Consider the following 45,292-nt stretch of genomic DNA (forward strand, 5'->3'; position numbering starts at 1 on the left):
CGCGGGTTGCCGAGGCGGGCCTACACTGGCCGTCCGCGGCAGAGGCGCGCGAACTGCGGCCGGGGAGCTGGCCGCTGCCGGTCCTTCGGAGCACGCCGGCCGAATTGTGGTTTGATTTCCGCGACCTGTGCGAAGGGCCCACCGCCGCCTCCGACTATTTGGGCCTGCTGGCGCATGCCGCCCACTGGATCATCTGCGGTGTGCCGCCCCGGGAAGCGATCAGCATGAACGGCTGGCAGCGCTTCAGCAATATTGTGGACATCCTCTATGACGCCGACGTGCCGTTGACGGTCATCAGCGCGGAGCCGCTTGACCTGGCCTCGTCAGCCAGCCCGTCCGCCGTCGACATCTCCCGCATTGCCAGCCGGTTGGGCACCCTCGGCCGGGTGGGTGCCGCGCCCTGACTGCCGTTCCCGCCGGTCGCGCCGGCGGGACAGCGCAACGCCCAGCAGGCACACCCCGCCGCCGATGACGGCCAGCACGGTGGGCGTCTCGCTCAGGAACAGCCACCCCAACACGATGGTGACCGGAGGAACAAGGTAGGACGAAACGCTCAGTTGCCCGGCCGGCATCCGGGCCAGGGCATAGGCCCAGGTGCTGAAAGCCAGGGCCGTGGGCACCAACCCCAGATACACCACGCCCAAGGTCGCCGCGGCCGGGGCGGTGCGCAGTTCCGCCAAAAGGTCACCGGCAAACGGCAGCGATGAGAGTGCACCGATGCTGCAGGCCAACCAGGTGACCTGCCCGGCCGGCACGCTGCCCAGGGCCGGCTTCTGGAGCAGCACCCCGGCGGAGTACGTCAACGCCGCTGCCAGCGCCCAGAGCAGCCCGACGCCGCCGGCGGCGCCGCCACCGGTGCCGAAGCCGATCATGACGACTCCCGAGAAAGCGACTCCGGCGCCGATGGCCAGCCACCTGGGGATGCCTTCGCCCAGGAACAGCCCGGCGCCCAAGGCCGTGAGCACGGGTGCGAGATTGACGATCATGGCGGTGGTGCCGCCGTCGAGCGTTTGCTCCGCGGTGTTGAGGGCGAAGTTGTAGACGCCGAACCACGACAGGCCGCAGCCGGCGATCAGCAACCACGCCCGGCGGCCCGGCCTGACCCACGGCCGCCCGACCAACAGCAGTGCCAGTGCGGCCGAGCCGATGGCGAGCCGCATCAGGCTGAGCGGACCGGGCCCGAAATGCGGCAGCACGCCGCGGATCACGACGAAGGCACTGGCCCACGCCAGGACCGTCACGATGATGGCCGCAAGGACCGAAAGCGGGACGGCGGCGATCCGCGGGACGTGTGTCATGGTGGCAACGCTAACCCAAGCGGCAGTGCACCGGCCGGGGCCGGACCGGAATGTCTGCTTCCCGCGTCAGGTGTCGGGGCCTGCACCGGTCCTGATGGGGGACGGGTGCGCGCCGGAGGCAGGACGGAACCTCGCGTCGTACCGGTGAGAGCACTGCTACTCTTCATTCATAACGTCGGGGGGCCGGGACGACACCGGGCCGCGTTCAATGCAGGAGGAATGCAGTGCGGACCGTTGCAGGTGAGCCCGGGGCGGCAGCGCGCCCAACCGTCCTGGTCGGCGCCGTGGACCCTGCGACCCGCGGGTTCCTGCGCAGCGTCCTGAGCGATGCCGGCATATCGGTCGCTGCGTTGACTTCCGCGGCCGAGGTGTTGGCCGAGGTGCAGCGCAACCCGCCCGACATCCTTTTGGTGGACGCCGCCGATATGTCCCTGGCCGGGATGGAAGCCGTGCGACGGCTGTCGGACAGCCAGCCGGGCGCGCAGTGGCGGGTGATGCTCATGGCCACCGAGGACGAGCTGCACTTGGTGGAACGCGGCTACGAGCTGGGCGTCTCCGACTACCTGATCAAGCCGCTGACGGCCGCCAGTGTGGTGAACCGTGTCCGCGTGACCCTCGCGAGATCGGAACACCGGCGACGGGAACGCAACGGGGTGGCCGTCCTGCGGGAGCGGATCCGGAATGTGTCCGACGGTATTCGCAGTACGAATGACCCGGACGAAATGATCAACCTCGCGTTGCGTGGCATCGGCGAGGCCTTCGAAGCCGACCACGTCTGGGTGCGTACCCTGGCGGACGAACGAGTGCCGCATACCACCGCTCAATGGATCAGCGAATCCACCCAGGGCTCCATGCCCTACCGCAGCGACGAACAGGTGCTGGAGCTGTCCTCGGCGCTCTGGGCCAAGCACAGCGTGCTCACGTCGGCCGACGACGGCGGCATCGATATCGCCGCATATCCCCATGTGGCCGAATGGCTCGCCACCCCCCGGGGCAAATTGTCCCTGCTCGCGCCCTTGGGGCAGGGCCCGCAGGCTTTCGGCTTGCTGTGCCTGATCCGCACGGGGCAGCCGCGGCCATGGTCGCCGGCCGAGATTTCACTGCTTCAGCATGTAGCCGGCAACCTGGCCCACGGTCTGATTCAGGGGCACCTGATTACAGTTCAACAACAGGTCGTGGAAAAGCTTCGCGAGCTGGACCAAGCCAAGTCGAACTTCGTGGCCACGGTCAACCATGAGCTCCGGACTCCGTTGACCTCTATCGCCGGGTACCTGGAGCTGGTGCTGGATGGAGACGCCGGTGAGGTCCCGGAATCAGTGGCGCGGATGCTGAAGATCGTGGGTCGCAATGCCGCGCGGCTCCGCGAGTTGATCGAAGACATGCTCACCTTGTCCAGGATGGATTTCCAGAGCAGCGGGTTGAAGACGGAACCGGTGGACCTGCCACGCCTCCTGCGCACGGTTTCCACCGCGCTGGAACCGGTGGCGCAGGCCAAGAACGTACAGCTGGTCGGTGAGGGGCTGGACACCCGGCTCGCCGCCGACGGCGATACAAAGATGTTGGAGCAAGTCTTCACCAACATCCTGTCCAATGCCGTCAAGTTCACGCCGCAGGACGGGGAGGTGCGGGTCACGGTCGGCCTCGGCGGCAAGAACGACGACGGCGTTCCCTGCGCCGTGGTCAAGGTCGCCGACAGCGGGATCGGCATCCCGGAAGAAGACCTGCCCCAGCTCTTCTCGCGTTTCTACCGGGCATCCAACGCCCATGCCATCCAGGGCACTGGCCTGGGCCTGGCCATCGTCAAGGGGATGGTCGACCAGCACCGCGGCGATATTTCCGTGGAGTCGAGGGTCGGCATCGGCACGACCTTCACGATTACACTGCCGCTGGATTCCGGACCGAAACAGCAACCCGCCAACGCGTCGGACGCCGTCGCTGTCTCTTAAACCACAAAGGCCGTGGCACGCGTCCGAAGATGGATGCCACGGCCTCAGCCGGCGAGCGGGAATCCCGCTCTATTTACTTATTAGTGCGGCCAGTTGCCACTCTGAATGGAGAAGCCGCCATCGACAGACTTGACGGTCGTGATGGTGGTGTAGCTGCCGTCGGCGGCTGAGGCAGCCGTGGCGCCGGTAACAGCCAGAACTGCGGCAATAAGTACTGATGCCGAAAATTTCTTCATCGGGCTCCCTCTTGGTTATGCACAGTTTTGCAAATCTATGCAGCGGTGGTGACATCCACAAGTGTACATTCAGGAGTACCTAATCAGCTAGACGTTAAACGACACATCAGGGACCCTTCCCCGCCGCTGCGCGGGACACGGAATATGATCGGATGCGGGTGGGAGTACGGACTATCACCCCGGCCATTGGCGTTTGGAGGATTCGCATGGTGTCGGTCAATTCTGAGGGAAGCGGTGTTTTCGCTGAACTGCGGGCTCGTGAGGCTTTCGGTCGTAGAGAATATGCGCAGGCGCTGGACCTCGCGAAGCAAGTATCTTCTAGGGCATTGGCTGCCGGCGATGATTCAACGTGGTGGCAGATGACAATGTTCCAAGCCGATTGTCAGCGCGCGATGGGTCTCAACCGGGACTGCATTCATACAGCCTTGCTTCTGCTGGAACATCCACTAACGGTCGGGTCCTCCGAACTTCAGTGCCGCGCATTGAACCTCTTGTCTGACGTTAGCCAGGCGGCAGGTGAACTTGAACAAGCAGTCGCATATGGTGTTAGGGCCGTCGGCATCGCTCATGACGGTGAGGTCCCGCAGGATCTGCGTATTGGGTCCTTGCTTGCACTTATTGCAGCATTGGCAGAGAGCGACCAGTTGGAGCGCGCCTGGCAGGAAAGTCAGCAACTCATCCGACTGATTGACACCAATACTGACGCTCAAACGGCGGGAAAGTGCTACTGGGTCGCCGGAAACGTCGCTTTTCTAAGACAACAGGCCAGCGATGGGGTGAAGTATCACAAGTTGGCGGCTGAGCATTTGTCGCCTTCGAATGATCTCGCTCTATGGGCGTGGTTCAATCGAGCCTCGGCGGCTATGAGGTTAACGGCCGGTATCGCCGACACAGAAACAGCCGATTGCATGGAGCGTGCCGAACTCGCAGCGACCATTATTGGTACGGATGACGGAGATGTCTTTAAGAACATGCTCAATCGTGCGCACTGGCACTTTCTGAACGGTGAAGCAAGCAGCGCAATCGAGATGCTCACGTCGATTTGTGCAGAGTCCTCAGCGATGGCACACCACACTGCGGGTGAAGCGAATATGTTGCTTGCGAAAGCCCTGCGGGAACAAGGCGATTGTGCATCGGCCCTACGCCACTTGAAGAACAGCCAAGCGTATTTCAGCCAAGCCGGTGCCAAGGACAGGGCGGCCCAAGTGGCTGCAGAAATCGCCGAGTTTCCGCGGGCTTCGTAACATGCATTCTTCATCGTGTCATTGAGCGTGTCGTGAACACCGTTCGTTTACGCTGTGAACGATTGGCAGTTCTAAAGCAGTATGTTCTGGATTTGTTGGACGGGAGCGAAAGCTTCCATCGAATCGTTGGGGAGCGGATGCACGTGCTAGGTCATGGCTGGCCCGAGAGGGTTGCAGGAGCGGTATCCAATAACGACGCGGCCGCATGAGGCGCGTAGCTGGCGCGGCCGATGCCGTTGCAGCCGACGTGATCAGTGCCGGCGACGGCATCATCAGCGTCGATCTTCCGCGCGGAGCAGCCTTCACCGACGAAGTCGCGGCCCACACGTCAACACAGCTTCGCGTGCTTTCCGGCGGTCACCCTTGCCGTGTCTTGATGCGGATGACGGGCGTTACATCGATTTCCCGCCTGGCCCGGTCGATGCTGGGTCGGCAGACGAATGCGTCCGCCATCGCCCTCGTGGGCGAGTCTCCGGTGGACCGGGTGATAGCCAACTTCGTGCTGGGAGCCGAACCGTCCGAATGCCCTGTCCGCTACTTTGACTCCGAACCACAGGCCCTCGCGTGGCTGGAACGGGACAATGCCGCATAATGCCGATCCTCGGCTCCAGCAGTTGGTCGACGGGATGGTCCGCCTGGCCGGAGGCGATCTGTCCACCAGGATCGACCCCTCGCCGGCACGCGACGATATTGACGCCGTCATCACGGGCGTCAACCTCTTGGCCGAGGAGCTGCAGCTTAGCTACATGGAACTGGAACAGCGCGTCGAGCAACGGACGGCTGAACTGCGCCAGGCACATCGGGACATGAGCCGGATGGCCCTCACAGATGCCTTGACCGGGCTGGCGAACCGCACGGCTTTGGCCAAGGACATGGACGCCGCGCTCGACGATGCGCGGTCCGGCCAGCGGGCCCCGGCATTGCTCCTGCTGGACATGGATTCCTTCAAGCAGGTCAACGACAGTTTTGGCCACGACGCCGGCGACCGCGTACTCACGGTCGTGGCGAACAGGCTGAGGTCCGTCGTGCGCGACGGCGACACGGTGGCACGGCTGGGCGGCGACGAATTTGCGGTCCTGCTTCCGCGCGCGACGACGGACCTCGCGCTCCAGGTGGCCCAGCGGATTCTGGGCGTGCTCAATGACGAAATCCAACTGGACGAAGTAACCGTCTGGCCCCAGGCCAGCATTGGCGTCCGGGTGGCAGATGCGGGACAGACCGCGCAGAGCCTGCTGCTGGACGCCGACACGGCAATGTACGAGGCGAAAAAAGACCCCCAGAACCGCACCAAGGTCTTCCAGTCCCATATGCTTCAGGCGCGCCAACTGCACAACCAGATGGCGTCCGAACTCCGCGGTGCCATCGCGACCGGAGGCTTCGAGCTCGAGTACCAACCGGTGGTGGATCTGTGCACGGGCCTGCCGATCGGGGTGGAAGCGTTGATCCGGTGGAATCACCCGGTGCGGGGACGTGTCATGCCGGCCGACTTCATACCCATGGCGGAACAGACCGGCCTGATTGTTGACCTGGGGCGGTGGACCTTGTGGGCGGCCGCGCACCAGTTCGCCCAGTGGTCCGCCGAACTGAACCTGGATCCGGCGTTCCAGATCCGCGTTAATCTCTCGGTAGCCGAGCTCCAACGCATCGACCTGGTAGAGCACGTTCGGGGCGTCTTGAGGGATTCCGGAATGCCGGCCGAGTCGCTGGTGCTGGAGATCACGGAGACCGGTCTGGTTACCGGGGGAGAAGTGGAGACCTACTCCTTGCTGGCCCTGCGCAAGCTCGGGATCGGCATCGAAATCGATGACTTCGGAACCGGCTACTCATCGATCAGTTACCTGCGCCGGTTGCCTGTTGACATGGTCAAAGTGGACCGGTCCATCATTGCTACGCATTCTGCCGACGGTTCCCAGCAGGACTTCATCGGTGCCGTCCTTCAGCTCATTCGTGCTGCGGGGCTGGACGCGATCTTCGAGGGCATCGAGACGCGGGAACAGGCGGAACAATTGCGCGATCTTGGCTGTAGCGGTGGCCAAGGGTTCTATTTCAGCAAGCCGGTGTCGGCAGCAGTCATGGCCCGGCTGTTGCGCAGCGGTGCCAGCCTGCCGGCGGCCGTCGAGCCATCCTTTGAGGACGCACCCAGCCTGGCGACCGCGGTGGAGTGACCGGCACGGATGCCATGTGTCGGCGGCCCGTGCCGCCGAGTCGCATAGGGGTTGGCAAACGTGGCAAAATGGACACTTGTGCCACCGGGTCAGTGTTCTTGGCGGCACGGTCCGCCCTGGTGTAATGGCAGCACCCCGGCCTTTGGAGCCGTGGAGTATAGGTTCGAATCCTATGGGCGGAACGACCACCGGCCGGTAAACCGGAGGTGCTGCGGCAGGTAAGATGCCGTTAACCCAAATGCACCGGCCACACCGGAATCAGCGCAGCGAGGAGTGCCACTTAGTGAGCCCCCAGGACGTCCCTGAACAAAACGTCAAAAACGCTTCAACACCGGCAGCGGTCATCGTCCTGGCCGCGGGGGCGGGCACCCGGATGAAGTCCAAAAAGCCCAAGATCCTGCATGAGATCGGCGGCGTCTCCATGGTGGGCCACGCGCTCGCCGCGGCACGCGGCCTAGCACCCACGGTGCTTGCCGCCGTCGTACGCCATGAGCGTGACCGGGTGGCGGAGCATATCACTTCGCTGGATCCGGATGTACTGATCGTCGACCAGGACGAGATCCCCGGCACCGGGCGCGCAGTGGAGGTGGCGCTGGATGCCCTTCCCGCCCAGCCGGACGGCCCCGTGGTGGTCACCTACGGCGACGTTCCGCTGCTGACCACGGCGCTGCTGAAGGAACTCGTGGCCGAGCATGCCTCCAGCGGGAATGCCGTTACCGTACTGACCGCAGTCCTCGATGACGCCGGCGGATACGGGCGGATCATCCGCGCCGAGGACGGCAGTGTCCAGGGCATCGTCGAGCACAAGGACGCCACGGACGAACAGCGCGCGATCCGTGAGGTCAACTCCGGAATCTATGCCTTCGATGCCGGAGTCCTTCGCGCCGCCCTGTCCAGGATCACCACGGACAACGCCCAGGGCGAGAAGTACCTGACCGACGTGCTGTCGCTGGCCCGGGCCGACGGCGGCCGGGTGGCCGCCGTGGTCACCACCGACCGCTGGCAGGTGGAGGGGGCCAACGACCGGGTCCAGTTGGCTGCCCTGGGGGCGGAGCACAACCGGCGGGTCTTGGACGCTGCCATGCGCGCCGGCGTCAGCATCGTGGACCCGTCATCCACCTGGATCGACTCGACGGTGACGTTCGGCACCGACGTGACGCTGCTGCCCGGCACCCAGCTGCACGGCGCCACGCATGTCGCCTCCGATGCCGTTGTGGGGCCGGAGACGACCCTGACGAACGTGACCGTGGGCGAGGGCGCCTCGGTCATCAGGACGCACGGCACCGATTCCGAGATCGGGCCCGGCGCCACCGTCGGCCCGTTCACCTACCTTCGCCCCGGCACGGTGCTGGGCGAGAAGGGGAAGATCGGCGCGTTCTACGAAACCAAGAACGTGACCATCGGCAAGGGCGCCAAGCTGTCCCATCTGGGCTATGCCGGGGATGCGGAGATCGGTGAGTATGCCAACATTGGCTGTGGCAACATCACCGCCAATTACGACGGCGAAAAGAAGCACCGTACCGTCATCGGCTCGAATGTGCGCACCGGCTCGAACACCGTCTTTGTGGCTCCCGTGCACGTGGGCGACGGTGCCTACTCCGGCGCAGGCGCGGTGATCCGCAAGGATGTGCCGCCCGGAGCGCTCGCGGTCAGCGTCGCGCCGCAGCGGAACCTTGACGGCTGGGTGCAGAAGAACCGCCCCGGCAGCTCATCTGCAGAAGCTGCCACCCGAACTTCCTCCACGCAATCCCCAACTGCAGAAAGTGATCCTTCATGAGCGGAATCAAGGCACAGGGCGAAAAGAGGCTGGTGCTGGCCTCCGGACGCGCCCATCCGGAACTGGCGCGGGAGATCGCCAAAGAGTTGGAGATCGACCTCCTGCCGACGTCCGCCTACGACTTCGCAAACGGCGAGATCTACGTCCGGTTCGAGGAAAGCGTGCGCGGTACCGACGCCTTCGTGATCCAGGCGCACCCGGCTCCCATCAACGAATGGCTGATGGAGCACCTGATCATGGTGGACACGCTGAAGCGGGCCTCGGCCAAGCGCATCACCGTGGTCGCTCCGTTCTACCCGTATGCCCGGCAGGACAAGAAGCACCGCGGCCGGGAACCGATCTCGGCCCGCCTGGTGGCCGACATGTACAAGACGGCCGGCGCAGACCGGTTGATGTCCGTCGACCTGCACACGGCGCAGATCCAGGGTTTCTTCGACGGTCCGGTCGACCACCTCATGGCTATTCCGCTCCTGGCCGAGTACGTCCGCACACGGGTCGACCTGGACAACGTGACCGTGGTGTCCCCGGATACCGGCCGCGTCCGCGTTGCCGAACAGTGGGCCGAGCGGCTGGGCGGGGCTCCGCTGGCCTTCGTACACAAGTCCCGCGACGTGAACGCGCCGAACCAGGCCGTGTCGAAGCAGGTCGTCGGCTTGGTTGAGGGCCGCACCTGCGTGCTGATCGACGACATGATCGACACCGGCGGAACGATCTCCGGCGCCGTTCAGGTCCTGAAGAACGCCGGCGCCAAGGACGTCATCATCGCAGCAACGCACGCCGTGTTCTCGGATCCCGCCGCCCGCCGGCTTTCCGAGAGCGGTGCCCGGGAAGTGGTGGTCACCAACACGCTGCCGATCCCGCCGGAGAAAAACTTCAAGGAATTGACCGTCCTGTCGATTGCTCCGCTGGTCGCCCGCGCGGTCCGTGAAGTCTTCGAAGACGGCTCGGTCACGAGCCTCTTCGACGGCAAGGCCTGACAGCGGGGCCTGACACAGTTTCAACCAGTCTCTAGCGGTTCCTGAGCGGAGCCGGCGACGGGTGACGGCCTGACGATGTGGCCGCCCCCTCGCCGGCTCCGTTTCCGTCTCCGGAGGCTTCCCGTCTCGGACCGGGACTGTACCTTGGCCGGCGTGGATCATCTGCCGCAGCCGTTCCAGGCCCACCCGCCTGCTACTCGTGTACAAGGCCGGACTCGCTGGCTATGGTTAATCCCACGTCCGATGGGGGTCGGGCGTTGGGGGCAGGGGAAGAAAGACGGTCTCGCCATGAAGGCTGAGAGTTTATTCAGTCATGCGCTTGTGCCCGGCCCGGACACGGTTCTGATCGGCCGGGTGGAGGTCGCAGGAGCGGTTCTTAAAGCGCTGACGGACAGGGGATCCGCGGGCGCGGTCGTCATCGCGCCCTCTGGATACGGGAAGACGCTGCTGGCACGGCATGTGGTTAAACATCTTGGGGAACACGTCCTGGTCGTCCAACTGCGCGGCACCGCGTACGCGCGCAGCCGCTCCTACGGGGCGCTGACATACTTGCTGGCCGAGTTGGATGACTCGCAGCTGGCGCACCCGATGCTGGTTCTGGACGGATTGTCACAACAACTGAGCCAGGCAGCCGGCGGCAGAGACATCGTCCTGCTGATCGACAACGCGGAGCATATCGACGGCGACTCCGCGACACTGCTCGGCCAACTGGTCACGAGGGGAGATGTACGAAGCATTATTCTCGCCCGGGATTTTTCGGCGGTTCCGCCGGCGTTCCTGAGCCTGGGCCACGACCCGCGAATGCGGCGGATCGACCTGCCTCCCCTGAACCAGTCGGAAGTTGGCGAGCTGGCTGCGACCGGGCTGGACGGACGGCTTTCACGCGAAGCGGCGCGGGTGCTGCAGGCACATTCCGGCGGGAATCCAAGGTTGGTTCCGTTGCTGGTCAGGGACTACGTATCCTCAGGTACTCTCCGGGAACGGAACGGCGTATGGGTCCACACCGGAAAACCGGTCCGGCTGGGGCCGCCCACGGTGAGCACTGTGTGCGCGACCCTGAGCGGTTTGGACGACGACGTTCTGGAGCTCGCCCGCCAACTCGCGGAGTCCGGCGGTCTTCCCCTGTCCGATCTGCAGGCGACCGGGCGCGGTGGTGCCTTGGACCAGCTTCAGTATCGCGGGATAGCCGGCATCGGCTACCATCCGGCCCCAGTGGTCAAAATCGCTGACCGGCTCATGGCAGAGGCCCTCCGCGCAACCTCGCCCGACGGCCACTATCGGTCCCGGCCACCGGCCGTGCCCCGGACGACCCGCCGCAGCCACCCGGAACCGGTCCGGAACAGCTTGGTGCCGCCGCTGGACACGGCCCGGTCCATGGTCTTTCAGGGTGAGTACGCTGGCTCGCTAGACCTGCTTCGGCGCTGTGCAGAGGATCCCTTTGTCCCGACGTGGCAGAGACTGCTCAGCCGGGCCCTGCTCTGCGAGTCCTTGGCAGTCACCGGGCGCAGTGATGATGCGCTGGCGGTTGCCGACGAGCCGTGGCCCGACCTTGCAACGCTGCCTGAAGAACGCCGTAGGGAGATCCAACAGCACCGGGCCGCAGCCTACTTGCTGTCCGGCTCCTGGTTGGACGGCGCCGGGCGTCTCCGCCAGTGCGGCCGCCGTGGTGATCCCGGCGGTACGTGGGAGGAACTCGTTGACGGCATCGTACTGGCCTCAACCGGTGATCTGCACCGTGCAGCGGGCCTGCTGCGCTCTGCCCGCGCCCAGTCGTCGGAAGCGGATCCCGACGGATTGGCACCATTGGCCGAAGCGGCCTCGGCTTACTGCCGGGCCATGCTCAATGAAACCGGCGGAGAGGCAGGAACAGAACCCCCCCGCGGCGGGGCAAGCCCCTGGCTCATCACCCGCCTGGAACGGCACTTTCGTGCCATGGCACGGGCGGCCAGCGGCGACGTCGATGGTGCGCTGCGACTGCTGCGGCAGCAGGCGGCTGCGGACCGGTCGGCGGCGGTCGGCGCCATGGAGATGATGGCGCTGGCGGCCATGGCGCGTCTGTCCGGGGTGGACGAGGATGGCCGACTGCTGGAACTTGCCACCCGGTGCCAAGGACCTTTCGCCGATGTCTGCGAAACGTACGCGAGGGGCCTCGCTTCCGGAAACGCCAGCCTGCTTCTCCAAGCGGCCGAGCAAGCGGCTAGAGCCGGTCAACTGACCTTTGCCCGCGACGTAGCCGGCCAGGCCGAGGCGGCCGCAGACAGATCGGGACGGGCCGATGTACTCCGCAGGGTCAGGCGCAAGGTTCGCACACTCCTTGAGGCCGGGACGGAATCAGGCTACGAGGCCGCCTGGCGCGGGCGCCTCACGGCGCGTGAACAGGCTGTTGCCAGGTCTGTTGCCGAGGGCCGCAGCAATCACGCTGTTGCCCGGGAACTTGGTGTCTCGACCAGAACGGTCGAAGGCCACTTGTACCAGGTGTTTTCCAAACTGCTCATTCGCAGCCGTCAAGAGTTGGCCGAGATGCTGGCTCCGGAGTCCCCTGGCCCAACCGCATGAACGTTTCCGGCTCCGGGGGCGGGCGCCGGGACCTCGTCGATGCGGTGACCGCTTGCCTCGCCGGCCAGGCAACCGGCGGAGCGGTGCTTTACGGGGACGCCGGCATAGGGAAGTCCACCGTCGCGGATGAGGTTGTCCGGAACCTTGGGGACGCGGTGCGGGTGCAGCGGGTACGAGCCGAACCAACCCTGGCACACGTGCCCTACGGTGCGCTCTTTCCTTATCTGAGGGGAGTGACCCCCGCGGAGTTGGAATCTCCGCTGGCGGTCCTGCGGACGGTGCGCTCCTCCCTTGCCAAGGGCCCCGCGGGCGAGGCCCGTCCCCTGTTGCTGATCGTCGACGATGTCCATGATCTGGACGACGCGAGCAGCCATCTGCTGGCGCAACTGGTCATGGCGCGTTCGCTCAAGATCCTTGCGCTCTGTAGAAGCTGGAGCGCGCAGCCGCGGGAGCTCCTGGAATTGTGCCAGGACGGGATCCTGGAAGCCTTCGAAGTGCGGCCGCTCACGACGGCGGAAGTCCGCAACACCCTTGAACAGATGTTCGGAGGGACGGTAGCCGGCGGGACGGTGCAGATGCTGCAGCACAAGTCTTTGGGAAATCCGCACCTCCTGAAGGCCCTGGCCGCGCACGCTGCTGCAGCGGGCAATGTGGTGCAGCACCACGGAGTGTGGCGGATGATCCAGGAACCCACTGGCCTGGATCCGGCCGCCGCTGATCTGTTCAAGGGACTGGTCACTGGGCTGGAGGCACCTCAGCGGCGTGTGGTGGACATCGCCGCCCTGGCCGGCTCCGTGCCGGCTGCAGCGGCCGGTGCCCTCTTCGACAGTATGGCGGTCCGATCCTTGGAGGAGATGGGGCTGTTGGCGGACATGCGCAGCGGAAACCTCGCCGTGCGGCTTCGGTTCCCGCCGTACGCGGACGTTATCCGATCCATGGTGCCCGCAGGATGCAGCGCGGAACTTCTCAACCAATTCCTGCACGTCATGAACCGCCTGGAACCTGCACCTGAGAGAGCCAGGGTGGAACTGGTGCGCTGGCAAGTTGACGCCGGCCGGCCGCCGTCACCCATAGAATCACTACGTGCCGCGTGTGCCGCCAATGACGAGTGTGACCATCCGTTGGCTTTGAGGCTTGCCGATGCCGGCGCAAACGGCCAGCCTGCAGCTCTGGTGGAACGAGCCCGCGCCCATTGGGGGCTGGGCGACAGATCGGAGGCCAAAGCGGCACTGGACCTGATCCATGAGAACGTGGACCGTCGGACAATCGCGGCCGCCGCGCTGCTCCGGGCGTCCCTGGTGGAGCCGGAAGCCGGGTACCGGGCCCAGCTTGAAAAGATTTCCTCCGGTTGGATGGAAGCAGCGGCGACGCAACCCTCGACGGTCCCGGGCGACGCTCCGGTCGCAGCGGCGTGCCTGGATGCAGCAACCGGTGCTTGGTTGCTGCAGGCTTATGCCGACATGTTGGAAGGAAACTTCGGAACGGCCCTCGATCGGCTGGAGAACGCCCCTGCCCCTGGATCTGAGGATGCTGAAGTTACCCGACTGCTTGCCGGTACCGTCAAGGCGCTTTGCCTGGCGGAAACCGGCCGTTTCAGGCAGGCGGCGGAAGCCGGGACAGAGGCCCTGAAGCTGGTCGCGGCAACTCCCTCGCTACGGTCCTTCTATCCCTTTGTCTTTTCCCGGAACGTGGAGTCCTTGTTGATCGCCGGCCGCTACCAGGAGGCAGAACGCGCCCTGGATGAATACAGCAGGACCGCGCCGTGCCGGCACCGTTGGTTTTCAGGTAACGAATCCGCTCTGCGAGGACTGCTTCTCTTTCGAAGGGGCCGGGTGAAGCCCGCGGTCCAGTCGTTGGCGGAAGGTATCGGCCCGCTGCGCCACGAGGATCAAGGGATGCTGCTTCCATCCGTGCTCGGAGCCGCAGCAGCCGGAGCGGCTCTGTTGGGCAACGCCGGGCAAGCCACAGACTTCCGGGTTGGCCTGCAGAAAGAAGCGGGCACCGGGAGCCGCCCGCGCCTGCTTGTAGCCTCTGCCTACGCTGCGGCAGCTGCATCAAGCCGCGCGGGCCCGCCGGGAACAGCACGCGCAAATACGGTTCTTCTACTGGACGAACTTGAAGCCTTCGCGGCAACGGCCCGTGCCGCGGGATGGGTCAGCGCAGAGAAAGAGATCCTGGAGCATCAGCTCCTGCTCGGGGACGATAGCGGGGCGGCACGTCTCGCGGAACTGTGTGCCCCGTTGGATGGGCCCGAAACCCAGGCTTTGGCGGCTGTCGCGTCCAGCAGGGCCTCATCGGATCCGGGGGGTTTGATGGCAGCAGCCGATATGGCAACGCGTGCGGGCAAAGATTTGCTCGCGGCCACGGCAACGTCCTGGGCATCGGACATCTACCAGCGGCAGGGACTTCAACGCCAGCACAACGGTGCACTGCACCAATTGCGGGTAACCCTGCGCCGACTCGACGGTGTCACGACTCCTGCAACCGAACGTGCCCGGGGGAGTGCACCGGCCCTGACCGCTCGGGAGCAACAAATTGTCCACTTGGTGCGCCGGGGCGCCAGCAACAAGCAGATCGCGGAGTCCCTGACGCTCTCTCCCCGGACCGCTGAGGGCCATCTGTACCGGATATACCGAAAACTCGGGGTCGAGAACCGCCAGCAGCTGATCCGGTACGCCGAAGTACTGGATCAGTGAGGGCCAACAGCAAGTATCTGACGCGCAGATCCAAGTACCCGCCGCGAAGCAGCAAGTAGACCATCGGTCATGCCGCGGCAGGAAACAGCCGAATTGTCGGTCCAAGTCGAGTGTCGGCTACTTGGGCATACATCGTGGCCGCTTCCTAGGCTGAAACTGTCGAAAGCTTCGGTAGAAACCAAGGGGGCGTGAGGCTCTCGACGACTATCGGTTCCGGGACAGTCCGCGGGCATGCGTCGGCGGGCTGTGACATCCATCCCGGCAACCGAATTTGGGGCACGGGCCTCGCCTGGGACACGGGCAGCATCGCGCATCCCCTTAGGAGCACTGCGCGCGCTGGTCGATCGCAGAATCCGTCTGGTGGAACGGATTGGGGACCCGGTTGAACAGATTGGGGAATCGACATGATCGCAGAACTCGACAAGGTCTCGAGGGCCTGCCACACGCATGTTCACATATGCGGCGGTCCTGCACGGTCCGGCGCAGCAGGACGGGGCACCGGAGTTGTCCAGGCCTGCAGCCCGGGACTCGGACGCTCCCCCCGCCCGGAGGAAACGTGCCCGGGGCGGCAGCCAGCGACAGCTAAGGCAGGTAAATGATGGATATCTTTACATCTCTCGAGTCGGAGGTCCGCAGTTACTGCCGGACCTGGGATACCGTTTTCGACTACGCCGCCGGGGACACGCTGCATAGCGAGGACGGCAGGGAGTATCTGGATTTCTTTTCGGGCGCAGGAGCACTCAATTACGGGCACAATAATCCGCTTCTCCTGGAGCCGCTGATTGCTTACTTGCGCTCCGGGTCGGTCATCCATTCACTCGATATGAAGACGACGGCGAAGCGGCGATTCCTGGAGACGTTCCTGGAACTAATCCTGATCCCTCGCGGTCTCGACTATAAGGTCATGTTCACCGGCCCCACCGGGACGAACAGCGTCGAAGCGGCGCTGAAGCTGGCGCGCAAGGTTACCGGCCGGCACCAAGTGCTGAGCTTCACCAATGCGTTTCACGGGATGACCCTTGGCGCACTGGCGGTAACGGGCAATTCACTAAAACGCCAAGGCGCAGGAGTTCCGCTCAATAACGCCTCCAGCTTCCCTTATGACGGCTACTTCGACCAGCCGGCGGAAGATTTCCTGTGGCTGCAGCATGCGTTGGAGGACAGCGGGTCCGGACTGGACAAACCCGCCGCGGTCATAGTGGAGACGGTTCAGGGCGAGGGAGGGCTCAGAGCGGCCAGTGGAAGTTGGCTGCGGCGACTCTCCGATATCTGTCACCAGCACGGCATGCTTCTTATCGTCGATGATGTCCAGGCCGGGTGTGGACGTACGGGCACGTTCTTCAGCTTTGAGGAAGCAGGTGTCCAACCCGATATTGTCTGCCTGTCGAAATCACTGTCCGGTTTCGGACTGCCGCTTGCCGTCATGTTGTTAAAACCCGAACTGGACATCTGGAAGCCGGGGGAGCACAACGGTACCTTCCGCGGCCATAACCCGGCCTTCGTGACCGGGACCGCGGCCCTGGAACACTTCTGGAACGGTCGGGGATTCGAACGAGACATCGCGGCACGGTCCGCACAGCTGCATGCAGCTCTGGCAACGATGGCGGCCGGCATTGAAGGCGCCCTTGTCCGCGGTCGGGGGCTCTTGGCCGGCGTGTATTTCCCGGACCGGACAATGGCACGAAAAGTTGCCGCCGAATCCTTCGCCCGTGGCTTGCTGGTAGAAACCTCCGGGCCGGAGGGAGAAGTACTCAAAGCCATGCCTGCATTGACTATCAGCGCGGAAAACTTGACCCGCGGGCTTGACCTGCTTGCAGAGGCTGTCCGATCGGTTGCCGGTGAATGGCTTGACGAAACGCCGGGCAGCCGCGGTGGGGACGTCCTCAGGCCGCGGGCGTCCAGTTCGGGGCTGCTGCGCGCAGTGAGCACGCCGAGCCGAGCACACATTGGCAAATAGGCGGTTAGCTCTGGACGGGCGCAGCAGGGCAATCCGGAGTGTTGGCGGGGCAGCGACCGCACCCGAGGTGCAGCGGCAGCCCAGCAAGTTTGGGGGTCAGGGTGAAAAACTTTAAGCGCATAGATGAGGCCATGGATGAAGCTGCTGTCCGCATGGCACAGGACTCATTCGAGCTGCCGCGCAGCGCCTCGAGGCTCGGCGAGCCACTGCCGTGGGGCGAACGAGCGGAGGCGGCGGGCACGGCTGGACGCTCAACGAACATCATCGTGCAGAAGTTCGGTGGCTCGTCGGTGGCGAATGCCGACGGCATTCGTCGCGCCGCTCACCGAGTGGCTGAGACACAGGCGTCTGGATATCAAGTCGTTGCGGTGGTTTCCGCCATGGGCGACACCACCGACGAGTTGTTGGATCTCGCGGCTAGTGTTTCGCCGCATCCCCCTGCCCGCGAACTCGACACCCTGCTGACGACCGGCGAACTCGTTTCGGCGGCCTTGCTGGCGATCGCCTTGGCCGATCTGGGCGTCGATGTCCGGACCTTCACAGGCAGCGAGGCGGGCCTCATCACCGACGACTGCCACGGCAAAGCTCACATTATCGATGTCGATCCGCGCCAAGTCCGTGCCTGCTTGAAGAACGGTCAGGTCGCCGTCGTGGCAGGGTTTCAGGGCAAAAGCCTTAAAGGGAAGACGGTCACCACTCTGGGGAGGGGTGGTTCGGACTTGACCGCCGTCGCACTCGCCGCAGCACTCGGCGCAGGCGTCTGCGAGATCTATACGGATGTCGACGGTATTTATACGGCAGATCCGCGGATCGTTCCCAACGCGCGCAAGATCGATGTACTCGCCAGCGAGGAAATGCTCGAGTTCGCAGCCGCGGGGGCAAAAGTTCTCCACCTCCGATGCATCGAATACGCTCGCCGCTTCGGTATTCCGATCCATGTCCGTTCTTCGTTCGTGCAAAAGCGGGGCACCATGATCCTGCCCAGTCTCGATCAACCCCGTTCGGATGCGCACGCAGGCGAAAAGACTCTGGTTTCGGGCGTGGCAAGCGTCAACTCCGCCGCACAAGTCACCATCGCCGGAATCCCGGCCTGCTCGAGGACTGCCGCGCGACTCCTTCAGGAGCTCGCCGCATCGGGGCTGAACATCGAAATGATCGCGCAGAATTCGCGGGACCCGGGGACCGGAATCGCCGACATCACCTTCACCCTCCCATCTACGGAGGCGTCGGCAGCCATAGCGGCCCTGGACGCGGCCCGGAGCCGCATCGGATTTGAAGCCCTGTATCACAAGGGAGAAGTGGGCAAGGTCTTGCTCACCGGACTGGGGATGCGCTCTTCGCCCACCACCCTCAGCACTTTCTTCAGAGCACTTTCGGACGCCGGGATCAGTCCGGAGATGATCTCGATTTCCGAGCTGTGCATTGCGGCCGTGGCACGGGCCGATGAGCTTGCCGATGCTGTCCGCGCTCTGCAGGACGCCTTTGGTCTCACGCCGCCGGACAAGGAAGCGGCGGACGACCGTACGCCGGACACGGAAGCGGCGGGCGACCAAACGCCGGACACGCTTCCGCAGTTCGAGGTTCAAGCGCTCGCCGCTAGCCGGCCGGGATCTTCCGCATGACGTCTGACTGGGGAGGAAGGAGCAGCTTAGGCAATGTGCCGAGCCGGCACAAGGACATCAGCTTTCTGCGCCACGCGAGCAGGGACTGACCCCAGTGACCCATACACCCAAATGCAGTGCAGAAACGGGAGGTACCAATGGCGCCAGCCGAGAACTCGTACCTTGGATCAGAGGACACCACCATGCTGGTCAGGCAGTCCCACGCGCGGACGCCGGCCGGCGCTCATAAAGCGGCGTCCAAAGAATTAGTCGCGCTGGCGGCGCCAACGGACCCCGCCCCGTCAGGAGCCAGCGAACGCACCGGCAGCACAATCCCTCCCGCCTCCGGCGTGTACTCAGGGGGGCCTGCACCGATTCCTCGCACGTTGCTGGACATCCTCTTTCGCTCCGTGGACGAGTACCCGGACGCGCTGGCGTTGGATGACGGCACCACCTCATTGAATTACCTGGCGCTGCTGGAGCGGATCGAGTCCCTGGCCCTGAACCTGCGCGAACGCGGGATCGGTGCCGGAGACCGGGTCGGCATCCTGATGGCCCTTGGTACGGTCGACCTCTACATCGCAGTGCTGGCCGTACTCGTTCGCGGAGCGGCATGCGTCCCTGTCGATCCTGACGAGCTCGGTGACCGAGCCGCTTTGGTATGGGAAGCGGCCGAAGTATGCGCGGTAGTCGGACCCGGGCTTCGGGTCCGTCCCGTCATCGGAGCGCCCGCCCACGGAGAGGCTCGCCCGCCCACCGCCGACGACGATGCATGGATCATCGTCAGCTCAGGCTCGACCGGCCAATACAAGTCAATCGCAGTGTCGCACCGGTCGGCGGCCGCCTTTGTGGACGCTGAAGCGTCGGTCTTCTGCGCCGAGGACCCGCTCGGGCCCCGCGATCGTGTGCTGACCGGTCTCTTCGGCAGGTCCGGCCTGTGCCACGAAATGTGGCTGGCGTGGCGGCACGGCGCCTGCTTGGTGCCGGCACCTCCCGAGGTCATCCGCTCAGGCGAAAACCTGGGCCCGTGGCTGGTGCAACGGGGTATCACCGTGGTCCCAACGGCGTCTGCCCTCGCTGCACTATGGCAGGCGGAATCGCTGCAAGACGTCCGGTTGCTGATCTTCGGCGAGGAATGCCCACCGCATCTTGCGCCGCGGCTGGCCGCCCCCGGCAGGGAAGTATGGCACACGTACCGTCCCATCGAGGCCATCGTCGCCTGTGCTCCAGCCCATGAGTCGACTCCGGCGGGCATCGGCCGGCCGCTGCCCGGCTGGCAACTGGCCGTAGTGGACAGGAACGACCAGCCTGTCGCCTGGGGCGAAGAAGGAGAACTGGTCATCGGCGGGGTTGGCTTAGGCCGCTGCCTCGATCCAGGCGAAGACGTCGAGAAATATGCTCCCCTGGGCGCCCTCGGCTGGCCCCGAGCCTACCGCACTGGGGATTTTGTTCGCGCCGATCCTGAAGGCCCGGTGTTTGTCGGTCGGGCCGGCGGGCAGGCAGAACCCGCAGGGCGAAGAGTCGAATTGAGCGAGACGGAGCTCATCGCAGCACCGTACGAGGTGCGCTCGGGCGGTCCGGCAACCGCAACCGACGTAGTTCACGAGCCGATGACGATCGCGGTAGACCTGCTGCTGCAGTCCCCGCACCGCCAAGAGGTGCGGTGGTCTCCGGGCGAGCGCCTGGAGGAGCTCTTCGAGAGCCGATGCGACTTGTTGCGCCGCGAAGGCCGGGCAGGCCAGTTGGCGGTCGACTCCGCGGACTCGAGGTTGACCTACGATCAGCTCGACGCGCGGGCCAATCAGCTGGCCCGGCATTTGCTCGACGACGGAGCCCAGGCCGGCGATCGCATTGCGCTGTTGTTCGACCACGCCGTGTGGGCCTATGTCTCAATACTGGCGGTGCTGAAGATCCGGGCGGCGTATGTGCCGCTGGACGCGGGATTTCCGCCGGACCGGATGGGTTACATCATGGAGGACTCCGGGGCCAGCCGCGTGCTGACCTTGAGCCACCTGGCCAGTCTGTTGCCGGAGGACTGCCCGCGCGCCCTGAGTTTGGACACGGCCGCCGCGGACATTGCAGCCATGTCCGGCTCCCGGCTCGCAGACAGCGAGAAGCCCGCCCCTGTCGAGAACCTGGCCTACGTCATCTACACTTCGGGCTCCACGGGCCGTCCCAAAGGGGTGGCCATCGAACACTCCAGCATTTGCAACTTCGTCCGGGTCGCCGCCGAGGTCTACGGATATCAGGGCGACGACCGCGTCTATCAGGGACTGACGATCGCCTTCGACTTTTCTGTCGAGGAGATGTGGGTGCCGTGGATGGTCGGGGCGACGTTGGTGCCCAAGCCGAGTTCGAAGAGCGTGCTCGGGGTCGACCTGGAACGGTTTCTGCTCGACAACCGTATTACCGCGATGTGTTGTGTACCCACCCTGTTGGCCACACTGGAGCACGAACTCCCTGACCTGCGTTTTCTGCTGGTCTCGGGTGAGGCGTGCCCGCGCGATCTGGCCGAGCGTTGGTACCGGCCCGGCCGCAGATTCCTCAATGTCTACGGGCCCACCGAAGCGACCGTGACCGCCACGTGGGACGTTCTGCATCCCGACAAGCCGATCACCCTCGGCCAGCCGCTGCCGACCTACACGATCATGATCCTGGATCCCGACGAGCCGCGTGCCCTGCCACGGGGAGAGACAGGCGAGATCGGCATCGCCGGGATCGGGCTTGCGGTGGGTTATGTGAATCATCCCGAGAAGACTAATGCGGTCTTTATCCCCGACTTCATGGGCATTTCGAATAACCCATCGGGACGCATCTACCGCAGCGGCGACCTTGGGCGGATCAACGACGACGGGCTGATCGAGTACTACGGCCGAATCGATACCCAGGTCAAAATCCGCGGGTACCGGATCGAGCTGTCAGAGATTGAATCGGTGCTTCTGCAAATCCCCGGGATCGCGCAGGCAGTCGTCGAGACCCATGAGTCGGCACCGGGGATGACAGAGCTTGCCGCGTTCTATACGTTGCGCCAAGGGGTCTCCGAACTCGCGCCCGAGGAGATCAGGGAAGAGCTCCGCGACCGGCTGCCGGGCTACATGATCCCGGCCTTCTATGAGCAGCTTGAGACCATGCCGATGCTGCCCAGCGACAAGGCCGACCGGAAAAACCTGCCGACACCCAGCAACCGGGTGAGCGCTTCAGCCGAGGGCGAGTACTGCGAACCGGCGACGGACGCCGAGGCGGCTCTCGCCGAGCAGCTTGCTGCCGTGTTGGGATTGGAGCGCGTCTCCGTCGAGGCTCACATGTTCGAGAATCTCGGGGCCAACTCCCTGATAGTTGCGCGATTCTCCGCCGCGCTGCGCACGAACACCGACCTGCCGCCGGTTGATCTGCAGGTCATCTACGAGCATCCGACGATCCGAGAGCTCGCCGCTGCACTTACTTCCCCGACAGCCCCCCACGCTTGGGCAGCACAGGAACCGCACCCCAGGCCCAAACGAGGGCGGGCCGGCACTTTCGACGTCGTGCTCTGCGGTGCCCTGCAAGCCGCACTCGCCATCGGCTACTCCTACACCTTCCTCACGGCGATCACGGCCGGCTTCACCTGGGTCATTGCAGGGGAGGGCGTCCTGGAGACCTGGGGGCGATCGGTCGTCGTCGGATTCAGCTTCTTTCTGGCCCTCAGCATCGTGCCGATCCTGCTGAAATGGCTGCTCCTCGGACGATGGAAAGAGCAGAACATCCGCATCTGGTCCCTGGCCTACGTCAAGTTCTGGTTTGTCCGGGCGCTGGTCAGACTCAACCCGTTGGCCTTCTTCGTCGGGACCCCCATCCTTCCCTTCTACCTGCGGTTGCTGGGAGCCAAGATCGGATCCAACGTCACCATCCTCACCCCCATCACTCCGGTATGCACCGACCTCTTGACGATCGGCAGCGGGACGGTGATCAACAGGGATGCGTTTTACCTGTGCTACCGGGCCCACGACGGGTGGATCCAGACCGGCCGGGTCACGCTTGGCCAGGACGTCCTGGTGAGCGAGAGGTGCGTGCTGGACATCAACTCCACGATGGGCGACGGAGCTCAATTGGGTCACTCGTCGTCCTTGCAGCGGCTGCAATCCGTACCCGCCGGCGAAAGCTGGCACGGGTCCCCTGCGGTGCCGACCAACGTGAACTACCGGTTCGTCGAGCCGCTGCCGTGCAGCCGGCGGCGGCGGGTCACCTTCAGCGTGCTCCTCCTGCTCAACAACACTGTCCTGTTCGGCCCGTTGCTTCTACTGGCCATTGCGCTGCTCCTGCCGGCCTACGGGGAAACCGGCCATATGGACCACACAAACCCGGGCTTCTACGCGGATCTGGTATTCGCTTCATTCGTCGTGCTGTTTGGTGGCATGTTCCTCGGTCTGGCCGCAATGTTCACGGTTCCCCGGCTGCTCAACCTCCTCATTAAACCGGGGCAGGTTTATCCGATGTACGGGCTGCGCTACGCCGCCCACCGGCTCATCTTCCGGCTGACCAACGTCTTCCAGTTCATGCACATCACCGGGGACAGCTCCCTGGCTGTGCACTACCTTCGTCTGCTGGGTTACAAGCAGCCAAATGTTGAGCAGACAGGATCGAATTTCGGGACGGAACTCGACCATGACAACCCTTACCTGACTACCGTCGGATCCGGAACGATGATCTCCGACGGCGTGTCGATCAGTAACGCCAACTACTCAGGTACGTCCTTCAGCGTCTCCGAGGTGAAAATCGGGGCGAAGAACTTCTTCGGCAACGACATTCCGTATCCGTCCCGCGCCCGTGTCGGCGACAACGTTCTCTTCGGCAGTAAAGTCATGATTCCCATCCATGGCGAGGTTCGGGAAAACGTCGGCCTGCTCGGATCACCGGCGTTCGAGATTCCCCGGTCGGTCAATCGCGACCTCAAAACGGACCGGCGGGAAGAAATGATCCGTCGGCTGCCGGCCAAGAACCGGCACAATGCCGTCTCCCTTGGGCTGTACCTGGCGAGCCGGTGGGTCCTCATCCTCGCCGGCATGCTGGCCTTTTCACTCGCCCTCATACTCTTCCCGGGCGTTCCGGGACTCGGGCTGTACCTGGGCACCGTCAGCTTCGGCGCCTTCATGATCGCCTTCTTCATCGTGCTCGAGCGTGCCGCCCAAGGATTCAAAGCCATGGTCCCGACCGTTTGCTCCATCTACGACGTCAGATTCTGGCGGCACGAACGGTTCTGGAAGTTCATCACGTATCCGCTGTATTTCTTTGACGGCACCCCGTTCAAGCCCCTGTTCTGGCGCCTGCAGGGCGTGCGGATGGGTAAGCGTGTCTTTGACGACGGCTGCGTCATCCCGGAGAAGACGCTGGTGACCATCGGTGACGACGCGACTCTCAATAACTCCAGCGTCGTCCAGTGCCACTCCATGGAGGACGGCGTCTTCAAACTCGACGCGATCGCCCTCGGCCGGGGAGTCACCTTGGGCGTCGGGTCCTACCTGCTCTACGACGTCGTCATGGGCGACGGCTCGGTCCTGGAGGCCGATTCCCTCCTGATGAAGGGTAGCCAAGTGCCGGAGGGCGCGCGGTACGGCGGCAACCCCGCACGAGAGATCGTTTAGACAGCGAAAGAGAAGGACGAACATGAGCCGTATTCCGGACAGGCAGGGACGCGACCCCGGCCCCGCAGACGCTAAATCGATGCAGAAGCGGAGCCGATTGGTCGGCATCGACGCGGCCCGTGGCCTCGCCCTCATCGGGATGATCGCCATTCACATTTTGCCGGACGCGAACCAGGACACCGGCGAGCCCACTTTGGCGTGGATCTTGTTCGCCGGTGACTCCGCTGCGCTGTTCGCCCTCCTTGCCGGAGTGGGTTTGGCCCTGTCCTCCGGGGGGAACAGACCGCACACGGGGCCGAGGATGGCCGGGGACCGACTGGGACTGGCCGTTCGGGCCGTCCTGATCGGAGCCATAGCCCTGGCGATCGCGCCCTTCTTGCAGCAGGAGGATCCTCCTGCCAACGGCATCTTGATCTACTATTCGGTATTCTTCTTGCTCGCCATTCCTTTCTTGCATCTGCGGCCCAGAACCTTGTTCATCAGCGCGGCCGTCTTCGGCATCGTCTCGCCGATCCTCCTGCAGAAGCTGGATCCATTCCTCCCGACATCGTCGACGTTCAACCCCGCCGTCGGGCATTTCTTCTTCGAACCCGCCGGCGTGGTCTCGGATTTACTGCTGACCGGCTCATATCCGGCGCTGGCCTACATGTGTTACATCCTGACCGGCCTTGGCATCGGACGGCTGGACCTGCGAAGGCCCAGGGTGCAGGGATATATCGCCGGTATCGGTGCAGGCCTGGCGATCTTGTCCAACGCGGCCTCCGCCATCCTGCTGTACGCCATGGGAGGCTTCGAGCAATTGGTGGCCACCAGCGGGATGACGGGGGAAGAGTTGGACAACGGCCTTATCTTCGGGCCAGGGATCATTCCGGACACCTCCGCGTGGTGGCTGGCGATCGCGACGCCGCACTCGAACATGCCCCTGGCCATCGCCAGCAGTCTGGGGCTCGGTCTGTTGGCGGTCGGTGTGTTCCTCCTGATCGAAGGGGCGGCCGCACGCTTGCTGACGCCGCTTGCCGCAATGGGCTCGATGACCCTGACCCTTTACTCCGCACACCTGCTCGCGCTGAGCCCTGAGCTGCACTACGAGGCACCCTTCCTGTGGTTCATCGTGCATTTGACGGTCGCCCTCGCCTTCGCCCTGATCTGGAGACGGTGGATGGGACAAGGCCCATTGGAGAGACCGGTCGCCGCGGGCGCCAAGAACTTCCGGCAAATCGTGGACGACGGATCATCGTCCCCCACGGCTGCTTCAGGAACGGCTTCCCGCTGATTCGGGACCTCCTGGCCCCCGGGGGGGAATGCTTTGGGCTGCACCGACCATTAGGTAGCCGATTGCTTTTCGGGCCCCGGTTCACTCTGGGGCCCCGTTCATCCCCGCTCATTCTGCCGACTCTAAACCTGCCGTCGGACATTGCCCGGCCCCCGGAGCCGGCAGCTAGAATGCTGTGGTGATGTTGCACTCATGAGGACGACATGAAACTCCACTGGCCCAGGCGCCGGAGATCCCTTGTCCTCGTCGCGGCGCTCGGGCTGGTTGCTCTCCTGGCCGCGCTTGTCCTGGCTTCTGTGCGGGCGGAGCGACCCGGGCCGCAGGCGCAGGCTTCCACAGCGTACGAGCACCTAAAAGAGTTTCAAGCACTCGCCGATGATCACGGCGATCGAGCTATTGGCACCGACGGATATGAGGCAGCGGCTCAGTACGTAGAACGGGAACTCGAGAGTGCGGGTTATCAAAGCACGCGCCAGTACTTTACGTTCGAAACACGTGGCGAAAGCTACGAGTCTTTCAACATCATTGCCGAGACGGCCGGCGGCAGTGACGACAACGTGATAATGCTGGGCGCCCACCTCGACGGGGTGCGGAACAGTCCGGCGATCAATGACAACGCCTCCGGTGCGGCGGCCCTGCTGGAGGCCGCGCAAGAACTCAGCCAACGGGGTGAACCAAATAATAAGGTGCGCTTCGCATGGTGGGGGGCGGAAGAGTTTCCGGAGGCGTTCGGCTCCAAGCATTATGTCGAAGATCTGGCAGAGCACGACAGCGGCGAACTTGACCACATCGCCGCCTATCTGAACATCGACATGGTAGCCTCGCCCAACTACGTCATCGCGGTCTACGACCCACAGAAATCCGACGACGACTCCGAGTGGGAGGTGCCCGACGGGTCGGAGGAGATCATGCAGTTCTTCACCGACTACTTCGACTCCCGTGCCCAGCCCTGGGTACCAACGGAATGGAACTTCTATTCCGATCAAGTGGCGTTTATCGAGGAAAATATTGCTGTGGGCGGCCTCTTCACCGGCAGCGACGAGAGAAAAACCGCCCGGGAGAGCATCCTTTTCGGTGGCGCACCAGGGCAGCCACGAGACCCGAACTACCACAAATCGGGCGATGACATTGGCAACGTCGATCTGGAGGCGCTGGGCATTATGACCGACGCGATCACCCATGCCGCCACCAGCCTGGCTGAAGACAGCAGCGCGCTGGAGTAAGCGCGTGCAGGATTCGGGCCAGCGCCTCGACCCTGATAAACTTCTGGCATTGCCTAGGCGAGGGAGAGCCGGAACCGGTTCTCCGTTATCGACGGTGGCTAGCAGCTTCGTTCTCTGCACTGGTATCGGTGCGGCGGGTCGGTCTCTAGGCACCCGCCTCAAAACCACCCAGCACAAGGAGAACATTATGTCCGACCAGAAGCTTGCAGCTGAAGTCCGCAGCGAATTCGGCAAGGGCGCCGCGCGCCGGGCCCGCCGCAACGCCCAGATCCCCGCCGTTATTTACGGTCACGGGGCAGAGCCGCTGCACGTGCTGCTTCCGCAGAAGGCCACGACGCTGGCGCTGCGTACCTCCAACGCGCTGCTGACCCTGGACATTGACGGGGACGAGCACCTGGCCCTGGCCAAGGACATCCAGCGCGATCCGATCGCCCAGATCATCGAGCACGTTGACCTGCTCACCGTGCGCAAGGGCGAGAAGGTTCACGTCGACGTCAACATCCATGTCGAGGGCGAAGTTGCCCCGGGCGCCATCTTGGATCTGGAAGAGTTCACCGTTCTGGTCGAGGCCGATGCGACCGCTCTGCCGGAAGCGCTGACCATCAACGTTGAGGGCCGTGAGGTTGGCGAGCACGTTCACGCCACCGACATTCAGCTGCCTGCCGGCGTCAGCCTGCTGATCCCCGAGGACACCGTCATCGCCGCGGTTTCCGCTCCGACCGTGGCCGAGCCTGAAGCCGCTGAAGGCGAAGCCGCCGAGCCGGCTGCCGAGACCCCGGCCGAGTAACAACACGGCCTCAAAGCCCCCGGCGACGCGCGTGCGCATTCGCCGGGGGCTTTGGTCTATCCCTAGGATGATCTTGAATCCTTCGCATCTACCGTCCGAGGAGCACCCGTCTACGTGAGCACCGACACCTGGCTGATAATCGGTTTGGGGAACCCGGGCCCCGGCTACAGCGGCAATCGGCACAACGTCGGCCAGATGGCCCTCGACGAGCTGGCCGGCAGGGTCGGCGGTTCGTTCAAGTCGCACAAGGCGCACGCACAGGTTTTGGAAGGGCGCCTGGGAATTGGCGGGCCCAGGGTTGTGCTCGCCAAGCCACTGACGTTCATGAATCTGTCCGGGGGACCGACGTCGGCGCTGTGCCGGTTTTTCTCAATCGAACCGGACCACGTGGTCGCCTTGCACGACGAGATCGACATCCCCTTCAATACGATCAAACTCAAGATCGGCGGGGGAGAGGGCGGGCACAACGGACTCCGCGACATGTCCAAGGCGCTGGCGACCAAGGATTACTACAGGATTCGCATAGGCGTTGGCCGCCCGCCGGGCCGGATGGATACGGCGGACTACGTGCTGCGCGATTTCTCGACGGCGGAAAAGAAAGACCTTCCCTTCCTTTTGGACGATGCAGCAGACGCGGTGGAACTGCTCCTGTCCGAAGGGCTTCTCGCCGCGCAGCAAAAGTATCACGCCAACGCCAAGCAGGGGTGAGTGTCAGGAAGACCGCAGGGGTATCCCGCGGGTCATGGGCGCGGCGACCTAACGCAAGAACGAGTGGTGACTACTCGTGTCAGGTCCCCCTCGGCTCTTTACGCTGAGAAGGTGTTGTTGCGCCGTCAAGGCGGAGTCGCAATACCGTGCGCGTGGAGCTGAAGGGCCCGGGCGCATCCAGCCGACCGGCGGGGTTGGCGAAAGCCAGAGGAACCGCGAAGGCGGAACCTTCCCCCCAGGCCCCGTCGGTCTCTGCTGGATAACGAAGAAATTCGGGCTCGGGAAGAAAGACGGTCCAATGCGGAAGCAACAGGGATCGTCGTAGCGGACGGTCAACTGAGTCGCCGCCTAACGCAGGTCCGCGATATAGGGCTGGGCGCCGGCGCAAGGCGTCACACAACCGTGGATTGGCACGCCCGCACCAACCGTGCATAAAATCGTTTCAGCCTGAGTGGCTCCCTGAGCGGGGCCGACGATGGGCGGCCTGAAGAGACCGGGCCACCCCCATCCCATCGTCGGCCCCTTTTTCATGGCCATTCCGATGCAGGCGTGCCGCGGGCAAACCTCGGGTTGCGCTGCGTCGGGGGCATTTAACGCAGCGCAACCCTTCGGTCAGGGATTCTGCCCGCCTGCGCAGGGCGGGCTCGTCCCCGTCTAGCGGGACTACGGCGGTTCCGGCTCGATCGATCCGGACTGCCGCAGGCCTAGTTTCGAACGACGCGGGGAGCTTTTAACCCCGCGTGCGTGTGGACTTCCCTCTGCCGCAGCGCCAGAAGCTGCCGGATACGGCGAAGCGCAATAGGCCCGGTGGGTGTCTGTTCCAGTTGTTCGACTGCCGCGCCGAGCCGTTCGGCAGCCTCGGCTGCCAAAGAAACGCGCGGCGGCGTACGAACAGACGAGGGGTCGAGCAGCGCCCTCTCGAGTTCGGCGGCCAATGACTGCTGGTCCTGCACGAGGATCGCGTCCCCGTGCTGCGCCATCGTCTCGGTAAACGCAATCTGGTGCCCGTCGACGACCTCCCGCAGTTCCGGCCGCCGGGGCACCGCGATCGGCAGATGGCCGGCCTCACGGGCATCGAGGATGGAGCCTGGCCCACCCTGGACGACGACGACGGTGGCAGTTCGATACAGTGCCAGCAAGTCCTCGCGCGGCATCCTGGTGACCCCGTCGGCGTGCCGGGGGGCACGGCTGGCACCGTGCTGCACCAGGCACGACGGTGGGTCGGGCATACCGGCCAGCCACTCGTCGATCCAGTCGACCAAGCGGTCGAACGTGTGATGGTCGGTCCCCAAAGACACCACGACCCGCGGAGCGGGATGCGCGTTGTTCACAGTACCGGTCCGATATTCACGGCTTCGGGGTAGAAGCGCCGCTGTTCTTCCCACTGGATGCAGAAGACCTCGGATAACGGGTAGCACAGGCGGCCGCTCAGGGTCGGCATGGTAATCCGATCGAAGCACTCTATATACACCGTGTGGATGCCGAGCAGGCGGGCGACCAGAAAGAACGGGACACTCACGCCGGCGCCAACGGAAACCACGACATCCGGACGCTCCCGGCGGAGCGTCGGCCAGGCCAAAAGCAGGTTCCTGATGGCATTACGGACATTCCGAGTGGTCGGATAAAAGCACCACGTAACCTTTTCGTCCCGCAGCGCAGCCTCGACCTCGGGCCGCTGAAATGTCACCCAACTCCGGGTGTGCTGGCTCCACCACTTATCCAACGGCAGCAGTTGGGCCAAGTGCCCGCCGGCCGACGTGACGAACATGATTTTCATGCGTGATCCTCCCCCTACCGCGATGCGCCCCAAGGCACCCCGGATCACCGACCTCTCCGGTGATGGAAGCGAGCCTATTGACACGTGCCGGCGGTTTCACGAGTGGTGCTTACCGGGATCCCGGGGCTGCACCGGTCGTGACCCCTGCCGCTACCGGGCTTGCCGGAGAATGCGCGCGAAGATCCAGAATGCTTTCCCGGAGCAGAACAGGAGAACACTCGGCTTTGCGGTGACGGGTACGGGCATTACCTGACCATGGCGCACAATTGCTACCTGCATGTTGCGCACTAGGAGACACCCCCTCCATAGACGCGGCGCGGAATCGGCTTTAGACTGTGGACCTCACCGGTTGGGGACCGGGCCTTGCGGACCTTGGGGGAACGCAGCCCGTGGCCGGTGCGAACGCGTGGCCGATGCCAATGCACGGCCGCGTCTGAGCGACTTTGGGGGGAGACGCTGATGACTGCTGTTTTTAATGGGCCGTTTAATGGTCCGCTTGCCGACTCTATTTCACCCGGCCGCCGCCGTCTGGCAGAGGACATCTTCGCGGCACTGCAACAAGGCCAGCAGGGGGTGCTGGTGATTGGTGCCGCCGGCATGGGGAAGTCCACCATCGCCCAGCAGGTGCTGAAGTGGTTCGGCCCGGAAACACACGTCGAATTTGTCCGGGGAAGCCAAGCCTCGTCCCGCATCAGCTACGCCCCGTTGGGAATCCTGCTCGGGGGAGTGGGCGACGACGGACTGGAGCACCCGGCGCTCGTCCTCGAGGGAATCGCTGCTACGCTGCTGAACCGTGCCAAGGGCAAACGGATTGTCCTGTTCGTGGACAACGCCGAGAATCTCGACGCGTTCACCTCCGCTGCCTTGGCCCAATTGGCGCGCGCCGGAGTCGTTACACTTTTTGTGGCCAGCCAGGACGTTGCGGCCGGCGACCGCGCCTTTATGCAGCTGTGGATCGAGGGAGACCTCCGCCGGTTCGACGTGGCTCCGCTGGATCCGGCAGACAGTGAGGCGCTGCTGACCGAAATTCTCGGGGGCAACATATCTTCCGTCGCTGCACGGTCGCTGTGGCGGAACACCGGTGGAAATCCGCGCTACCTGCGGGTTCTGGCCCGAGACCAGGTGGCAGCACGGACTTTGGTTGAGCAGGGCGGGACGTGGGTGTTGGCGCAGCCGCTCGTCTTCACGGGAGACATTGCAGAGGTGATGCGGCCGCGGTTGCTGCAACTGCCTCCCGGGCATCGGCGCCTCGTCGAGCAACTGGCGCTGGCGGGCGGCGTCACGCTCTCGGCTCTTCAGCGGTTGGCCGACCCGCTGACTCTGGAACACTTGGAGGCCCGCGGTACCATCACGGTCGACCTGGGCGCCGACCCGCTGGTGCGGGTGGGCGGTCACTTCCTGGGCGGAGTCGTCAAGAGCATGCTCACGCCCGGCCGGACGCGTGCACTGTGGGATGAGGTCGCGCACGTGCTGCACCCCGCGGAAGTGCCGGAGCGCTACCTGCCGGATCTCGGCATCTGGGCGTTGGAGGGGGGCGCCGCGCTGAACCCGGAAGAGACCCTGCGGGCTGCTGCCGCCGCCAACGACCAGCTGGAGCCGGGACGCGCGCTGCAGTTGGTCCGGGCGCTGGGCCGGCAACACCGCTGCGCGGCCGGCCTCCGGGAAGAAGCCCGGGCACTGCTGTTGCTGGGAAAGCCGAGCCAGGCCGCAGACCTGCTGGCGGCCCACCTCCCGGAGGACGGCAAGGACCCCATGGCTGCCCTGGTCGCGCTGGCCGGCGAGCGTCTCGCCGTTTCGCGGGCCACGGGCGGAACCATCGACCCCTGCTTGGAGGAGCTGAGAAACCTGCGCGCAAGGCTCGCCGCAGAACTGCAAGCGGTGACGGAGACCAATGAAGGGCACGTTCTCGGTGATGCAGCCCGTGCGAAGGACATACTGGAAACCACGATCGATGAAACCCTGCTGATCGAAGCAGACCAGGCCGCTTTCGACGGCCGGTACGGGCAAGTCTCCAAGCTGGTCAAGCTGCTGCGCGACGACTGGGACAAACCGCCGCAGACCAGGCTCCGCGCCGGAGCCCTTCTCTGCGAAGCATGGGCGGTCATGGGCCGGCAAACGGAAGCGCATAACCTGGGAAACATGCTGCTCGCGGAGCTGGCGGATCGGCGCCTGCCCAAGGTGCTGCGTGACTTCGTGGAAACCCGGATTTTCACGTCCCTCATCGTGGCAGGGCGGCTTGATTCATGCCTTGGCTATTGCGAAACCTTCGCGGCGCAGGCGGGGACATTCCTGTGCAGCGACGGGAGCGAGCTGGCCTTGGGACTCGTCCACGCACGCGCCGGTCGGGCGGAAAAGGCCCTTGCTGCCTTGCTACCGGCCATCAGCCAGCTGAGAGTGGCCGGCAACAGCGGCGGCGTCGGCCTTGCCAACGCGGCGGCCGCCTACTCCTACTCCCTGCTGTCGGATGAGAAGAATGCCCGCCGCCACCTGGCCGCAGCCGCTTCTTCACCGGGACGTCCCCGCCGGGTGACGGCCCGGGCCACGGAATACTTCAGCATCCTTGCGTCCCAGCGGCTGCGGCGGGATGACGACGCAGCAGCGGCGCTGGATCAGACGGGCGCCGAAGAACTGGCCGCCGGCAATTCCGGTGCGGCCATGATTTTTCATGCTGCCGCAGCGCGGGTGGGCGGCAGGTCCTATGCCCGCCAGCTGCAGGCATCGGCTGCCGCCTGCGACGGCGAAACCGCACGGCTCTGCCATGAGTACAGCCAGGGTCTGATGTCCCAAGACCCCGTGATCCTGCTTGAAGCAGCCGAAAGTGCAGCGGCGCTGGGCGACGTCCTGTTCAGCTACGACGCTGCGCGAGCCGCCCAGAGCGCTGCGGTCACAGGAGGCGACCGCGCAGCGGCCCGTAAGGCGCGCGCCTTGGAAAACGCGGGCTATCGCATGCTCCGGGACAACAGCACCATCGTTGCCATGCTGGAGTCTCTGAGTCCCTTCGAACTGACCTTGGCGCAACTGGCCGCGCAAGGCAGCAGCAGCGCAGCGCTGGGCCGGAGGCTGCATCTGTCGCCACGGACCGTTGATTGGCACTTGGGCAAGATGTTCGCCCGGCTCCATGTCTCGGGCCGCGCCGATTTGCGCGAACTGCTGGGAGCGGCGGGGTCGGCGTCATGACTGATACAGGTCAAGGACGCAGGCTGGTGGGGCGGGACGCCGATGTCATGGCTGCCACCGAGAACATCCGCAATGGCAACGGGGCATGGATCGTCGCTGAATCCGGGCTGGGCAAAAGCGCCTTGGCGGCCGCCGTGCTGCAGGAACTGTCGGACGATGTGCGGCCGTTTCGAGTACATGCGAGCCGCACCTTCTCCTCGGTCCCGTACGGCGCCTTGGCCCCGCTACTCACGAATCTGACCGCACAGCAACTGGGCTCGCATTTTTCCACCATGCGCACGCTGACGGAGCGGCTGCAGGCAGACGCAACCGGCCTGCAGCCGGCCCTGCTCGTGGTCGACGATGCCCACGACCTGGACGCGGGAAGCGCGGAAATTCTTGGCCAACTGGTCGCCTCGATGCAGGTCAAGGCGCTGCTGCTCAGTCGACCCAGCCTGGCCGAACCGCCCACGATCCTGGGAGAGGCGGTCGAGGGGCTGCTGCACCGCCGGTCGCTGGACCCGTTGACCGACAGGCAGGTACACCAACTGTGCAACCAGGTACTCGGTGGGGAAACGGCGGCCAGTGCCAGTGCCGCGCTTGCCCGGGCAAGCGGCGGTAACCCGCTCTTCCTGCTAAGCCTGCTGGAGCAGGCCCGGCAGGCCGGGCGCTTGGTCCAGACCCGCGGCGTATGGCTCATGCGCGATGCGCTGCCGGAGGCGGACGCCCGCCTCTCCGAGCTGATCGAGCGGGAGCTCAGCGAACTCAGCGCCGACGAGCGCGAAGTATTGGATTTCGTGGCTTTGCTCGGGGCAGTCCCCCTGACGGTGATGTTCGAATGCGGGAACGTGCAGGCCATCGACCGGCTGATGGAAAACGGACTCATCGAGATTTCGCCGCCGCCCGAACCGCGTATCTGGTTGCGGAACCCGGTTCACGCACAGGCCCTGCCGACTCTGGTGCCGGTGTTCCGAAGGCTGAGGTTGTACCGGAAATTGGAGGAAGTCCTGCCGGTCAGCGGATCGGGCGAGATGCTGTTCCGGCGTGCAAAATGGGCGCTCGATAGCGGCGTGCAACTGCCGGATGATGAGCTGGTGAAGGCCGCCGCGGCGGCCAACAACGCGGGAGAAACAAGGCTCGCCGTACGGTCAGCCGGCGCCGTTACGACAGGTGGGTTCCGTTGGGCGGCCCAGCTGCAGCGGGCCAGGGCAATTTGCCCTTCCGATCCCACGTCCGGGCCCCTCATCGAGGGGTTGGTCGCGGCGGCCGGTAATGCGGAACAGGCCCGGGACGCAGCACTGCTGGCAGTACAACGGCCGTATCCCGCCGATATTTGGACGCACCGCAGCCTGGAGGACTGGGCCGCCGAAGCAAAGGGCTTGCCGACGTATTCCGAGTCAAAGCCCGGTATGGACCAGGCTTTGGACCGGAGCCTCCGGCTGCTTGAATTGCGCCATCTTGTTGCCGGCGGCGGACACGCGGCGGCGAGCGGGCCCCTGACGGTGCTCGTCGCGGAGGCATCATCTGCCCAGGACCTGGATTGCCTGGTGCTGGCGCGCGCGCTGTTGGCACAGGTCTATACGGTCACCGGGCGAGCGGATCACGCGGCAGCGGAAACGGCCAAGGCCCTGCAGGCGCTGGAAGTGCACGAGCCGCAGGTAGCAAGCCGGACGTTTGTCGTTGCCCGCCATATCGCGGCGCTGCTGACGGCGGGGCGCTGGGGCGACGCCGCGGAAGCAGTGGATGGATTCCGGGCCGCAAGGCCGAACGAGCTGGTCCATTACGGCGGAGCAGTCGATGTGGCGGCCGGGATCATCCTCGGGCGCCGGGGCGATTATGCCGAGGCTCACCGTATGCTGGCCGGAGCAGCCGGGGAACTGGAGCACCACGACCCGTTGGGCCTGCGCCCGGTGGCGCTCGCTGTCGGTGCGTATGTGGCGATGTTGAACGGGCAGGATGAGCCGGCCGGGCAGTACCTGTCCGATTACGCAATGGCCGGGACCGGAAACGCTACTCCATCCGGCCTTTTCAGCGACGGTTTGGCTGCTGCCGCCCGGCTTCTCCAGTTTCCCGGCACCAAGGCGCTGTCCGAACTGCAATCCCTGGCAGACACCGCGGGGAGTCGGGGGTGGAGCTCCCTCGAACTCGCCTTGAGGTTTCTGGCCATTCAGCTGGGTGACATGGGCAGGATCGGCCAGGTCGGTTCGTTGGCCGCTTCCATTGAGGGAAGGGAGGCCGCGTTGGCAGCCCAATACTGCGAGGCTGCCAATATAGGCGGAATCGAGCAATTAGTGCACACGGCCGAGGAAGTGCACTCATCAGGGCTGGTTTCCCTTGGGCTCCACACCTTGTTTGAGGCGCTCCGGATTGCCAAGGCGGAACGCAACAGGACTGCGCAAAGACGCATTAGCGCACTGCTCGGGCAGTGGCAGGAGGCGGCACCCGTCGCCCGGGAGATCCCGTCCTCGATGTCGCTGACACGCCGGGAACGCGACATCGCGGCGTTGGTCATCGCGGGCAAGCGCAATGCGGAGATCGCGGACGCGCTCTCGTTGTCGGTCCGGACCGTCGAAGGCCACATCTACCGCATGTTCGAGAAGCTGGGCATCAACCGCCGGGAGCAGTTGGGGCGCGAACACCTGTAGGAGCGGCCCGGGGGGACGACCACTGCCAGAGGCGAGTATGCCGCCGGTAGTGGTCGTTCCATGTCCGGGTATCAGGCGTCCCGGAACCGGCAAAGCCCTCGTCTTCGCACCCCGCTGGTGCCCCCTGCGCCGAAAAATTGGAAGCAGAAACCTGAGTAGCGCGCCGGACAGTCCGGTAGCCGGTACGCGCACGCACTCCGGCGCGCCCCCGTAGGCTTCTGAGGGTACGGAAAACACCGGTCCTGCAAGGACGCAGGGAGTCTACGGATCGCTGGGGGCAAGTAACCCGTACATGTATAAAGGACGGCTGCGGCATCCGCTGCCGGACAATAGCGGGAAGTGCATTTCTGGGGGGAGATGTGCAATGGGGGATTCTGTAACTCGTGTGCTGCTGCTGGGGGCAGGGGGACTGGCCAGGGAAGTTTTGGCAGCGATGCGCGCGGCAGGTGGGTGGGACGTAGTCGGCGTGCTCGATGAGGACCCGGATGTCCATGGACGTTACGTAGATGGTGTGCAAGTCCTTGGGCCCGTCGAGGCGGTTTACCGGTACCCGGATTGCAGGCTCTTGGTGTGCCACGAATCCCCGGCCATCCGGCGGCAGTTGGTGGACCGGTTGGCAGAGTACGGAGCCGGGCCGGAACGCTACGCGACATTCGTCGGCCTCCGCGCACCGCTTTCGGCAAGTGTCCGGGTCGGTGCCGGCAGCCTTGTCCTGGCGGAAAGTGTCCTGGCCGCGGGAGTAACCCTGGGGGAACACGTCGTCATCATGCCGCGGGTGTCACTGTCGCACGATGTGGCAGTATCCGCATTTGCCACCGTGGGCGCAGGGGCGGCCCTTGCCGACCACGTGCAGGTGGGGCGTGGAGCTTGGCTACAGATGTGTTGCAGCGTCGCCTCCGGTGTTGGCATCGGACGGGACGCGACGGTGGGCATGGGCTCGGCCGTCCTGGGACACGTGCCGCCGGAAGAATGCTGGGCAGGCGTGCCGGCACGGCCCGTAGCCGGCTCTGCAGACCAACAGGCACCCAATCAACTTTCTGTTGGCGAGGGATCGCAGGAGTTAACGTCCAGCCGGAGCGCGCCGGGAAGCGTCGGCCGCTCGGCTTTCGAGCGACTGGCTGCAGCGGCAGCCCTGCTGAAGACGCCATGAAGGCGGCGAAGACCGCGCGTGTCTCCGGGGCCGCCGGCGCAGCCGATGCCAGCCGCCGGGTCTTTTCGCACAGGTCGACGATCACTACGCCGGACTTTCCGGTTCTTGAAGGGAAGCGCTAGCCATGCATGATGCCCAGGTGTCCACGGACAGCTACCTGCAACGCACGGTCGCCCCGCTGGTGGGTGTCGCCGCGGAAACGTTCGGGTTCGAGACGCCGGCTGCGCCGAAACTTTCCATACCGACGCTCCTGAAACCCGCTGTTCCACGTCCGGGAACGCGCGGCCGCACGTCCAAGCCGTGGGCCCGCCGCTACCAGGCCAAATTGCTCGCTACGGACACTGCCATCCTCGTGCTCTCGGTAGCTGTGGCACTGCTGCTCGTTGGTGATCGGGTAACCGGGGCCGGTGCGACCCTTGCGCTGGTCACGGGCGCTGTCATGGCCTGCGCCCTCGCGGTCGGGAGGACCCGGGACCTGCGGGTGATCGGTGTAGGGGCCGCCGAGTACAAGAAGGTGATCAGGGCAAGCTCCGGCGCCTACGGGATGCTCGCCGTCGTCCTCTTGGCCCTGCAGGCGGAGGAGTTGGCACCTCCATTCGTGGCGGAAGTGCCGGTCGGCATCGTCGCGCTGCTGGCGGGACGCTGGGGCTGGCGGCGGTGGCTGACGAAGCAGCGGGAGAACGGACACTACCTCTCGAAGGTCGTCGTCCTCGGTGCCTATGAAGACGTCGTTTACGTGATAGACCAGATCGCCAAGAAATCCGGCGCCGTGTACCAAGTGGTGGGGGCAGCGCTGGATGGCGTCCCGGCCGACAGCGACGCCCTCGCCGCACGGCAGGTCCCCGTGGTGGCCGGGCTGGACGACGTTGAGCGGGCCGTGGACATCCTTGGCGCAGACGCCGTCATCGTTGCGGGACAGGTGGGGCAGCGCAGCGGCTACCTTCGGGAACTCGGCTGGCGGCTGGAGGAGAGCGCCACCGAGCTGGTGGTCGCGCTTTCGCTGACCAACGTTGCAGGTCCCCGGATCCAGATGCGCCCGGTGGAGGGCTTGCCGCTGATGCATGTCGAAAGGCCGCAGTTCTCCGGTTACCGGTACTTGCTCAAGCGGTTCGTCGATGTCGTCGTCTCCGCTGCCGCCCTGCTCGCCCTGCTGCCGGCCTTCGCCGTCTTCGCCGGCCTGATCCGCTGGGACTCGCCCGGCAAGGTCATTTTCAAGCAACGCCGGGTGTGCCGCAACGGACAGACGTTCGAGATGTTCAAGTTCCGGTCCATGACCGCCAACGCTGAGGCCGAACTTGAGGCCCTCAAGGCTATGAACGAAGGCAGCGGGCCGCTGTTCAAACTGCGGGCCGACCCTCGTGTCACCAGGGTGGGCGCCTGGATGCGCAAGTACTCGCTGGACGAACTCCCGCAGTTCCTCAATGTCCTGCGGGGTGAAATGTCCCTGGTCGGGCCCCGGCCGCCGCTGCCCTCGGAAGTGGCCGGCTACGAGGGGCACGTGGGCCGTCGGTTGTACATCAAGCCGGGGCTGACCGGACTGTGGCAAATCAACGGGCGGTCCGACCTGAGTTGGGACGAAAGCGTCAGGCTCGACCTCTACTACGTGGAGAACTGGTCGCTGACCGGGGACCTCATGATCATGTGGCGCACGTTGAAGGTGATGGTGAATCCAACCGGCGCTTATTGAGGGTCAGCCGTTCACGCGACGGGCGCCCGGTACCGGCAGCAACAAGGGGATTGAGCAGGGAAAGGGGAAGTTGATGGGGGCGGATATACAGGCGGTCAACCGCCTGGACTTGGGACGGTACGTCCCGGACACCGCGCTGGCGCCGGAGCTCGCCGGCAGGGCCGGGGCCATGCTGCGGCAGTTGCAGTGGGACGCCGCGGTCGCGGGATGGACAGCCGACCGGCTGAAAACAGAAGGTGATGCGCGCTCGCATGAACTGCTGGTCGCAGCGCTGCGGTGGTCTCGGCCGGAGGACCTGGTGCTGTCGGAAGAGGGCGAGGATGATCCGGCGCGCCCAGGGGCCGAACGGGTCTGGATTATCGACCCGCTGGACGGCACCCGCGAATTCTCCGAAGGGCGCCGGGATTGGGCGGTCCACGTGGCGCTGTGGTGCAGGGGCAGCCTGCGGGCTGGGGCTGTCGCGCTGCCGGGACTTTCCACGACCCTGGATACATCCGACCCCGCGGTCCGGTTGCAACCGTCCCGCTTCCCGCCGGGTCGGCGGTTGCGGATCGCGGTATCGCGGACCAGGCCTCCCGCCGTCATTGGCGCACTGGCCGAAGAAACGGGCGCGGCAGTCCTGCCGATGGGCTCTGCCGGCTACAAGATCGCCGCCGTGATCCGCGGCGAGGTAGATGCCTACCTGCACAGCGGCGGTCAGTACGAATGGGATTCAGCGGCTCCGGTCGCCGTGGCCCGCAGCCGTGGCCTGCATGCCAGCAGGCTGGACGGTTCGCCACTGGTCTACAACCAACCGAGTGCGTACTTGCCCGATTTGCTGGTCTGCCGGCAGGAACTGGCAGGCGACCTGTTGCAGCGGCTCAGCCGGTTGCCCCGGGAATAGGCCGTTACGTGCTGGCTGGCACAAACAAAGGGGGAAGAAAGAGATGAATGAAACAACCAGTGGGCCGCGCTATCACGTGAGCCACCTTAAGCTCCTTGAGTCGGAGGCGATCTACATCATCCGTGAAGTCGCCGCCGAACTGGAGAAACCGGGGCTCATGTTCTCCGGCGGCAAGGACTCGATCGTCATGCTGCATCTCGCGGCGAGGGCCTTCGCACCTGCGCCCATACCGTTTCCGGTGGTACACGTCGATACCGGCCACAATTTCGACGAGGTCTTGCAGTTTCGCGACTCCTTGGTCAAAGAACTCGGGGTGAACCTGGTGGTCGGCTCGGTGCAGGATGCCATCGACCGCGGGCTGGTGCAGGAGGAACCCAACGGGTCCCGCAACCGCATCCAGACGGCGGTGCTGCTGGAGACTGCCGAAAAATACGGCTTCAACGCCCTCATGGGCGGGGCGCGCCGCGACGAGGAAAAGGCCCGGGCCAAGGAACGGGTTTTTTCCTTCCGTGACGAGTTCGGCCAGTGGGATCCCAAGAACCAGCGTCCGGAATTGTGGGGCCTGTACAACCCCCGCATCCACCTGGGCGAGAGCATCCGCGTGTTCCCCATATCGAACTGGACCGAACTCGATATTTGGAGCTACATCGCGCACGAGCAGATCACCGTTCCGTCGATCTACTACGCCCACGAGCGGGAAGTCTTCGAACGCAACGGCATGCTCTTCGGGGTGCACCGCTTCTGTCAGCCGCGAGGCAACGAGCGCACCTTCAGGGAAACGGTGCGGTACCGCACCGTCGGCGACGCCACCCTCACCGCCGCCGTCCGTTCCACGGCGACGACGGCCGCGGACGTGATCGCCGAGGTGGCGGCGACCCGCGTCACGGAGCGCGGCGCCACCCGTGGGGACGACCAAGTAAGCGAAGCGGCCATGGAAGACCGCAAGAAAGAGGGGTATTTCTGATGGATCTGTTGCGTTTCGCCACCGCAGGTTCGGTCGACGACGGCAAGAGCACGCTGATCGGACGCCTGCTCTACGACTCAAAATCGATCTTCAGCGACCAGATGGAAGCCATCGAACGCACCAGCCGGGAACGAGGCGACGAGTACACAGACCTGGCGCTGCTGACCGATGGGCTGCGCGCCGAACGGGAACAAGGGATAACCATTGACGTCGCCTACCGGTATTTCGCGACGCCAAAGCGCAAGTTCATCATCGCCGACACCCCGGGCCATCTGCAGTACACCCGCAACATGGTTACCGGCGCCTCCACGGCGGACGTTGCGATCGTCCTCGTGGACGCCCGGAAGGGCTTGGTGGAACAAAGCCGGCGCCACGCCTTCCTCGTGTCGCTGCTGCAGGTGCCGCACCTGGTGCTGGCGGTCAACAAGATGGACCTGGTCGACTGGTCGCAGGACGTGTTTGACCAGATCCGCGAGGAGTTCAGCGGATTTGCCAGCAAACTGGAAATCACCGACCTTTCGATCATCCCGGTGTCCGCGCTGCAGGGCGACAACGTGGTCTCGCGGTCCCAGAACATGCCGTGGTACGAGGGGCCGTCGCTGCTGCACCATCTTGAGAACGTACACATTGCGAGCGACCGCAACCTCGTGGACGTGCGCTTTCCCGTGCAGTACGTGATCCGGCCGCACCAGAACCGCAACCACGACTATCGCGGCTATGCCGGCCAAGTCTCCGGGGGCGTCATGAAGGTCGGCGACGAGGTGATCGTCCTGCCCAGCGGCCTGCCTTCGCGGATCTCCGCCATCGATACCCCGGACGGACCGGTAGACGAGGCCTTCGCTCCGATGTCGGTCACCGTGCGGCTCGAAGACGACCTGGACATCTCCCGCGGTGACATGATCTGCAGGCCGAACAACAAGCCGATGGTGGCCCAGGATATCGACGCGATGGTGTGCTGGATGAGCGACAAGCCGCTGCAGCGGGGGCAGAAGCTTGCGGTCAAACACACCACGCGCAGCGCGCGGGCCTTGGTTAAGGACCTGCAGTACGGGCTGGACATCAACAGCCTGCATCGCCGGCCCGACCCGGACTCGCTCAGCCTCAACGAGATCGGCCGGATCAGGATGCGCACCACGTCGCCGTTGCTCGCCGACGAGTACAGGAGGAACAGGCAGACCGGCGGTTTCATCTTGATAGACGAGGCTACAAATGCGACGGTGGGGGCCGGAATGATCGTCGCCACGGCCTGATACTGCCTCTGCGTAACAGCCCTGCCCGTGGATCCACGCCACGGGCAGGGCTGTTATGCAGGGTGGTTGGAACGTGAGGGACAGCCGGTTCCCCTGGCTCGCCTAGCGGTTGGCCGCGGCAGTAAGCGGCTTCTGCGCCGCTCTCACCAGGCTGAGGAGCTCCGCGACAGCCTCCTCGATGTCCACCCGGGAAGTGTCGACCACGCAATCGGCGTCCTGCGGCGTTTCGTAGGGTGAACCGATGCCGGTGAAGTCTGGAATGAGGCCCGCCCTAGCCTTCGCGTACAGGCCCTTCCGATCGCGGGCCTCGCAGACCTCCAAGGGGGTCGAGACGTGCACCAGAACGTAACCGCCCGCCTCCCGGGCCATTGCCGCAACCTCCCGGCGTGTGGCTTCGAAGGGTGCAATCGGTGCGCAGACCGCTATGCCCCCGGCCCGTGAAATCTGTGCCGCCACCCAACCGATTCGACGGACGTTCAGCTCACGATCGGCCGGCGAGAAGCCCAGCCCCGCCGACAGCATGCGGCGCATTTCGTCGCCGTCCAGCAGGATGGCCTCGCGGTCATCCAAACCCTGCAAGCGTTCCGTGAACCGGCGGGCCAAGGTCGACTTGCCGGAGCCGGAAAGCCCCGTAAACAGCACGACCAGGCCCTCCGGCCGCGCTCCGGCGGCGGGGGCGGCGGGTGGCGAAGGGGAGGCGCCGGACGCATCAGCCGCCGTGAAATCCAGGACAGCCGCGGCGCCAAGCCGCTCCAGCGCATGGCTTCGCAGCAGGGAATGGTCCTGGGCATCCGGTATGACCAGCAGACGCACCAAGGCGCCGGAAACCCGATGGGCGCAGCGGTCCAGGGCGTCCAGCAGCCTCCCGAGGTCCCGCGTGGCGGAGGCGGAACTGCTCACGACGGCGGTCAGCAACAGGCGGCAACCGGCTTCGGAGGCGGCGGCCACCGCCTCGGCGATCTGTGCCGGCTCCGGCGGTACGGCGAAGGCTGCGACAAGGCACGGGCCGTCCGCCTCCGACAGGGGAGCGGTCAGGCGAAGTCTCCGCGCCGGCGGGTGCTCTGCCGGTTGTAACGGCTTCAGGGTGCCGCTCACATAAACGGCACCGTTGCCGCCCGTGCCTGCCGCTGCCTCCGGGTTCTCTGGCTCTCCGTGGTCGCCGAGTTCAGCAACCGCGAGCCGGGCAAGCGGCGTGCCTTCCGGGTCAGACAGGAGGAGGGCACTTTGGGCGGCGCCTTGCCGTGCGACATCGGGCGGCACGGGCAGCGTGAACTCGTGTGGCCAGCCGTCCGGTTTATTGCCCGGCCGGCAGTAGCCGTCCGCTGGCGCGTACAGGCCGCCCGTGAGCAGCTCCAGCTCGTCAAGCCTGGCGCCGGACAGCGCGAACACCGGCTCGTGCAAGGAAGCGGACCAGTCACTCATTGCGCCACCTCCGACGCCGGTTGGCCAGCCGCTGCGCGGACCCGTTCGTGCTTCTCGGTCCAGGCCAGGGCGGGGAAGCCCCGGCGCCGGCGGATGTACATCCAGACCAGCGGTGCCACCAGCAGCACCACGACCAGGATTATCCCCGTCGTGGTGTTGTCGACACCCAGCATTTTCAGCGAGGAGGCCAGGAGGACGAAAGCCAGCGCCCGCCTGACGAAACCACCGCTGAGCCGGGACGACATCTGGGCTCCGACCCAGACGCCCGGAATACTGCCCAGAATCAGTGGCAGGGCAATTCCCAGGTCCAGCGACCCGAACAGCATATGACCGATGGCAGCGGCCACGACAAGCGGCACGGCTTGCACCAGATCCGTGCCCACCAGCTGGGAAGCCTTGAGTCCCGGATAGATCATCATGAGACCGATGATGATGATCGAACCTGACCCGACGGATGTCAGGCCGACGATCATGCCGCCGACGACGCCGAGCAGCACCGTCGGCAGGATCCGGGCGGCTACTTCCGGTCTATCCAGCGGCAGCTTCGCGCCCAGCCCGTCGCGTGACTTCGCGCGTTCGACCAACCGGATGTAGGCACGGACGACCAAGAGCACGGCGGTGAGCATCAGGGCGCAGCCCAAGGCGAGTTTGATTCCGTCTTGGACCCGGGCGTCGTCGCCGAGCGCCTTGAGTATCAGGACCCCGCAGAAAGCCGATGGCACGGCCCCGATAGCCAACCACTTAACCAGCTGCAGGTTCACGGTCTTCCGGCGCAGGTGAACCGCCGATCCGACCGGTTTCATGACTGCGCTGGCCAGGAGGTCACTGGAGACGGCCGTCAGCGGCGGGACGTTGAAGAAGAGCACCAGCATCGGTGTCATCAAAGCGCCGCCGCCCATGCCGGTCAGCCCGACGACGATGCCGATGCCGAACGCGGCGAAGCCGATAGTCATGTCCATGAAACGATATTCTGGCAGCCCTGCCGCCGGGGAAATAGAGTATTTTTCCGTGCTGCTACTGGAATAAGTGACCCGGCCCCGCGCGCAGGAGAATTCTTTCTGGAATGCGGGTGCGTCCCATTGTTTTCGCCGGCGAGGCGCACCCGCTGGCTCATTGTTCGTGCGCCAGTCGGCATGCAGAAGGGGAATTCAGTGCGCCGTCTTCGATGAATTCGCGGAAAGCGGCCAAGTCCCCCGGACGCGAATCGATGGAGGTGTCACCCACCGCCAGATGGTCTTCCTGGTCAGGGCCGGAATGGTTCCAATACACCAACGCGCGCAGCTGTGGCAGGGCAGCGAGGTCGTCGGCGGCGGTTTTGAAGAAGTCCGCCTTGGCGCCGGCTGGTGGAAGTTCCGCCGCAACACCCCATTCGGCGAGCATCTGGGGCTTGTCCGGGTAGTTTGCCACCGCCCAATCATAGAAACCGGGCCAGGCCCCGCCACTCGTGCGGTTGACGAGCCCCGCCAAGTCCGTGGTGCCGGATTCGGGGTAGGCATAGGGATCCTGCGCAATCCAATCAACGACGTCGTCACCTGGGTACAGGTCGCCGAACCAGTCTTTCATGGCCCACTTTTCGGCACCGGTGTAGTTCATCACCGTCACCACGTTGTCCACACCGTTGGACCGCAGTGTCGCCACGACGTGGCGAAAAAACAGGCGGAAATCATCGGCAGTCTGACCGGAATCCGGGTCCGTGTTGACCTCGTCTTCCATCTCCGCGTTCAGCGACAGGAAAAACGGCTGCTTGGCATGCGCGGCCAGCTGGCGGGCCAACCGGTTAAGGTACTGATCGGCGGCGCCGTCGGCGACCTGACGCCAGGTCAGCCCGTCCGGTTTCCAGTTGTAGAAAAGAATCCTGTTTTGACCCGATTCGTTGCTGCGTGTGCGTTCGATCTCATCGGGGAACAATTTCTCCTGGCCTCGCTTGTAATAGCGGACCACGTCCACGTTCCGTCCGGCCGCCGCCTCAAAATCGGTCAGGGCGGCATCCCAGTCCTGGCCCGGCAGCGGGTTGGCGGCCACGCCCAGCAGGACGTTGCAGGCCGGCTGCGCCCGCCCATCGGCCTGCGGGAATGGCAGCGAGCACGAGGGGAGGGACACCGCGGCGGCAACTGATGCAACAAGCAGCACACGACGTCTCATCCGCATCCTCCTCCGGCGTGTGCCTTCACACCCGGTGGGTGGTTGCATTAGTCGGGCTGACAGCGTGCGTCCGGCTGCCCTCTCGGGTGCCTGTCGGTTCGGCGGCGGCCTCCGGAGCTTCCCGCGCCCGCGTCCCGCGCAGCAGCGACGCCCG

At 64.9% G+C, this 45,292-nt stretch carries 30 protein-coding genes and 1 tRNA gene; 24 read left to right on the forward strand and 7 right to left on the reverse strand.

Annotated elements, in window-relative coordinates; genetic code table 11:
* The coding region (gene zapE, locus AC5RUJ_RS00535; protein ID WP_494155541.1) for an AFG1/ZapE family ATPase at positions 1-404 on the forward strand (404 nt) is incomplete at its 5' end.
* Here the strand turns inward: zapE and AC5RUJ_RS00540 are convergent.
* Positions 324-1,298: a DMT family transporter gene (locus tag AC5RUJ_RS00540; RefSeq protein ID WP_494001419.1), complete on the reverse strand. Its 975-nt coding sequence runs from the start codon at positions 1,296-1,298 to the stop codon at positions 324-326. The two genes, zapE and AC5RUJ_RS00540, sit on opposite strands and share 81 nt — an antisense overlap.
* Before the next feature lie 224 nt (positions 1,299-1,522).
* Here AC5RUJ_RS00540 and AC5RUJ_RS00545 point away from each other — a divergent pair, with 224 nt between their 5' ends.
* Positions 1,523-3,244, forward strand: coding sequence for an ATP-binding response regulator (locus AC5RUJ_RS00545; protein ID WP_494076234.1), 1,722 nt, complete (start codon positions 1,523-1,525; stop codon positions 3,242-3,244).
* Between the two features lie 80 nt (positions 3,245-3,324).
* Here AC5RUJ_RS00545 and AC5RUJ_RS00550 read toward each other — a convergent pair whose 3' ends face one another.
* Positions 3,325-3,480 carry a hypothetical protein gene (locus AC5RUJ_RS00550; RefSeq protein WP_494076233.1) on the reverse strand — a complete coding sequence of 52 codons (156 nt, stop codon included), beginning with the start codon at positions 3,478-3,480 and terminating at the stop codon, positions 3,325-3,327.
* A 206-nt stretch (positions 3,481-3,686) separates the two neighbouring features.
* On the opposite strand from AC5RUJ_RS00550, the gene AC5RUJ_RS00555 reads away from it, so the two are divergent.
* From AC5RUJ_RS00555 to pth, 15 genes are all read left to right on the forward strand, one after another.
* Entirely contained in the window at positions 3,687-4,724 is a 1,038-nt protein-coding gene (locus tag AC5RUJ_RS00555; protein WP_494076232.1) for a hypothetical protein, read from the forward strand.
* A gap of 205 nt (positions 4,725-4,929) precedes the next feature.
* On the forward strand, positions 4,930-5,316 hold the full coding sequence (locus AC5RUJ_RS00560) for a SpoIIAA family protein (protein WP_494076231.1): 387 nt from the start codon (positions 4,930-4,932) through the stop codon (positions 5,314-5,316).
* Entirely contained in the window at positions 5,306-6,889 is a 1,584-nt protein-coding gene (locus AC5RUJ_RS00565) for a putative bifunctional diguanylate cyclase/phosphodiesterase (RefSeq protein WP_494001414.1), read from the forward strand. Before AC5RUJ_RS00560 ends, AC5RUJ_RS00565 begins: the two co-directional genes overlap by 11 nt.
* A 110-nt stretch (positions 6,890-6,999) precedes the next feature.
* A tRNA-Gln gene (locus AC5RUJ_RS00570) sits at positions 7,000-7,071 on the forward strand.
* A 56-nt stretch (positions 7,072-7,127) separates the two neighbouring features.
* Entirely contained in the window at positions 7,128-8,666 is a 1,539-nt protein-coding gene (gene glmU, locus AC5RUJ_RS00575) for a bifunctional UDP-N-acetylglucosamine diphosphorylase/glucosamine-1-phosphate N-acetyltransferase GlmU (RefSeq protein WP_494076230.1), read from the forward strand.
* Positions 8,663-9,643 (forward strand): ribose-phosphate diphosphokinase, encoded by a 981-nt coding sequence (locus AC5RUJ_RS00580; RefSeq protein ID WP_494001412.1) that lies wholly within the window; start codon positions 8,663-8,665, stop codon positions 9,641-9,643. The genes glmU and AC5RUJ_RS00580 overlap by 4 nt, the downstream gene beginning before the upstream one ends.
* A gap of 354 nt (positions 9,644-9,997) precedes the next feature.
* Positions 9,998-12,199: a helix-turn-helix transcriptional regulator gene (locus tag AC5RUJ_RS00585; RefSeq protein WP_494155542.1), complete on the forward strand. Its 2,202-nt coding sequence runs from the start codon at positions 9,998-10,000 to the stop codon at positions 12,197-12,199.
* The gene (locus tag AC5RUJ_RS00590) at positions 12,196-14,895 is read left to right on the forward strand and encodes a helix-turn-helix transcriptional regulator (protein ID WP_494127920.1); all 2,700 of its coding nucleotides are present in this window, start codon (positions 12,196-12,198) and stop codon (positions 14,893-14,895) included. The genes AC5RUJ_RS00585 and AC5RUJ_RS00590 overlap by 4 nt, the downstream gene beginning before the upstream one ends.
* Before the next feature lie 598 nt (positions 14,896-15,493).
* Positions 15,494-16,852 (forward strand): diaminobutyrate--2-oxoglutarate transaminase, encoded by a 1,359-nt coding sequence (gene ectB / locus AC5RUJ_RS00595; protein WP_494127980.1) that lies wholly within the window; start codon positions 15,494-15,496, stop codon positions 16,850-16,852.
* Between the two features lie 152 nt (positions 16,853-17,004).
* Positions 17,005-18,474 carry an aspartate kinase gene (locus AC5RUJ_RS00600; RefSeq protein ID WP_494001865.1) on the forward strand — a complete coding sequence of 490 codons (1,470 nt, stop codon included), beginning with the start codon at positions 17,005-17,007 and terminating at the stop codon, positions 18,472-18,474.
* Between the two features lie 365 nt (positions 18,475-18,839).
* Positions 18,840-24,071: a Pls/PosA family non-ribosomal peptide synthetase gene (locus AC5RUJ_RS00605; RefSeq protein WP_494127921.1), complete on the forward strand. Its 5,232-nt coding sequence runs from the start codon at positions 18,840-18,842 to the stop codon at positions 24,069-24,071.
* Between the two features lie 79 nt (positions 24,072-24,150).
* Positions 24,151-25,344, forward strand: coding sequence for a heparan-alpha-glucosaminide N-acetyltransferase domain-containing protein (locus AC5RUJ_RS00610; RefSeq protein ID WP_494155543.1), 1,194 nt, complete (start codon positions 24,151-24,153; stop codon positions 25,342-25,344).
* A gap of 203 nt (positions 25,345-25,547) precedes the next feature.
* The gene (locus tag AC5RUJ_RS00615) at positions 25,548-26,567 is read left to right on the forward strand and encodes a M28 family peptidase (protein WP_494127922.1); all 1,020 of its coding nucleotides are present in this window, start codon (positions 25,548-25,550) and stop codon (positions 26,565-26,567) included.
* Positions 26,568-26,754: 187 nt separating this feature from the next.
* On the forward strand, positions 26,755-27,354 hold the full coding sequence (locus tag AC5RUJ_RS00620; protein ID WP_494001406.1) for a 50S ribosomal protein L25/general stress protein Ctc: 600 nt from the start codon (positions 26,755-26,757) through the stop codon (positions 27,352-27,354).
* Positions 27,355-27,468: 114 nt separating this feature from the next.
* Positions 27,469-28,062, forward strand: coding sequence for an aminoacyl-tRNA hydrolase (gene pth / locus AC5RUJ_RS00625; protein ID WP_494127923.1), 594 nt, complete (start codon positions 27,469-27,471; stop codon positions 28,060-28,062).
* A 704-nt stretch (positions 28,063-28,766) separates the two neighbouring features.
* Here the strand turns inward: pth and AC5RUJ_RS00630 are convergent.
* Both AC5RUJ_RS00630 and pssD read right to left on the reverse strand, forming a co-directional pair.
* A complete protein-coding gene (locus AC5RUJ_RS00630; RefSeq protein WP_494127924.1) occupies positions 28,767-29,393 on the reverse strand; it encodes a glycosyltransferase in 627 nt (208 codons plus the stop codon).
* The gene (gene pssD, locus AC5RUJ_RS00635; protein ID WP_494127925.1) at positions 29,390-29,839 is read right to left on the reverse strand and encodes a PssD/Cps14F family polysaccharide biosynthesis glycosyltransferase; all 450 of its coding nucleotides are present in this window, start codon (positions 29,837-29,839) and stop codon (positions 29,390-29,392) included. Before pssD ends, AC5RUJ_RS00630 begins: the two co-directional genes overlap by 4 nt.
* Before the next feature lie 459 nt (positions 29,840-30,298).
* Between pssD and AC5RUJ_RS00640 the strand changes: the two genes are divergently transcribed.
* The 7 genes from AC5RUJ_RS00640 to cysN all read left to right on the forward strand — a co-directional run bounded on the left by AC5RUJ_RS00640 (position 30,299) and on the right by cysN (position 41,574).
* Complete coding sequence (locus tag AC5RUJ_RS00640; protein WP_494127926.1) at positions 30,299-33,016, forward strand: helix-turn-helix transcriptional regulator; 2,718 nt, start codon at positions 30,299-30,301, stop codon at positions 33,014-33,016.
* Positions 33,013-35,640, forward strand: a complete 2,628-nt coding sequence (locus AC5RUJ_RS00645) for a LuxR C-terminal-related transcriptional regulator (protein WP_494127927.1) — start codon at positions 33,013-33,015, stop codon at positions 35,638-35,640. The genes AC5RUJ_RS00640 and AC5RUJ_RS00645 overlap by 4 nt, the downstream gene beginning before the upstream one ends.
* A 364-nt stretch (positions 35,641-36,004) precedes the next feature.
* A complete protein-coding gene (locus AC5RUJ_RS00650; RefSeq protein ID WP_494127928.1) occupies positions 36,005-36,790 on the forward strand; it encodes a PglD-related sugar-binding protein in 786 nt (261 codons plus the stop codon).
* Positions 36,791-36,914: 124 nt separating this feature from the next.
* Complete coding sequence (locus AC5RUJ_RS00655) at positions 36,915-38,477, forward strand: sugar transferase (protein ID WP_494127929.1); 1,563 nt, start codon at positions 36,915-36,917, stop codon at positions 38,475-38,477.
* 73 nt (positions 38,478-38,550) lie between these two features.
* A complete protein-coding gene (locus tag AC5RUJ_RS00660) occupies positions 38,551-39,360 on the forward strand; it encodes a 3'(2'),5'-bisphosphate nucleotidase CysQ (RefSeq protein ID WP_494127930.1) in 810 nt (269 codons plus the stop codon).
* A gap of 43 nt (positions 39,361-39,403) precedes the next feature.
* Positions 39,404-40,324, forward strand: a complete 921-nt coding sequence (gene cysD / locus AC5RUJ_RS00665; protein WP_494001397.1) for a sulfate adenylyltransferase subunit CysD — start codon at positions 39,404-39,406, stop codon at positions 40,322-40,324.
* Complete coding sequence (gene cysN / locus AC5RUJ_RS00670) at positions 40,324-41,574, forward strand: sulfate adenylyltransferase subunit CysN (RefSeq protein WP_494001396.1); 1,251 nt, start codon at positions 40,324-40,326, stop codon at positions 41,572-41,574. Before cysD ends, cysN begins: the two co-directional genes overlap by 1 nt.
* Positions 41,575-41,676: 102 nt before the next feature.
* On the opposite strand, the gene cysC is transcribed toward cysN, so the two are convergent.
* From cysC to AC5RUJ_RS00685, 3 genes are all read right to left on the reverse strand, one after another.
* A complete protein-coding gene (gene cysC / locus AC5RUJ_RS00675; RefSeq protein WP_494155544.1) occupies positions 41,677-42,996 on the reverse strand; it encodes an adenylyl-sulfate kinase in 1,320 nt (439 codons plus the stop codon).
* A complete protein-coding gene (locus tag AC5RUJ_RS00680) occupies positions 42,993-43,955 on the reverse strand; it encodes a sulfite exporter TauE/SafE family protein (RefSeq protein WP_494014317.1) in 963 nt (320 codons plus the stop codon). The genes cysC and AC5RUJ_RS00680 overlap by 4 nt, the downstream gene beginning before the upstream one ends.
* 151 nt (positions 43,956-44,106) lie before the next feature.
* Positions 44,107-45,138, reverse strand: a complete 1,032-nt coding sequence (locus AC5RUJ_RS00685; RefSeq protein WP_494155545.1) for a glycoside hydrolase family 26 protein — start codon at positions 45,136-45,138, stop codon at positions 44,107-44,109.
* Positions 45,139-45,292 lie beyond the last annotated feature (154 nt).

This window comes from Arthrobacter sp. Y3223164 (assembly GCF_059091005.1).

Excerpts from the sequence above, each read along its gene's own strand:
- AC5RUJ_RS00540 (WP_494001419.1), bottom strand. The coding sequence starts at position 1,298 with ATGACACACGTCCCGCGGATCGCCGCCGTCCCGCTTTCGGTCCTTGCG.
- AC5RUJ_RS00550 (WP_494076233.1), bottom strand. The coding sequence starts at position 3,480 with ATGAAGAAATTTTCGGCATCAGTACTTATTGCCGCAGTTCTGGCTGTT.
- AC5RUJ_RS00555 (WP_494076232.1), top strand. The coding sequence starts at position 3,687 with ATGGTGTCGGTCAATTCTGAGGGAAGCGGTGTTTTCGCTGAACTGCGG.
- AC5RUJ_RS00560 (WP_494076231.1), top strand. The coding sequence starts at position 4,930 with ATGAGGCGCGTAGCTGGCGCGGCCGATGCCGTTGCAGCCGACGTGATC.
- AC5RUJ_RS00565 (WP_494001414.1), top strand. The coding sequence starts at position 5,306 with ATGCCGCATAATGCCGATCCTCGGCTCCAGCAGTTGGTCGACGGGATG.
- glmU (WP_494076230.1), top strand. The coding sequence starts at position 7,128 with ATGCACCGGCCACACCGGAATCAGCGCAGCGAGGAGTGCCACTTAGTG.
- AC5RUJ_RS00580 (WP_494001412.1), top strand. The coding sequence starts at position 8,663 with ATGAGCGGAATCAAGGCACAGGGCGAAAAGAGGCTGGTGCTGGCCTCC.
- AC5RUJ_RS00590 (WP_494127920.1), top strand. The coding sequence starts at position 12,196 with ATGAACGTTTCCGGCTCCGGGGGCGGGCGCCGGGACCTCGTCGATGCG.
- ectB (WP_494127980.1), top strand. The coding sequence starts at position 15,494 with ATGGATATCTTTACATCTCTCGAGTCGGAGGTCCGCAGTTACTGCCGG.
- AC5RUJ_RS00600 (WP_494001865.1), top strand. The coding sequence starts at position 17,005 with ATGGCACAGGACTCATTCGAGCTGCCGCGCAGCGCCTCGAGGCTCGGC.
- AC5RUJ_RS00610 (WP_494155543.1), top strand. The coding sequence starts at position 24,151 with ATGCAGAAGCGGAGCCGATTGGTCGGCATCGACGCGGCCCGTGGCCTC.
- AC5RUJ_RS00615 (WP_494127922.1), top strand. The coding sequence starts at position 25,548 with ATGAAACTCCACTGGCCCAGGCGCCGGAGATCCCTTGTCCTCGTCGCG.
- AC5RUJ_RS00620 (WP_494001406.1), top strand. The coding sequence starts at position 26,755 with ATGTCCGACCAGAAGCTTGCAGCTGAAGTCCGCAGCGAATTCGGCAAG.
- pssD (WP_494127925.1), bottom strand. The coding sequence starts at position 29,839 with ATGAAAATCATGTTCGTCACGTCGGCCGGCGGGCACTTGGCCCAACTG.
- AC5RUJ_RS00640 (WP_494127926.1), top strand. The coding sequence starts at position 30,299 with ATGACTGCTGTTTTTAATGGGCCGTTTAATGGTCCGCTTGCCGACTCT.
- AC5RUJ_RS00645 (WP_494127927.1), top strand. The coding sequence starts at position 33,013 with ATGACTGATACAGGTCAAGGACGCAGGCTGGTGGGGCGGGACGCCGAT.
- AC5RUJ_RS00650 (WP_494127928.1), top strand. The coding sequence starts at position 36,005 with ATGGGGGATTCTGTAACTCGTGTGCTGCTGCTGGGGGCAGGGGGACTG.
- AC5RUJ_RS00655 (WP_494127929.1), top strand. The coding sequence starts at position 36,915 with ATGCATGATGCCCAGGTGTCCACGGACAGCTACCTGCAACGCACGGTC.
- AC5RUJ_RS00660 (WP_494127930.1), top strand. The coding sequence starts at position 38,551 with ATGGGGGCGGATATACAGGCGGTCAACCGCCTGGACTTGGGACGGTAC.
- cysD (WP_494001397.1), top strand. The coding sequence starts at position 39,404 with ATGAATGAAACAACCAGTGGGCCGCGCTATCACGTGAGCCACCTTAAG.
- cysN (WP_494001396.1), top strand. The coding sequence starts at position 40,324 with ATGGATCTGTTGCGTTTCGCCACCGCAGGTTCGGTCGACGACGGCAAG.
- cysC (WP_494155544.1), bottom strand. The coding sequence starts at position 42,996 with ATGAGTGACTGGTCCGCTTCCTTGCACGAGCCGGTGTTCGCGCTGTCC.
- AC5RUJ_RS00680 (WP_494014317.1), bottom strand. The coding sequence starts at position 43,955 with ATGGACATGACTATCGGCTTCGCCGCGTTCGGCATCGGCATCGTCGTC.
- AC5RUJ_RS00685 (WP_494155545.1), bottom strand. The coding sequence starts at position 45,138 with ATGAGACGTCGTGTGCTGCTTGTTGCATCAGTTGCCGCCGCGGTGTCC.